Annotated in this window: 49 protein-coding genes (2 of these 49 cut by a window edge); 16 read left to right on the top strand and 33 right to left on the bottom strand. The window is 65.5% G+C overall.

The features are described from left to right. Both BM060_RS11945 and BM060_RS11940 read left to right on the top strand, forming a co-directional pair. Positions 1-635 carry the 3' portion of an SdiA-regulated domain-containing protein gene (locus BM060_RS11945; protein ID WP_074980336.1) on the top strand. Its footprint begins 298 nt before the window's first position, so 635 of the gene's 933 nt are visible here — the last part of the coding sequence; its start codon lies beyond the left edge, outside the window; it ends in the stop codon at positions 633-635. An 82-nt stretch (positions 636-717) separates the two neighbouring features. After that, positions 718-1,092, top strand: a complete 375-nt coding sequence (locus BM060_RS11940) for a NirD/YgiW/YdeI family stress tolerance protein (RefSeq protein WP_074980335.1) — start codon at positions 718-720, stop codon at positions 1,090-1,092. Positions 1,093-1,570: 478 nt separating this feature from the next. Here the strand turns inward: BM060_RS11940 and BM060_RS11935 are convergent, their stop codons facing one another. From BM060_RS11935 to BM060_RS11905, 7 genes are all read right to left on the bottom strand, one after another. After that, entirely contained in the window at positions 1,571-2,602 is a 1,032-nt protein-coding gene (locus BM060_RS11935; protein WP_043268250.1) for a histone deacetylase family protein, read from the bottom strand. 48 nt (positions 2,603-2,650) lie between these two features. Next, positions 2,651-4,015, bottom strand: coding sequence for an APC family permease (locus BM060_RS11930; RefSeq protein ID WP_074980368.1), 1,365 nt, complete (start codon positions 4,013-4,015; stop codon positions 2,651-2,653). A gap of 430 nt (positions 4,016-4,445) precedes the next feature. Continuing rightward, entirely contained in the window at positions 4,446-5,498 is a 1,053-nt protein-coding gene (locus BM060_RS11925; protein WP_074980334.1) for an ABC transporter substrate-binding protein, read from the bottom strand. A 40-nt stretch (positions 5,499-5,538) separates the two neighbouring features. Further along, positions 5,539-6,327, bottom strand: coding sequence for an ABC transporter permease (locus BM060_RS11920; protein WP_009613945.1), 789 nt, complete (start codon positions 6,325-6,327; stop codon positions 5,539-5,541). After that, on the bottom strand, positions 6,324-7,238 hold the full coding sequence (locus BM060_RS11915) for an ABC transporter permease (protein WP_074980333.1): 915 nt from the start codon (positions 7,236-7,238) through the stop codon (positions 6,324-6,326). The genes BM060_RS11920 and BM060_RS11915 overlap by 4 nt, the downstream gene beginning before the upstream one ends. Further along, positions 7,235-8,284 (bottom strand): ABC transporter ATP-binding protein, encoded by a 1,050-nt coding sequence (locus tag BM060_RS11910; RefSeq protein WP_074980332.1) that lies wholly within the window; start codon positions 8,282-8,284, stop codon positions 7,235-7,237. The genes BM060_RS11915 and BM060_RS11910 overlap by 4 nt, the downstream gene beginning before the upstream one ends. A 396-nt stretch (positions 8,285-8,680) precedes the next feature. Beyond that, complete coding sequence (locus BM060_RS11905; RefSeq protein WP_043268257.1) at positions 8,681-9,697, bottom strand: AraC family transcriptional regulator; 1,017 nt, start codon at positions 9,695-9,697, stop codon at positions 8,681-8,683. A gap of 140 nt (positions 9,698-9,837) precedes the next feature. On the opposite strand from BM060_RS11905, the gene BM060_RS11900 reads away from it, so the two are divergent. Both BM060_RS11900 and BM060_RS11895 read left to right on the top strand, forming a co-directional pair. Beyond that, positions 9,838-10,770 carry an SdiA-regulated domain-containing protein gene (locus tag BM060_RS11900; RefSeq protein ID WP_064584824.1) on the top strand — a complete coding sequence of 311 codons (933 nt, stop codon included), beginning with the start codon at positions 9,838-9,840 and terminating at the stop codon, positions 10,768-10,770. A gap of 50 nt (positions 10,771-10,820) precedes the next feature. Then, positions 10,821-11,549 carry a CatB-related O-acetyltransferase gene (locus BM060_RS11895; RefSeq protein WP_061563066.1) on the top strand — a complete coding sequence of 243 codons (729 nt, stop codon included), beginning with the start codon at positions 10,821-10,823 and terminating at the stop codon, positions 11,547-11,549. A gap of 6 nt (positions 11,550-11,555) precedes the next feature. Here BM060_RS11895 and BM060_RS11890 read toward each other — a convergent pair whose 3' ends face one another. Then, the gene (locus BM060_RS11890) at positions 11,556-11,888 is read right to left on the bottom strand and encodes a YegP family protein (protein WP_074980331.1); all 333 of its coding nucleotides are present in this window, start codon (positions 11,886-11,888) and stop codon (positions 11,556-11,558) included. A 74-nt stretch (positions 11,889-11,962) separates the two neighbouring features. Next, entirely contained in the window at positions 11,963-12,634 is a 672-nt protein-coding gene (gene rpiA, locus BM060_RS11885; protein ID WP_061563065.1) for a ribose-5-phosphate isomerase RpiA, read from the bottom strand. A gap of 107 nt (positions 12,635-12,741) precedes the next feature. Here rpiA and ilvA point away from each other — a divergent pair, with 107 nt between their 5' ends. The 3 genes from ilvA (at position 12,742) to BM060_RS11870 (ending at position 15,358) form a co-directional block, all read left to right on the top strand. Further along, the gene (gene ilvA / locus BM060_RS11880) at positions 12,742-14,286 is read left to right on the top strand and encodes a threonine ammonia-lyase, biosynthetic (protein ID WP_255314680.1); all 1,545 of its coding nucleotides are present in this window, start codon (positions 12,742-12,744) and stop codon (positions 14,284-14,286) included. A 114-nt stretch (positions 14,287-14,400) separates the two neighbouring features. Then, positions 14,401-14,868 carry a DUF2269 domain-containing protein gene (locus BM060_RS11875; RefSeq protein WP_074980329.1) on the top strand — a complete coding sequence of 156 codons (468 nt, stop codon included), beginning with the start codon at positions 14,401-14,403 and terminating at the stop codon, positions 14,866-14,868. A gap of 22 nt (positions 14,869-14,890) precedes the next feature. After that, the gene (locus BM060_RS11870) at positions 14,891-15,358 is read left to right on the top strand and encodes a DUF2269 family protein (RefSeq protein WP_074980328.1); all 468 of its coding nucleotides are present in this window, start codon (positions 14,891-14,893) and stop codon (positions 15,356-15,358) included. Positions 15,359-15,364: 6 nt separating this feature from the next. Here BM060_RS11870 and BM060_RS11865 read toward each other — a convergent pair whose 3' ends face one another. After that, positions 15,365-16,024 (bottom strand): histidinol-phosphatase, encoded by a 660-nt coding sequence (locus BM060_RS11865; protein WP_074980327.1) that lies wholly within the window; start codon positions 16,022-16,024, stop codon positions 15,365-15,367. A gap of 145 nt (positions 16,025-16,169) precedes the next feature. On the opposite strand from BM060_RS11865, the gene BM060_RS11860 reads away from it, so the two are divergent. From BM060_RS11860 to BM060_RS11850, 3 genes are all read left to right on the top strand, one after another. Next, entirely contained in the window at positions 16,170-16,649 is a 480-nt protein-coding gene (locus tag BM060_RS11860) for an RNA pyrophosphohydrolase (RefSeq protein WP_009613927.1), read from the top strand. A 21-nt stretch (positions 16,650-16,670) separates the two neighbouring features. Then, on the top strand, positions 16,671-18,950 hold the full coding sequence (ptsP, locus tag BM060_RS11855; protein WP_074980326.1) for a phosphoenolpyruvate--protein phosphotransferase: 2,280 nt from the start codon (positions 16,671-16,673) through the stop codon (positions 18,948-18,950). A gap of 74 nt (positions 18,951-19,024) precedes the next feature. Next, entirely contained in the window at positions 19,025-20,047 is a 1,023-nt protein-coding gene (locus tag BM060_RS11850) for a sensor domain-containing diguanylate cyclase (RefSeq protein ID WP_074980325.1), read from the top strand. A gap of 259 nt (positions 20,048-20,306) precedes the next feature. On the opposite strand, the gene BM060_RS11845 is transcribed toward BM060_RS11850, so the two are convergent. Next, on the bottom strand, positions 20,307-21,059 hold the full coding sequence (locus tag BM060_RS11845; RefSeq protein ID WP_074980324.1) for an NRDE family protein: 753 nt from the start codon (positions 21,057-21,059) through the stop codon (positions 20,307-20,309). A 193-nt stretch (positions 21,060-21,252) separates the two neighbouring features. On the opposite strand from BM060_RS11845, the gene BM060_RS11840 reads away from it, so the two are divergent. Together BM060_RS11840 and lgt are read left to right on the top strand one after the other, a co-directional pair. Next, the gene (locus tag BM060_RS11840) at positions 21,253-22,041 is read left to right on the top strand and encodes a sulfite exporter TauE/SafE family protein (protein ID WP_058488080.1); all 789 of its coding nucleotides are present in this window, start codon (positions 21,253-21,255) and stop codon (positions 22,039-22,041) included. A gap of 9 nt (positions 22,042-22,050) precedes the next feature. Next, complete coding sequence (gene lgt, locus BM060_RS11835; RefSeq protein ID WP_074980323.1) at positions 22,051-22,884, top strand: prolipoprotein diacylglyceryl transferase; 834 nt, start codon at positions 22,051-22,053, stop codon at positions 22,882-22,884. A 188-nt stretch (positions 22,885-23,072) separates the two neighbouring features. Here the strand turns inward: lgt and BM060_RS11830 are convergent, their stop codons facing one another. Genes BM060_RS11830 through BM060_RS11820 form a run of 3 tightly spaced genes read right to left on the bottom strand, consistent with a single transcriptional unit; the run spans position 23,073 to position 25,691 of the window. Beyond that, the gene (locus tag BM060_RS11830; RefSeq protein ID WP_074980322.1) at positions 23,073-23,594 is read right to left on the bottom strand and encodes a dihydrofolate reductase; all 522 of its coding nucleotides are present in this window, start codon (positions 23,592-23,594) and stop codon (positions 23,073-23,075) included. Positions 23,595-23,613: 19 nt separating this feature from the next. Continuing rightward, on the bottom strand, positions 23,614-24,675 hold the full coding sequence (locus tag BM060_RS11825; protein WP_074980321.1) for a hypothetical protein: 1,062 nt from the start codon (positions 24,673-24,675) through the stop codon (positions 23,614-23,616). Further along, positions 24,672-25,691, bottom strand: a complete 1,020-nt coding sequence (locus tag BM060_RS11820; RefSeq protein WP_074980320.1) for a hypothetical protein — start codon at positions 25,689-25,691, stop codon at positions 24,672-24,674. The genes BM060_RS11825 and BM060_RS11820 overlap by 4 nt, the downstream gene beginning before the upstream one ends. 184 nt (positions 25,692-25,875) lie before the next feature. Between BM060_RS11820 and BM060_RS11815 the strand changes: the two genes are divergently transcribed. Both BM060_RS11815 and BM060_RS11810 read left to right on the top strand, forming a co-directional pair. After that, positions 25,876-27,267 carry a DUF2868 domain-containing protein gene (locus BM060_RS11815; RefSeq protein WP_074980319.1) on the top strand — a complete coding sequence of 464 codons (1,392 nt, stop codon included), beginning with the start codon at positions 25,876-25,878 and terminating at the stop codon, positions 27,265-27,267. Next, positions 27,260-28,633 (top strand): GTPase/DUF3482 domain-containing protein, encoded by a 1,374-nt coding sequence (locus BM060_RS11810; protein ID WP_074980318.1) that lies wholly within the window; start codon positions 27,260-27,262, stop codon positions 28,631-28,633. Before BM060_RS11815 ends, BM060_RS11810 begins: the two co-directional genes overlap by 8 nt. Positions 28,634-28,796: 163 nt before the next feature. On the opposite strand, the gene BM060_RS11805 is transcribed toward BM060_RS11810, so the two are convergent. Both BM060_RS11805 and BM060_RS11800 read right to left on the bottom strand, forming a co-directional pair. Continuing rightward, positions 28,797-29,264 carry a metallophosphoesterase family protein gene (locus tag BM060_RS11805; protein WP_135500007.1) on the bottom strand — a complete coding sequence of 156 codons (468 nt, stop codon included), beginning with the start codon at positions 29,262-29,264 and terminating at the stop codon, positions 28,797-28,799. Between the two features lie 49 nt (positions 29,265-29,313). Beyond that, a complete protein-coding gene (locus BM060_RS11800) occupies positions 29,314-30,702 on the bottom strand; it encodes a nucleobase:cation symporter-2 family protein (RefSeq protein WP_074980317.1) in 1,389 nt (462 codons plus the stop codon). Between the two features lie 299 nt (positions 30,703-31,001). On the opposite strand from BM060_RS11800, the gene BM060_RS11795 reads away from it, so the two are divergent. Then, positions 31,002-31,544 (top strand): pilin, encoded by a 543-nt coding sequence (locus BM060_RS11795; protein ID WP_074980366.1) that lies wholly within the window; start codon positions 31,002-31,004, stop codon positions 31,542-31,544. 169 nt (positions 31,545-31,713) lie between these two features. Here BM060_RS11795 and ilvD read toward each other — a convergent pair whose 3' ends face one another. Next, a complete protein-coding gene (gene ilvD / locus BM060_RS11790; protein WP_074980316.1) occupies positions 31,714-33,552 on the bottom strand; it encodes a dihydroxy-acid dehydratase in 1,839 nt (612 codons plus the stop codon). A gap of 334 nt (positions 33,553-33,886) precedes the next feature. Further along, positions 33,887-35,083, bottom strand: coding sequence for a class I SAM-dependent rRNA methyltransferase (locus tag BM060_RS11785; RefSeq protein ID WP_074980315.1), 1,197 nt, complete (start codon positions 35,081-35,083; stop codon positions 33,887-33,889). Between the two features lie 243 nt (positions 35,084-35,326). Between BM060_RS11785 and BM060_RS11780 the strand changes: the two genes are divergently transcribed. Further along, positions 35,327-36,151: an HDOD domain-containing protein gene (locus BM060_RS11780; protein WP_116425215.1), complete on the top strand. Its 825-nt coding sequence runs from the start codon at positions 35,327-35,329 to the stop codon at positions 36,149-36,151. Between the two features lie 409 nt (positions 36,152-36,560). Here BM060_RS11780 and BM060_RS11775 read toward each other — a convergent pair whose 3' ends face one another. The 15 genes from BM060_RS11775 to BM060_RS11705 form a co-directional block, all read right to left on the bottom strand. Beyond that, complete coding sequence (locus BM060_RS11775) at positions 36,561-38,465, bottom strand: beta-ketoacyl synthase (RefSeq protein WP_074980314.1); 1,905 nt, start codon at positions 38,463-38,465, stop codon at positions 36,561-36,563. 284 nt (positions 38,466-38,749) lie between these two features. Continuing rightward, a complete protein-coding gene (gene arcC, locus BM060_RS11770; protein ID WP_074980313.1) occupies positions 38,750-39,682 on the bottom strand; it encodes a carbamate kinase in 933 nt (310 codons plus the stop codon). A gap of 70 nt (positions 39,683-39,752) precedes the next feature. Continuing rightward, positions 39,753-40,763 carry an ornithine carbamoyltransferase gene (locus tag BM060_RS11765; protein ID WP_074980312.1) on the bottom strand — a complete coding sequence of 337 codons (1,011 nt, stop codon included), beginning with the start codon at positions 40,761-40,763 and terminating at the stop codon, positions 39,753-39,755. 108 nt (positions 40,764-40,871) lie between these two features. After that, complete coding sequence (gene arcA / locus BM060_RS11760; protein WP_074980311.1) at positions 40,872-42,128, bottom strand: arginine deiminase; 1,257 nt, start codon at positions 42,126-42,128, stop codon at positions 40,872-40,874. A gap of 17 nt (positions 42,129-42,145) precedes the next feature. Next, entirely contained in the window at positions 42,146-43,594 is a 1,449-nt protein-coding gene (arcD, locus tag BM060_RS11755) for an arginine-ornithine antiporter (protein WP_074980310.1), read from the bottom strand. A gap of 663 nt (positions 43,595-44,257) precedes the next feature. Next, positions 44,258-44,686 carry a GtrA family protein gene (locus BM060_RS11750; RefSeq protein WP_074980309.1) on the bottom strand — a complete coding sequence of 143 codons (429 nt, stop codon included), beginning with the start codon at positions 44,684-44,686 and terminating at the stop codon, positions 44,258-44,260. Further along, a complete protein-coding gene (locus tag BM060_RS11745; RefSeq protein ID WP_074980308.1) occupies positions 44,683-45,978 on the bottom strand; it encodes an NAD(P)/FAD-dependent oxidoreductase in 1,296 nt (431 codons plus the stop codon). Before BM060_RS11745 ends, BM060_RS11750 begins: the two co-directional genes overlap by 4 nt. Beyond that, complete coding sequence (locus BM060_RS11740; RefSeq protein WP_074980307.1) at positions 45,978-46,916, bottom strand: NAD-dependent epimerase/dehydratase family protein; 939 nt, start codon at positions 46,914-46,916, stop codon at positions 45,978-45,980. Before BM060_RS11740 ends, BM060_RS11745 begins: the two co-directional genes overlap by 1 nt. A gap of 5 nt (positions 46,917-46,921) precedes the next feature. Further along, positions 46,922-48,592 carry a hypothetical protein gene (locus tag BM060_RS32335; RefSeq protein WP_135500008.1) on the bottom strand — a complete coding sequence of 557 codons (1,671 nt, stop codon included), beginning with the start codon at positions 48,590-48,592 and terminating at the stop codon, positions 46,922-46,924. Next, positions 48,553-50,865 carry a hypothetical protein gene (locus BM060_RS11730; RefSeq protein WP_135500009.1) on the bottom strand — a complete coding sequence of 771 codons (2,313 nt, stop codon included), beginning with the start codon at positions 50,863-50,865 and terminating at the stop codon, positions 48,553-48,555. The genes BM060_RS32335 and BM060_RS11730 overlap by 40 nt, the downstream gene beginning before the upstream one ends. A gap of 25 nt (positions 50,866-50,890) precedes the next feature. Next, positions 50,891-51,631, bottom strand: coding sequence for an SDR family oxidoreductase (locus BM060_RS11725; protein WP_074980304.1), 741 nt, complete (start codon positions 51,629-51,631; stop codon positions 50,891-50,893). Beyond that, a complete protein-coding gene (locus BM060_RS11720; RefSeq protein WP_074980303.1) occupies positions 51,628-52,944 on the bottom strand; it encodes an FAD-binding oxidoreductase in 1,317 nt (438 codons plus the stop codon). The genes BM060_RS11725 and BM060_RS11720 overlap by 4 nt, the downstream gene beginning before the upstream one ends. Beyond that, positions 52,944-54,365: a UbiA family prenyltransferase gene (locus BM060_RS11715; RefSeq protein ID WP_074980302.1), complete on the bottom strand. Its 1,422-nt coding sequence runs from the start codon at positions 54,363-54,365 to the stop codon at positions 52,944-52,946. Before BM060_RS11715 ends, BM060_RS11720 begins: the two co-directional genes overlap by 1 nt. 131 nt (positions 54,366-54,496) lie before the next feature. Then, entirely contained in the window at positions 54,497-55,879 is a 1,383-nt protein-coding gene (locus BM060_RS11710; RefSeq protein WP_074980301.1) for a sigma-54-dependent transcriptional regulator, read from the bottom strand. Beyond that, on the bottom strand, positions 55,876-56,188 hold the 3' portion of the coding sequence (locus BM060_RS11705) for a sensor histidine kinase (RefSeq protein ID WP_135500014.1). The gene runs 1,454 nt beyond the window's last position; the window shows 313 of its 1,767 coding nt (coding positions 1,455-1,767); its start codon lies off the right edge, out of view; the stop codon is at positions 55,876-55,878. The genes BM060_RS11710 and BM060_RS11705 overlap by 4 nt, the downstream gene beginning before the upstream one ends.

Genomic DNA, 56,188 nt, shown 5'->3' with positions numbered 1-56,188 from the left:
TCGGCGAGCTGTCGCTGAACGGCGAGGTGCTGCGGGTGATCCCGCTGCTCGGTCTGGCGAACCCCGAAGGCGTGGCGGTGCTGCCCAACGGCAACGTCGCGGTGACCGACGAGCGGCAGAACTCCCTGACCATCTTCCACGTCGACCCGCAGACCCACGAGCTGAGCACCGCCAAGCTGGCCAGCTTCGACCTGGGCAACCTCGGCGAAAAGAGCAACAAGGGCTTCGAGGGCATCGCCTGGGACCCGGCGCAGAAACGCCTGCTGCTGGGCCGCGAGCGCGACCCCATGACTCTCTTCAGCTGGGCCAGCGACGGCAGCCCGGGCCTGACCGGCAGCATGCGGCCGCTGCCCAGCGAACAGCTGTACATGCGCAACGTCTCGGCGCTCAGTGTCGACCCGCGCACCGGCCACACCCTGGTGCTGTCGGCGGAGTCGCACCTGCTGCTGGAGCTGGACGAGAAAGGCGAGCCGGTCAGTTTCATCAGCCTGCTCGGCGGACTCAACGGCCTGCATGACAAGATCCCGCGCGCCGAGGGCGTGGCCATCGACGAGCAGGGCACCATCTACATGGTCAGCGAGCCGGAACTGTTCTATGTATTCCGCAAGCTCAAGGACGACGGCAAGGGCGGTTAAGCCTGGATTAAGGGCGGATTCAGGCTGGTTTCAGGCTGTTTGGCTAATCTGATTTCAACGAAAACAGCCAGGAGGCTACTTCATGAAATCCATTCGTCTTCCCCTGATCGCCGCCATCGCCCTGTTCTCCGGCGCCACCTTCGCCGCCGGCTACACCGGCCCGGGCAGCGACGTCGCCAAACCCGCGGCCAGTGGTTCGGTGAACACCGTGAAGGCCGCCCAGGCCGCCGCCGACGACACCCCGGCCGTGCTGGAAGGCGTGATCACCAAGCGCCTGCACGGCGAGCACTACGAGTTCAAGGACGCCACCGGCAGCATGCAGGTGGAGATCGACCACGAGGACTGGCCGCAGGGCGTGGATGTTTCCGACAAGACCAAGGTGCGCCTGACCGGCGAGGTCGACCATGACCGCAAGGGCGTGGAGATCGATGTGGATCGGGTGGACGTCCTGCAGTAACGAGATGCATATGAAAAGGCCGCGCCGGGAGTGATCCTGGCGCGGCTTTTTTGCATTCGGCTTTTCGTAGGAGCGAGCTTGCTCGCGAACGGTGCTTGCTCGGGACTTCGGGTGTTGGGCTGTAGAGCGCCCTCTCCCTAACCCTCTCCCTGAAGGGAGAGGGGACCGTTGGGCAGGGTTGGGTGTTCTGGAGTCAGCCAGCAGCGCCGTTGGTTTCCGACTGGAACCATTCCCTCTCTCGGCACGGACAAGCCCCCTCTCCCTGAAGGGAGAGGGGGCCGTTGGGCAGGGTTGGGTGTTCTGGAGTCAGCCGGCAGCGCCATTGGTTTCCGACTGGAACCATTCCTTCTCTCGGCACGGACAAGCCCCCTCTCCCTTCAGGGAGAGGGCTGGGGAGAGGGAGCGGAGTCAACCCCGCGCGCCAGAGCCACCGGGAGACGCGGTTCGCGAGCAAGCTCGCTCCTACAGGGAATGACCATCAACCAACACTCTCAAACCCCTGCAACACATTCACCGCATTGACCCCGATCTCCTCCACCGCATACCCCCCCTCCATGACGAACAACGTCGGCAGCCCCAGCTTCCCGATGGCCTCCCCCATACGCAGGTAATCCGGACTATCCAGCTTGAACTGCGAAATCGGATCCTCCTTGAAGGTATCCACCCCCAGGGAAACCACCAGCACATCCGGCCCGTACGCCGCGATCTGGCGGATCGCCGCCTGCAGCGCCAGGCTCCACACCGACCAGTCGCTGCCCGAGGCCAGCGGGTAGTTGAAGTTGAAGCCTTCACCCACACCCCGGCCCTTTTCGTCGGCGTAGCCGAGGAAGTAGGGGTACTCGAAGCGCGGGTCGCCGTGGATCGAGGTGAAGAGCACGTCGGCGCGGTCGTAGAAGATGTCCTGGGTGCCGTTGCCGTGGTGGTAGTCCACGTCGAGGATGGCCACCCGCGCCGCGCCCTGGTCGAGGATGGCCTGGGTGGCGATGGCGGCGTTGTTGAAGAAGCAGTAGCCGCCCATGTAGTCGGCCGAGGCGTGGTGGCCCGGCGGGCGGCACAGGCTGAACACCGAGCGGGCGCCCTTGGCCAGTTCGGCCTGGCCGGTCAGGGCCACGTTCGCCGAGCTGGTGATGGCCTGCCAGGTGCCGGCGGTGATCGGCGCGCCGGCGTCGAAGCTGTAGTAGCCCAGGCGCCCGTCGATGCTGTCGGGCTCCTTCTGCAGCAGGCGGCGGGTCGGCCAGGCGATGGGCAGCATGTCGTGGGTTCTGCCGGTGGCCAGCCAGTCGCGCCAGGCGTGCTGGAGGAAGTTGACGAAACCCTCGGTGTGGATGCGCCGGATCGGCTCCAGGCCGAAGTCGCGCGGGGCCTGGATCTCGCCCAGGCCCACCGCCTTGACGCGGTCCAGGACCATGTCGGCGCGGCTGGGCTTCTCGAAGCAGGGGGTGAACTGGCCGCCGATCAGCTCATGCTGGCCGTGGTGCAAGCGATGGTCGTCGGTGTAGATCGTCAACATCATGCACTCCTGGGGGCGCCCGGCGGCGCCCGGTGGGTCCGTGGGGTATCAGGCGTTTTCCTCGAAGCTCACGCTCGGCGCCTTGCGGCGGAAGCCGCCGGTGTGCAGCGCCAGGTAGACGAAGCCGACGGCGAACCAGCTCAGGCCGACGATCAGCGTCAGCTGCGACAGGCTGGTCCACAGCCAGAGGGTCAGGCACAGGCCGATGAAGGGCACCAGGCCGTAGCGCAGCAGGTCGGCCGGCGCGCGGCGTCCTTCGACGCCCAGGTAGGTGCGGATCACCGCCAGGTTGACCACCGAGAAGGCCACCAGGGCGCCGAAGCTGATCATCGAGGCCAGGGTGGTCAGGTCCAGCACCAGGGCCAGCAGGGAGATGGCCGAGACCACCAGGATCGCCACCACCGGCGTCTGGAAGCGCGCGTGCAGGGTGCCGAACAGGCTGCGCGGGAGGATGCCGTCGCGGCCCATGGTGAAGAGGATGCGCGACACCGAGGCCTGGGAGGCCAGCGCCGAGCCGATGCAGCCGGCGATGTAGGCGGCGGTGAAGAAGTTGCCGAGGAACTGGCCGCCGGCCTTGAGCATCACCTCGTTGGCCGCCGAATCGGCGTTCTCGAACACGCTGCCGGGGAACACCAGCTGGCTGATGATCGCCAGCAGGGTGAACATCAGGCCGGCCAGCACCGTGGTGATGATGATCGCCCGCGGGATGTCGCGGCGCGCGTCACGGGTTTCCTCGGCCATGGTGGAGACCGCGTCGAAGCCCAGGAATGACAGGCACAGCACCGCGGCGCCGGCCATCAGCGGGGCGAAGCCGGGCTTGCTGCCGTCGCCGATGAAGGGCGCGGCCAGGTCCAGGGCCGGGGCGCCGGTCAGGCTCTTCAGCGACATGCCGACGAACACCACGATGAACACCAACTGGGCGCCGACGATGGCGTTGCTCATGCCGGCCACCTGGCTGATGCCCACCACGTTGAGCACGGTGACCAGGGCGATGGAGGCGACCACGAAGACCCAGGCGGGAATCTCCGGGAAGGCGATGTTCATGAACAGGCCGATGAGCAGGTAGTTGATCATCGGCAGGAACAGGTAGTCGAGCAGCAGCGACCAGCCGGACAGGAAGCCCACCGCCGGGCCGAAGCTCAGGCTGGTGTAGGAATAGGCGGAGCCGGCGATCGGGTACTTGCGCACCATGAAGCTGTAGGAGGCGGCGGTGAACAGCATCGCCAGCAGGGTGATCAGGTAGGCGCTGGCGGTGCGTCCGCCGGTCATCTCGGTGACCACGCCGTAGGTGGTGAACATGGTCAGCGGGACCATGTAGACCAGGCCGAAGAAGACCAGGGCAGGCAGCCCCAGGATGCGTTTGAGGCGGGCGTCCGCCTGGGCTTGGGGGGCGTTGCCGGTGCTGGCGCTCATGCGGGCGCCTTGTTCGATGGCCATCGATGTTTCCTCGCGAATTCTTGTCGTTGTTGCGCTGGCGCGGGGCGCCGCTGGCGGCCGCGCGGAGGGAGCGGGGCGGTCAGCCGCAGCGCTGCCGGCGGGCGTAACGGGCGAGGAAGGGGTGGGCGCGGTGACGGCCGCGAACCGGGGTGGAGCAAGGGCTGGTCATGAGCGTTCTCGGGGCATTGTTCTTGTGGATGCTCGCTGGCGGCGCTCCCTGGATACCGGCGCGGTGCGTGCTGCGGCGGTGATCGCGGCCCTGGCGGCCATTCCCTGGGCGAGTACCCGGACTTTAGGCCGCCGCGCCGCCCCGCAGAACCCTGTAAAGGGTCAAAAAGGGATCGAAGTGGCCAGATTGACTGTCAGGCCCGGCGGCGGGCGCCCGTCCCGCCGCAGGACCGGCCGGTCATTTCTTCAGCTTGGTCCAGACCTTGGCGCGCAACGACAGGGACTTCGGCGAACACAGCTGGAAGGGCTTCAGGCGGTCGATCTTGTCTTCCGGGGTGTTGATCGCCGGGTCGTCGAACAGCTCCTTGTCCATGAACTTCTCGGAACCGGTGATGGCGTTGTTGTACTTGGCGAAGTTGGAGGCGGCGGCGATGTTCTCCGGCTGCATCATCCAGTTGAGGAAGACGTGGGCTTCCTTGATGTTGGTGGCGTCCTTGGGAATGGCCAGGTTATCGATGAACAGGCGCACGCCTTCCTTCGGATAGACGTAGACCAGGCTGGCGCGCTGGGCGTGGGCGCGGTGGAAGGCGCCGTTCCACTGCTGGTGCATGTACACCTCGCCGGCGGCCATGCGCTCGATGGTGCCGTCGCTGTTGTACATGGCCAGCAGCGGCTTCTGCTTGAGCAGCAGGTCGAGGACCTTCTCGGCCTCCTTCGGGTCCTCGGTGCACTCGTTCACGCCGAGGTAGTAGGTGGCCGGGGCCCACAGCTCCTCGATGGAGTTGAGCGCCACCACCTTGCCCTTGAACGCCTCCGGCGGTTCGAAGAACGGCTTCCAGCTCTCGTCGAACTTGCCGCCCGGGGCCTTGGCGCTGTCGTAGCTGTAGCCGGTGCTGCCCCACAGGTAGGGCACGGTGTAGTCGTGGCCGGGGTCGTAGGAGAGGGTCTTGAACTTGTCCTTGAGGTTGGCCAGGTTCGGCAGCTGCGACTTGTCCAGCTTCTGCAGCAGGCCTTCCTTGACGAAGATTTCGATGAAGCTGTCCGAGGGCACCACCACGTCGTAGGCGCCGCCGCCGGCCTTGAGCTTGGCCAGCAGGGTCTCGTTGCTGTCGTAGGAGTCGAGGGTGGCATGGATGCCGGTGTCCTTCTCGAACTTCTTCAGCAGCTCCGGCGGGAAGTAGTCCGACCAGTTGGCGAAGTGCAGGGTGCCGTCGGCGTGGGCCTGGCTGGCCAGGGTCAGGCCCGCCAGGGCGGCGGCCTTGAGGGCCAGGGGAAGGCGGCGGATGGTCATCGGTGAAGCTCCTGTGCGAATGGTTTTTATCGGGAGGCAGTCAACGCCGGCGCTGGCCGACGTAGTACGACAACGCAACGAACGCGATGGAAATCAGCAGGATGATCGACGAGATCGCGTTGATCTTCGGCGATATCCCCATTCTTATGGAACTGAAGATGTACACCGGCAGGGTGGTGGCGCCGGCGCCGGCGACGAAGTAGGTGATGACGAAGTCGTCCATCGAGATGATGAACGCCAGCATCGCCCCGGAGAGGATGCCGGGCATCAGCAGCGGGCAGGTCACCTTCCAGAAGGCCTTCCACGGCGAGGCGTAGAGGTCCGCCGCGGCTTCGGCCAGGCGCGGGTCCATGCCCTCCAGGCGGGCGCGGATCGGCAGGTAGGCGAAGGGGATGCAGAACACCACGTGGGCGATGAGGATGGTGAACAGCGACAGCTTCAGGCCGATGAAGGCGAAGAACATCAGCGTGGCCACCGCCACCACTATCTCCGGCACCAGCAGCGGCAGGCCGAGCACGCCGTTCATCAGGCTCTGCCCGCGGAAGGCGCGGCCGCGCATGCCCAGCGCCGCCAGGGTGGCGAGCAGGGTGGCGAAGACCGTGGCCAGGCTGGCCACTATCAGCGAGTTCTTCGCCGCGCGGACGATCTCCGGGTCGTTGGCCACCACCGCGTACCACTTGAAGCTGAAGCTCTCCCAGAGCGTTGCCGACTGGCCGCTGTTGAAGCTCAGCACCACCAGCACCAGGATCGGCACGTAGAGGAAGGCGAAGAACAGCCAGGCGGCCGGGCGCACGCCGGCGAAGCGCCACAGCGGGTTCAGCGAATTCATGGGTGACCTCCGGCGGCGCCCTGCCTGAAGCGCATGCTGTAGACCAGCATGGCGGCGAGGACGAAGGCGAGCAGGGCGAAGGACAGCGCCGCGCCGAACGGCCAGTTGTGTGCCGTGCCGAACTGCAGCTGGATCAGGTTGCCGATCATCAGCGACTTACCGCCGCCGAGCAGCTCGGGAATGATGTAGTTGCCCAGCGAGGGGATGAACACCAGGATGCAGCCGGCGACGATGCCGGGCATCGCCAGCGGGATGATGATCCGCTTGAGCGCCTTCCAGCGGTTGGCGCCGAGGTCGAAGGCGGCTTCCACCAGGCGCCAGTCCATCTTCTCCAGGCTGGTGTAGATGGGCAGCACCATGAACGGCAGGTAGGTGTAGAGCAGGCCGATGATCACCGCATTGTCGGTGTACAGCAGGCCGATGGCGGCGTCGCTGAAGCCCAGCTTGTGCAGGCCCTCGTCGATCAGGCCGCCGTTGCGCAGCAGCAGGATCCAGGCGTAAACGCGCACCAGCAGGTTGGTCCAGAACGGCACCGTGACCAGGAACAGCAGCATGTTGCGCCGGCGCTCGTCCTGCAGCGCCAGGTACAGCGCGGTGGGGAAGCCGATCAGCAGGCAGCCGGCGGTGGTCAGGATGGACAGCCAGAAGGAGCGCTGGAAGATGCCCAGGTAGTCGGTGTTGAACACCAGGGCGTCGTCCAGGTCGCGCTCCCAGAGGAAGTTGATGTACGCCTCCAGGGTGTGCTGGCCCCATTTCACGCCGCCGTAGTCGCCGGGCGCCTGGACCGACACGGCGAACATGATGCCCAGCGGCAGCACCAGGAACACCAGCAGCACCAGCATCGCCGGGGTGGTCAGCGCCAGCCGGGCGCGCAGGCTCTTGCGCTCGGCTTGCAGGCGCAGCGTGCTCATTCGGCCAGCACCCGGATGGCGTCGCCGGGCACCCGCACGCGCACCCGCGCGCCGGGCTCGTGGGCGCCCACCGCGCCCTGGCGGTTCTGCTGGCGCACGCGGAAGCCGGGAGTACCGGCGACCTTCAGGTGGTAGACGGTGTCGGTGCCGACGTAGACCACGGTTTCCACCACGCCTTCCAATTCACCGTCCTGGGCCAGCTCGGTGCGTTCCGGGCGGATCGCCAGGGTCACCTTGCCCGGCAGCGTGGTGGCGGCGGCCAGGCGCTGGCCGTCGGCGAGCACCACGCCGTCGCCGTTGGCCTCGGCCTCGAGGAAGTTGGTCTCGCCGATGAAGTCGGCCACCCAGCGGTTGGCCGGGGCGTCGTAGATTTCGGTGGGGGTGCCGATCTGCAGGACCTGGCCCTTGTTCATCACCGCGATGCGGTCGGACATGGTCAGGGCTTCTTCCTGGTCGTGGGTGACGAAGATGAAGGTGATGCCGGTCTCGTGCTGCAGGCGCTTGAGTTCGATCTGCATTTCCTTGCGCAGCTTCAGGTCCAGCGCCGAGAGCGACTCGTCCAGCAGCAGCACCTTGGGCCGGCTGGCCAGCGCGCGGGCCAGGGCGATGCGCTGCTGCTGGCCGCCGGAGAGCTGGTCGGCGCGCCGCGAGCCGACGTCGGGCAGGCGCACCAGTTCGAGCATGGCCTTCACCGTGGCCTCGGTCTCGGCCTTGGGCTTGCCCTGCATCTCCAGGCCGAAGGCGATGTTCTGCGCCACGGTCATGTGCGGGAACAGGGCGTAGCTCTGGAACACGGTGTTGACCGGGCGGCGGAATGGCGGGAGGCCCTGCATGGGCTCGCCGTAGAGGCGGATGCTGCCGGAGGTGGGTTGTTCGAAGCCGGCGATGAGCCGCAGGAGGGTGGTCTTGCCGCAGCCCGAGGGGCCGAGGAGGGTGAAGAATTCGTTGGCGCGGATGTCCAGGGACACGTCGTCCAGGGCCTTGAGGCCTTGGCCGGGGGTACCGAATTCCATGCCGATTCGCTCGATGGCAATCGCGCTGGTCATGCTTCAATACCATGCAGTTAAGCAGTTGTTATTGTTTGCGGTTTTACGGCTCTGGCGGCCGCTTCACCTAGCTGCGGCTTGATAATGGCCCTCCTTTTCGCAGCGGCAGAACGATAGAACAGGCCAATAAGGGATAAATCAGGCCAAGTTGAAGGGCCGTTTTCACCAGCCTGGCCGGCTCTTCGCAGGAGCGGGCTTGCTCGCGATAGCCGGAGGTTCCGACGCGTTTCGCGGATGGGATCCGCTCCTACGATGCGTCCACCGTCGACCCCTCCTGTAGGAGCGGGCCCTGCCCGCGATTTCGCGCGCAGGGCGCGCTCCTACAAGGAGCACGGGTGTTGAGGATGGTGTAGGAGCGGACCTCATCCGCGATCCGGCCGCCAGGCCGGCTCGGGCTCAACCGCGATACAGACTCGGGCTCGCCCCGCTCCAGCGCTGGAAGGCATGGCGGAAGCTGGCCGTCTCGCTGTAGCCGAGCCGTTCGGCGATCAGGTAGATGGGCAGGTCGGTGTCCTTGAGCAGTTGTCGGGCCTTGTCGTAGCGCACTTCGTCCAGCACCTGCTGGTAGCTGGTGTTGTGCTGCTGCAGGTGCCGGCGCAGGGTGCGGCTGGAGCGGTGCAGGTGGCGCGCCACCTCGTCCAGGCCGCGGGCTTCCTGCAGGTGGTTGGCGAGGTGGCGGCGGATCAGTTCGAGGATGTCGTCGCGCCCGCTCATGGCCGCGCTCAGGCGCTGGCATTGCTGCAGGCCGTTGTGGCAGCTGACCGGGTCGGCCAGCGGCAGCGCGCGGTCGAGCAGCGCCGGGCCCAGGCACAGGGCGCTGGTGGCGGCGCCGAACTCCACCGGGCAGCCCAGGCGCTCGGTGTAGGTGCTGGCATGCAGCGGCGGGCGGTAGGCCAGCAGCAGGCGCCGCGGGCGCACCGATTCGCCGAGCAGGTCGCGCACCACGGTGAGCAGCGAGGTCAGGCACAGCTCGGTGTTGAACACCGTCAGTTCCGGCGCGTAGCGGTAGCCCTCGGCGCTCAGCCAGACCTCGTCGCCGTGGTCCTGCAGGGCCAGGCGGAAGTAGGTGCCGAGCAGGTCGGGGTGGGCCAGGGCCAGTTGCAGGGCGTCGCGCAGGGTGCGGCTGGCCAGCATGCTGTAGCCGAGCATGCCGTAGGCCGAAACGTGCATGCGCAGGCCCAGGTAGAGGCCCAGGGCCGGATCCTGGTAGCAGCTCAGTGCATTGGCGAATACCCGCAGTTCCTGGGCATGGCTGACGAATTTCTCCGGCGTCAGCAGGTCCGCCTCGGCGATGCCGCTGCCCTCCAGCAGCCGGCCGCGGGGGATGCCGGCCTGGCTCAGCACCTCGGTGGCCAGCACCACGGTGTGCAGGGTGGTCAGGGTACGCTGCTCGGGAAGCTGGACGGCGCTCATCGGAACTCCTTGCGGGGCGGCGAGGACACGGGATTACGCTAGCCTGACTTTAGCCTCGAGGAATTTTCCTGCACGGGGATTAAGCCTGGCTTCAGCGGCCTTGTGCTATTACGGCGTGCCCCCATCGACATGGACCTGCGATGTTCCGTTTCCTCACCTTGCGCCGCTGCCTGGCGGCGCTGCTGATCCTCCTGCTGCTCGCCCTGGCCTGGCTCGGCCAGCAGTTCCGCGTCTACGAGCGCGCCTGGTTCGCCGTGCGCGAATGGCACCATGCGGAAAACTGGCGTGAGCGCTCGATCTGGCTGCCCGACTACCGCGTCGAGATCGAGGCGCAGCCCATCGAGGGCCTGGACGACGACGTCTCGGCGCTGACCTACGATCCCGAGCGGCGCAGCCTGTTCACTGTCACCAACCAGCCGGCGCAGATCGTCGAGCTGTCCCTGGACGGCAAGGTGCTGCGCAAGATCACCCTGCACGATTTCGGCGACACCGAGGCCATCGAATACATCGGCCCCGGCCTCTACGTGCTCAGCGACGAGCGCCGCCAGCGCCTGTTCAAGGTGCGCCTGGACAACGGCACCCGCGAGCTGGATGCCGAACAGGCGCAACAGTTGTCCCTGGGCCTGGGGCCGATGGGCAACAAGGGCTTCGAGGGGCTGGCCTACGACTCGGTCGGCCAGCGCCTGTTCGTCGCCAAGGAACGCGACCCGGTGCGCATCTACGAGGTCCACGGCTTCCCCCACACGCAGCCCGACAAGCCCTTCGCCGTGCACGTGCTGGACGACCTCAAGCGCGACCGCCGACTGTTCGTCCGCGACCTTTCCAGCCTGCAGTACGACGAGGGCAGCGGCCACCTGCTGGCGCTGTCGGACGAGTCGCGCCTGGTGCTGGAACTGGACGTCGATGGCGAGCCCATCAGCAGCCTGTCGCTGCTGCGCGGCATGCAGGGGCTCAAGCGCAGCGTGCCGCAGGCCGAGGGCCTGGCCATGGACGAGGCGGGCACGCTGTACCTGGTCAGCGAGCCCAACCTGTTCTACGTGTTCCGCAAGGCGCCGGGCGTGGAGTCCGAGTAACAAAAGGCTTACATTGTCGCCCCACCTGTTGTCCCGCCCCTGGAGCGACCTTGAACATCATCCGCGAAGCCCTGATCAACCGCCGCCTGAACAAGGCGCTGAGCGAACACGGCTGCCGCCTGGCCGGCGGGATCAAGTCGCTGCGCGACGGCGCGCGCCTGACCCTGGAGCCGGGGGTGAAGCTGGGTAAGGCGAAGATCTACTCGCGCGAGCTGGAGATAGGCGCGCACACCGATGCCGTCAGCGGCTGCGAGTTCCTCGACGTGGCGCGGATCGGCCGCTACTGCTCGATCGCCACCGGCGTGGTGATCGGCCAGGGGCGCCACTCCCACCCCGTCGACTGGCTGACCACGCACAACTTCCCGGTCAACCCCAAGCTGGTTCGCCGGCCCCTGGTGCGCGAAGCGCCGTGGCGGCCGGCCTCGCTAGGGCATGACGTGTGGATCGGCCGCGACGTGCTGATCCTCGACGGCGTTAACGTGGGCACCGGGGCCGTGATTGGCGCGCAATCCCTGGTGAATGCCGACGTGCCGCCCTACGCGATCGTGGCCGGGACGCCGGCGCGGGTGATCCGCTACCGCTTCCCGCCGGAAGTGATCGAGCGCCTGCTGGCCAGCCGCTGGTGGGAACTGCCGCTGGAAGTGCTGGGGGAGTTGCCGCTGGACGATCCCGAAGCCTGCCTGGCGCAGCTGGAGCGCCAAGCGCCGCCCGCCGCGCCACGGCCGCGGCGCCTGCGGATCGACTCCAAGCCCTGGGGCGTGGCGCTGCTGGCCGACTGAGGCGGCTCAGCTGTCGTCGCTGATCCCGGCGTCCGGCGCGTAGCGCTTCACCGAGGCGACGCCGTTCTCGGCGTTGGCCTGGCTGGCGTACATCTGGCTCTGCCCGACCACCTGGCCATTGCTGGCCTTGAGCACGAAGTAGTGCTTGCCGTTGCTCGCTTCCTTCAGCTCGAAGGCGCCGTCGCGCTGCGAGTTCCTGCGCACCGACTCGATGCCTTCGATGGCCGAGGTCTTGGCCCGGTACAGCTCGCTGCTGAGCACGACCTCGCCGTTGCTGGCGTGCAGGGTGAAATGGAACTGGCCGTCGCTGGCCTTCTTCAGATGGTATTTTGCGGACATGGCGGCCTCCGGCGCGTTGCGCGAACAGCCTAAGCCTAGTCGTTGCCGGGCGCCCGTCCATGGGCGCGAATAGGTCAGGCCTTGAGCGTCTTCACGCCCTCGGCGGTGCCGAGCAGCAGCAGGTCGGCCGGGCGCGCGGCGAACAGGCCCACGGTGACCACGCCGACGATGTTGTTGATCTTCTCTTCCAGGGCCACCGGGCTGTCGATGCGCAGGTTGTGCACGTCGAGGATGATGTTGCCGTTGTCGGTCAGCACGCCGTCGCGGTAGACCGGGTCGCCGCCCAGCTTGACCAACTGGCGGGCCACGTGGCTGCGGGCCATGGGGATGACTTCCACCGGCAGCGGGAAGGCGCCGAGCAGGGGCACCAGCTTGCTCTGGTCGGCGATGCAGATGAACTGCTTGGCCACGGCCGCGACTATCTTCTCGCGGGTCAGCGCGGCGCCGCCGCCCTTGATCAGCTCCAGGCGCTCGTTGCTCTCGTCGGCGCCGTCGACGTAGAACTCCAGCTCGCTGACGCTGTTCAGGTCGTAGACCGGGATGCCGTGGCCCTTCAGGCGCTGCGCGGTGGCCTCGGAGCTGGCCACGGCGCCGTCGAACTCGGCCTTGTGCCTGGCCAGCAGGTCGATGAAGAAGTTGGCGGTGGAGCCGGTGCCGACGCCGACGATGCTCTTGCTGTCGAGGTGCGGGAGGATGTGGTCGACGGCGGCCTGGGCCACGGCCTGCTTGAGCTGGTCCTGGTTCATCTCTGGGTTCCGGCAAAGAGGGCTTGGGGCGCGGATTATAGCGGGGCCGCCGGGCGAATGTGGATTCGCCGCTCCCGGCCGTCGCCGACTGGAGTAGACTGCCGGCTTTGTGCCCCGTCCCTGCGAAGCCCGCCCCGATGCTCGAACAGTACGTCAAGAAGATCCTCACCTCGCGCGTCTACGACGTCGCCGAGGAAACGCCCCTGCAACCGGCCCGTCGCCTCTCCGAGCGCCTGGACAACCAGGTGCTGCTCAAGCGCGAGGACCTGCAGCCGGTGTTCTCCTTCAAGATCCGCGGCGCCTACAACAAGCTGGCGCAGCTGAGCCGCGAGGAACTGGCGCGCGGCGTGGTCACCGCCTCGGCCGGCAACCACGCCCAGGGCGTGGCCCTGGCGGCGAAGGAGCTGGGGGTGAAGGCGACCATCGTCATGCCGCGCACCACGCCCGAGCTGAAGGTCCAGGGCGTGCGCGCCCGCGGCGGCAAGGCGGTGCTGCACGGCGACGCCTTCCCCGAGGCGCTGGCGTATTCGCTGAAGCTGGTGGAAGAGAAGGGCTACGTCTACATCCACCCCTACGACGACCCGGACGTGATCGCAGGGCAAGGCACCGTGGCCATGGAGATCCTCCGCCAGCACCCGGGCCGCCTGGACGCCATCTTCGTGCCGGTGGGCGGCGGCGGGCTGATCGCCGGCATCGCCGCCTACGTGAAGTACCTGCGCCCGGAAGTGAAGGTCATCGGTGTCGAGCCGGACGACTCCAACTGCCTGCAGGCCGCCATGGCCGCCGGCGAGCGCGTGGTGCTGAGCCAGGTCGGGCTGTTCGCCGACGGCGTGGCGGTGGCGCAGATCGGCCAGCACACCTTCGACATCTGCAAGCGGTACGTGGATGAGGTCATCACCGTCAGCACCGATGAAATCTGCGCGGCGATCAAGGACATCTACGACGACACCCGTTCCATCACCGAGCCCGCCGGCGCCCTGGCGGTGGCCGGGATCAAGAAGTACGTCGAGCGCGACAACGCCCGCGAGCAGACCCTGGTGGCCATCGACTCCGGCGCCAACATCAACTTCGACCGCCTGCGCCACGTGGCCGAGCGCGCCGAGCTGGGCGAGAAGCGCGAAGCCATCATCGCCGTGACCATCCCCGAGCGCCCGGGCAGCTTCAAGGCCTTCTGCGAGGCCATCGGCAAGCGCCAGATCACCGAGTTCAACTACCGCTACAACACCGACAGCGAAGCGCACATCTTCGTCGGCGTGCAGACCCACCCGGACAGCGACCCGCGCGCGGTGCTGGTCGAGCAGCTGCGCGAGCGGGGCTTCCCGGTGCTGGACCTGACCGACAACGAACTGGCCAAGCTGCACATCCGCCACATGGTCGGCGGCCATTCGCCGCGGGTCAGCGACGAGCAGGTGTTCCGCTTCGAGTTCCCCGAGCGCCCCGGCGCGCTGTTCAACTTCCTCAACAAGCTCGGCGGGCGCTGGAACATCACCATGTTCCACTACCGCAACCACGGCGCCGCCGACGGCCGCGTGGTCGCCGGCCTGCAGGTGCCGGAGGAGGAGCGCCACCTGGTGGTGCAGGCGCTGGAAGAGATCGGCTACCCGTACTGGGACGAGAGCGACAACCCGGCGTACAGGCTGTTCCTGGGTTGACGCCACGGCCGGCGGGGAACGCCGGGGCAGCGCCCGCTGTCCCAGTTCGACCCGCCGGCCGGCAGCGCTGCTAGGCTGAGGGAACAGCCACGAATCGCGACAGGGACCGCCCGCATGGAAACCTACCAGACCCTCAAGATCCTCCACGGCGTCGCCGTGGCCGTGCCGCTGCTGGCCATCGCCGGCCTCGCCTGGTACGGCTGGCGCAGCTGGCGCGGCGGGGATGCCGGCGCGCTGGCCAAGGCGCTGCTGCGCATCGGCCTGGCGGCCTGGGCGCTGGTGGCCGGCAGCGTCGTCAGCCTGCCGCTGACCGGCTGGCAGATGGTCCACCGCGCCGGCTTCCCGCTGGGCCAGACCTGGCTGCTGGCCAGCGCCTGTCTGCTGATCCTGGTGGCGATCTTCTGGCTGCTGTTCACCAGCCGCCTGTGGCGCATCCGCGCCCTGGCGGTTAGCGCCCGCGACAGCGGCGAGCCGCTGGCCGAGCGCGTGGTGCGCGAGCTGCGCTTCGGCGCGGCGTTCTTCGCCCTGGCCCTGCTCAGCTGGCTGGCGATACTGGCGCTGATGCTGGCCAAGCCGCTGTGAATCCGATGGCGATGGAGCGCCGATGAGTCCCTACCTGCTGCTCAAGACCCTGCACATCCTGACCGCCACCCTGCTGTTCGGCACCGGCCTGGGCTCGGCCTACTACGCCTGGCGGGCCTGGCGCAGTGGGCAACTGCAGGTCATCGCCACGACCTTCCGCCACCTGGTCAGCGCCGACTGGCTGTTCATCGCCACCAGCGCCGTGTTCCAGCCGCTCAGCGGCCTGGGCCTGGCGTATTGGGCCGGCTGGCCGCTGGCGCAGGGCTGGCTGCTGTGGAGCCTGGGGCTGTACGTGTTCGCCGGGCTCTGCTGGTTGCCGGTGGTGTGGCTGCAGATTCGCGTGCGCGACCTGGCCGAGGCGGCGACGGCGGCGGGAACCGCGTTGCCGCCGCAGGCCTTCTTCTATATGCGCTGGTGGTTCGCCTTGGGCTGGCCGGCGTTCCTGGCCTTCCTGGCGATCTTCTGGCTGATGGTCAACAAGCCGCTGTGAGGCGCCTCAGTCGCGCAGGCTGAGCACCGGCCAGCCGCGTTCCTCGGCGGTGGTGCGCAGGACCTCGTCCGGGTCGACCGCCACCGGATGGGCCACCACTTCCAGCAGCGGCAGGTCGTTGCGCGAGTCGCTATAGAAGTAGCTGCCGTCCAGGCTCATGCCGGTTTCCTGCAGCCAGCGCTGCAGGCGGGTCACCTTGCCGCCCTGGAAGCAGGGCACGTCGAAGGTGCGGCCGGTGTAGAGGCCGTCGCGCATCTCGCACTCGGTGGCGATCAGCGTTTCCACGCCCAGGCGCTCGGCGATGGGGCCGGTGACGAAGCGGTTGGTGGCGGTGATGATCACCAGGCGGTCGCCGGCGGCGCGGTGCTCGGCCAGCAGGGCTTCGCCGCGGGGCAGGATGATCGGCTCGATGACCTCCTCCATGAACTGGCGATGCCAGATGGCCAGTTGCTCCAGGCTGTTGCGGCCGAGGATCGCCTGGGTGAAGGCCTGGTAGGCGAACACGTCCAGGGTGCCGGCCTGGTAGTCGGCATAGAAGGCATCGTTGCGCGCCTGGTACTCGCCGGCGTCGACCAGGCCGCGCTGGCACAGCCACTCGCCCCAGCTGTGGTCGCTGTCGCCGGCCAGCAGAGTGTTGTCGAGGTCGAAAAGGGCCAGACGCGCCATGGTTCACCATTAATTGCGAAAGCGGAAAAGTCGCCTAGAGTAACGGCTTTTGCCGGCCCTGCCCATGCGCGCCAAGCCTCGCGTTGCCGCTGTCACAGGCTTTGTGGAACAATGCGGGCACACGCGTTTTCGAGGATGTACCGCCGTGATCGATCCCGATGGTTTTCGCCCCAATGTCGGCATCATCCTCTCCAACGAGGCCGGTCAGGTTCTGTGGGCACGGCGCATCAACCAGGAGGCCTGGCAGTTCCCGCAGGGCGGCATCAACGCCCGGGAAACTCCTGAAGAGGCGCTGTTCCGCGAGTTGAACGAGGAAGTCGGCCTGGAGGAGCAGGATGTGCGCATTCTCGCCTGCACCCGCGGCTGGTTGCGCTATCGTCTGCCGCAGCGGCTGGTGCGTACCAACAGCCAGCCGCTGTGCATCGGCCAGAAACAGAAGTGGTTCCTGCTGCGCCTCACCGGCGACGAGAACCGGGTACGCATGGATGTGACCGGCAAGCCGGAATTCGATGGCTGGCGCTGGGTGAGTTACTGGTATCCCCTGGGGCAGGTGGTGACCTTCAAACGCGAGGTCTACCGGCGCGCCCTGAAGGAACTGGCGCCGCGCCTTCTGGCGCGGGACTGAAGAGGAGATAAGGCCCTGAGCATGCTCAACACGCTGCGCAAGATCGTCCAGGAAGTGAACGCCGCCAAGGACCTGAGGGCGGCGCTGGGCATCATCGTGCAGCGGGTCAAGGAAGCCATGGGCACCCAGGTGTGCTCGGTCTATCTGCTCGACGCCGAGACCAACCGCTTCGTCCTGATGGCCACCGAGGGCCTGAACAAGCGCTCCATCGGCAAGGTCAGCATGGCCCCCAACGAGGGCCTGGTGGGCCTGGTCGGCACCCGCGAGGAGCCGCTGAACCTGGAGAACGCCTCCGAGCACCCGCGCTACCGCTACTTCGCCGAGACCGGCGAGGAACGCTACGCCTCCTTCCTCGGCGCCCCGATCATTCACCACCGCCGGGTGATGGGCGTGCTGGTGGTGCAGCAGAAGGAAAAGCGCCAGTTCGACGAAGGCGAGGAAGCCTTCCTGGTGACCATGAGCGCGCAGCTGGCCGGGGTCATCGCCCACGCCGAGGCCACCGGTTCGATCCGCGGCCTGGGCAAGCTCGGCAAGGGCATCCAGGAAGCCAAGTTCGTCGGCGTGCCCGGCGCCCCCGGCGTGGCCGTGGGTAAGGCCGTGGTGGTGCTGCCGCCGGCCGACCTGGAAGTGGTCCCGGACAAGCCCATCGACGACGTCGAGGCCGAGGTCGAGCTGTTCAAGCAGGCCCTGGAAGCCGTCCGCGAAGACATGCGCAACCTCTCCAGCAAGCTGGCCACCCAGCTGCGCAAGGAAGAGCGCGCGCTGTTCGACGTCTACCTGATGATGCTCGACGACGCCTCCATCGGCCAGGAGGTCAAGCGCATCATCCGCTCCGGCCAGTGGGCCCAGGGCGCCCTGCGCCAGGTGGTGATGGAGCACGTCGCGCGCTTCGAGCTGATGGACGATGCCTACCTGCGCGAGCGCGCCTCCGACGTCAAGGACATCGGCCGGCGCATCCTCGCCTACCTGCAGGAAGAACGTAAGCAGACCCTCACCTACCCGGACCAGACCATCATCGTCAGCGAGGAACTGTCCCCGGCGATGCTCGGCGAGGTGCCCGAGGGCAAGCTGGTGGGGCTGATCTCGGTGCTCGGCTCGGGCAACTCCCACGTGGCCATCCTCGCCCGCGCCATGGGCATCCCCACGGTGATGGGCGCGGTCGACCTGCCGTATTCCAAGGTCGACGGCATTGACCTGATCGTCGACGGCTACCACGGCGAGATCTACACCAACCCGTCGCCGCAGCTGGTCAAGCAGTACGGCGAAGTGGTCGCCGAAGAAAAGGAACTGAGCAAGGGCCTGGCCGCGCTGCGCGAGCTGCCCTGCGAGACCCTCGACGGCCACCGCATGCCGCTGTGGGTCAACACCGGCCTGCTGGCCGACGTGGCCCGCGCCCAGGAGCGCGGCGCCGAGGGCGTTGGCCTGTACCGCACGGAAGTGCCGTTCATGATCAACGACCGCTTTCCCAGCGAAAAGGAGCAGCTGGCGATCTACCGCGAGCAGCTCTCGGCCTTCCACCCGCTGCCGGTGACCATGCGCACCCTGGACATCGGCGGCGACAAGGCGCTGTCCTACTTCCCGATCAAGGAAGACAACCCCTTCCTCGGCTGGCGCGGCATCCGCGTCACCCTCGACCACCCTGAAATCTTCCTGGTGCAGACCCGCGCCATGCTCAAGGCCAGCGAGGGCCTGAACAACCTGCGCATCCTGTTGCCGATGATCTCCGGCACCCACGAGCTGGAAGAGGCGCTGCACCTGATCCACCGCGCCTGGGGCGAGATCCGCGACGAAGGCGTGGACATCCCCATGCCGCCGATCGGCATGATGGTGGAGATCCCCGCGGCGGTGTACCAGACCCGCGAACTGTCGCGCCAGGTGGACTTCCTCTCGGTCGGCTCCAACGACCTGACCCAGTACCTGCTGGCGGTGGACCGCAACAACCCGCGCGTGGCCGACCTCTACGACTACCTGCACCCGGCGGTGCTGCAGGCGCTGAAGAAGGTGGTCGACGACGCCCACGCCGAAGGCAAGCCGGTGAGCATCTGCGGCGAGATGGCCGGCGACCCGGCGGCCGCGGTGCTGCTGATGGCCATGGGCTTCGACTCGCTGTCGATGAACGCCACCAACCTGCCCAAGGTGAAGTGGCTGCTGCGCCAGATCACCCTGGGCAAGGCCCGCGAGCTGCTCGGCCAACTGATGACCTTCGACAACCCGCAGGTGATCCACAGCTCCCTGCACCTGGCATTGCGCAACCTCGGCCTCGGCCGGGTGATCAACCCCGCGGCGACCGTCCAGGGCTGACCTGGAGCGCCGCTCTCCCCGGAGCTGAGTCGTCCCCGGGGCCCTGTACAACCGGCAGCGCCGGGAGAAGGCTTATGGACGAGCAGCAAGCGCTCGCGGGCGACCGCGAAGCCATCGAGAAGACCCTGCGCTATGCCCTGGAGATCGTCAGCGACGGCATCTGGGACTGGGACATCCGCAGCAATGACGTCAAGCGCAGCCCCGGCTGGTACCGCATGCTCGGCTACCCCATCGATGGCCTGCCGGAGAACGTCGCCACCTGGCACTCGGTGATCCACCCGGACGACTTCCCCCGCGTCATGCGCAGCTTCCAGGCCTACCTGGACGGCCGGCAGGCGGCCTACGCCGAGGAGTATCGCTGCCTTTGCGCCAATGGCGAATACCTGTGGATAAGGGATCACGGCCGCTTCGTCGAATTCGACGACCAGGGCCGCGCCACACGGATGATCGGCGCCCACCACAACATCCACGAGCGCAAGCTGATCGAGCTGGAACTCAAGCGGCGCAACGAAGAGCTGCACGAACTCAACCGCAACCTGGAACAACTGGTCGAACAACGCACCGAGGCCCTGCGCCAGGCCAACCTGGCCCTGGCCGAACAGGCCGCGGTGGCGGTGCGCCTGAGCGAGACCGACCCGCTGACGCAGATCTTCAACCGGCGCCGCTTCGAAAGCAGCCTGCAGCAGGAATGGCAGCGCCTGCAGCGCCACGACCAGCCGGTCAGCCTGCTGATGTTCGACCTCGACCACTTCAAGCGCATCAACGACCTCTTCGGCCACCCGGTCGGCGACCGCGTGCTGGTAGCGGTGACCCAGGCGGTGCGCCGGACCCTGCGCGAGGAAGACTGCTTCGCCCGCTGGGGCGGCGAGGAATTCATCGTGCTGCTGCCGAACACCCCGCTGGCCTCCGCCAGCCGCCTAGCCGAGCGCCTGCGCCTGCACATCCGCGAGGCCTGCGCCGAGCTGGAACAACCGCTCACCGCCAGCTTCGCCCTGGCCGGCATGCGCCGCGCCGAACCCCTGGAAAACCTGCTGCGCCGCCTGGACGATGCCCTCTACCGGGCCAAGCGCCTGCGCGACGCCATCGAGGTGTGCTAGGCGTAGGAGCGGGCCCTGCCCGCGATTTCGCGCGTAGGGCGCGCTCCTACATGGGATCGGCGCGGTAGGTTGGCCATCGCGGACGGAGTCCGCTCCTACGTCCGTGCTTCCCTGGAACCGTAGGGCGTATAACCGTTCGCGGTTATACGCCGCCGCCTGGGCGCCGGGATGCTTTTCGTAGGAGCGAGCTTGCTCGCGAACGGACTTCGCAGCGGGGTTCGTTCGCGAGCAAGCTCGCTCCTACAAAATCAACCGGGCTCTAGGCTTCGAGCGACAGACGTACTTCGCCCAGATGGGCCCCCTCCGGCCCGAAACTGCGTTCGATGAACTCCCGGCGCCCATCGGCATGCACGCGCAGCACGCTGCTGGCGCGGGTGCCGTAGTTGGCGCTGGCGATGAACACGCTGGACAGCAGGCGCTCGGTGGCCAGGCCGACGCCGGTTTCCGGCAGCCGTTCGTCGCCGGGGCGCTCGTGGTCGCCAAGCAGCCCCAGCAATGCCCCGGGTTCGGCTTCGTCGAGGTGTTCCTCCAGCGCGGCGCGGGCGCGCAGCAGCTTGGGCCAGGGCGTATCCAGCGAGGCGTTGGACAGCCCGTGCAGCCCGGCCGGCAATTCCCGCGGCTCGCCATCGCGGGGATTGAAGTAGCAGAGCTGACGGGCATCGCCGACCAGCAGGTTGAAGCCGGAATACTCGGCAGCGCGGCGCTGCACCTCGGCCAGGTAATCCAGCGGCGCCTGACGGCCGCGCAGAAAGCCGGCCACCAGCTCGCCGCGCGAGCGCGGCCCCAGCGGCTGGCCGGGATCACGCACGTTGGTCAGGGCGGCGAAGCGCCCATCAGGCCCCAGGCCCATCCAGGTGCCGCCGGCCTCCAGATCGCGCCCGGCATAGACGCCCGGCGCATCCTCCCACGCCGCCAGCGGCAGGGTGGGGCGGGCATAGAACTCGTCGCGGTTGGCCGCGACTATCAGCGGCATGGCGTGTCCGGGGCGCCAGGCAAGGACGATCAGGCACATGGGGCAGGGCCCTGCGGTGGTGGTCCTGGCAGGGTAGGTAACTGGCGTTGGCAACTCAATAGCCGCCGTCGTCCGGGCACGGCGCACGATGAAATTTCTTTCATATTGGTACCGAAAGGCCTGTTGCACCGCGGGCGGCTGCCGTCGCCGGCGCATTTTCGGTACCATGCCGCTTTTGCCACCCGAGGTCTCCATGGAGTTCCTTCTCTACCTGGTGCTGGGTGCCTGCGCGGGCGTGCTGGCCGGGTTGTTCGGCGTCGGCGGTGGCCTGATCATCGTCCCGGTGCTGGTGTTCAGCTTCACCGCCCATGGCTTTCCCGTCGAGGTGCTGACGCAGATGGCGGTGGGCACCTCGCTGGCGACCATCGTCTTCACCTCGGTCAATTCCATCCTCGAACACCATCGCCGTGGCGCGGTGCTCTGGCCGGTGTTCCTGTGGATGACCGTGGGCATCGTCGTCGGCAGCGCCCTGGGCGCGCTGACCGCATCGGCCATTAAGGGAGCAGTGCTGCAGAAGATCATCGGCGTCTTCGCCGTGCTCATCTCCATCCAGATGACCCTGGGCCTGCAACCCAAGGCCGGCGGCAGCCTGCCGGGCAAGGGCGGGTTGGGCGCGGCCGGCGGCTTCATCGGCTGGGCCTCGGCGATCTTCGGCATCGGTGGCGGCTCGCTGACCGTGCCTTTCCTGTCCTGGCGCGGCGTCTCCATGCAGCAGGCGGTGGCTACGTCCTCGGCCTGCGGTCTGCCCATCGCCATCGCCGGGGCGATTTCTTTCATCATGGTCGGCTGGCACCGGCCCGAGCTGCCGCAGTGGAGCCTCGGCTTCGTCTACCTGCCGGCGCTGGTGGGCATTGCCGTCACCAGCATGTTCTTCGCCCGCATCGGCGCGCGCCTGGCGCACCGCCTGCCGGCCAAGGTGCTCAAGCGCCTGTTCGCTCTGCTGATGTTCTGCATCGGCATGAGTTTCCTGATCAAACCCTAGGAGTAAGCGATGCTGCCCTATCCACAGATCGACCCCGTCGCGGTGTCGCTCGGCCCCCTGAAGATCCACTGGTACGGGCTGATGTACCTGATCGGCATCGGCGGCGCCTGGCTGCTGGCCTCGCGCCGACTGAACCGCTTCGACCCGACCTGGAGCAAGGAAAAGCTCTCCGACCTGGTGTTCTGGGTCGCCTGCGGCGTGGTGCTCGGCGGGCGCCTGGGTTACGTGCTGTTCTACAAGCTGGACTTCTACCTGGCCAACCCGCTGAACCTGTTCAAGGTCTGGGAAGGCGGCATGTCGTTCCACGGCGGGCTGATCGGAGTGATGCTGGCCACCTGGTGGTTCGGCAAGCGCAACGGCAAGAGCTTCTTCCAGCTGATGGACTTCATCGCCCCGCTGGTACCGATCGGCCTGGGCGCCGGGCGCATCGGCAACTTCATCAACGCCGAGCTGTGGGGCAAGCCCACCGACGTGCCCTGGGCGATGATCTTCCCGCCCTACAGCGACCCGGCGCAGCTGCCGCGCCACCCGTCGCAGCTGTACGAGTTCGCCCTGGAAGGCATAGTGCTGTTCGCCATCCTCTGGATGTTCTCGCGCAAGCCGCGGCCGACCGCCTCGGTATCGGGCCTGTTCATCCTCTGCTACGGCTGCTTCCGCTTCTTCGTCGAGTTCTTCCGCCTGCCCGACGCCGACCAGGGCGCCGGCGGCAACGGCGGCCCGGGCTATCTGGCCTGGGACTGGCTGACCATGGGCCAGCTGCTGTGCGTGCCGATGATCCTCGGCGGCATCGCCCTGATGGTCTGGGCCTACCGCCGCGCGGCGGCGAAGCCGGCGACCAACTGACGGGACGGCGGTTTTTCGTAGAAGCGGGCAAGCCCGCCTACGTCCTCCGGCAAACGCGACACCCGTAGGATGGGTTGAGCGAAGCGATACCCATCACCGAGACCGCATGGGTTTCGCAAGCTCAACCCATCCTACGAAAAGCACCTCGGTGCAGTGGGCAAGCTCGCTTCTGCCAAGCCAAGAGCCGCTCAAGCGCGGTCCCAGACCTCGAAGGCATAGGCCGGCGTTTCCGCCGTCGCTTCATGCTCGATGCTCGACGCCAGGTGCCAGCGGCTTTCGTCCACCTCGGGGAAGCGCGCGTCGCCCACCGGGCTCAGGGCCACGCGGGTCAGGTACAGGCGCTCGGCCACGGGCAGGGCCTCGGCGTAGAGCTGGGCGCCGCCGATCAGCATCAGCTCCTCGGCTTCCTCCTCCCGCGCCCAGACGTCGGCGCGCTGCAGCGCAGCGTCCAGCGAAGTGAACACCTCGGCGCCTTCCAACTGCAGGCTGGCCTGGCGGCTGACCACCAGGTTGAGCCGGCCGGGTAGCGGGCGGCCTAAGGAGTCCCAGGTCTTGCGGCCCATGATGATCGGCTTGCCCAGGGTCAGCGCCTTGAAGTGCTTGAGGTCGGCCGGCAGGTGCCAGGGCAGGCGGTTGTCGATGCCAATCACGCGGTTCTCGGCGAGGGCGGCGATCATCGCCAGCGGCAGGCGGGAAGGGGCTTGGGACATCGTGGCTCCGGTCATGTGCTCAGGGTGATCCATCGGTGGCAGAGGATACCAGCCGCTGGGCCGGCGCGTCGTTCGCGTAGGGCGGCACGCGCATGAAGAAGGTGCCGTCCTCGTTGACCTGGGTGATGCCGGTGGCCAGCACCTTGCGGTAGTCCTTGAGGCTGAACACCAGCGTCTGGCCGGGCTGCTCGGCCTTGAGCAGCACCTGCGCGTAGGTGATGAGAATCTCGAAGATCTTCAGGTCGCCCGATTGCAGCCAGATGTACGAAGGGCCGGCCAGGGTGGGCGGCTCGAAGCGCGGCGGCGGGCTGCCGGCCGGACGGGCGAAGCGCAGGTGCAGGCCCTGCGCATCGAGCCAGGCGGCGTCGACCTTGCCGTCGATGCCCACCAGCGGGAACACCTGGTGGTAGTCCAGGCGCATGGCGTTGTCGCACAGCAGGGCGCCGGGGCGCTCCAGGCTGACCAGCGAGTCCAGGTGCAGGCCGACCAGGCTCATGGCGCCGTAGGCCGGCACGCCGAGGACCTTGACCTGGTCCGGCTGGTAGAGGATCTCGTCGCCCTCCAGGCGCACGCTGCCAGCCAGGCGCAGCGGCAGCCAGGGGCCGATGCCCAGGGGCTGCACCTCGCCGCTGACGCGTAGGCGCTCGCCGTCGATGCTCATGCTGAAGTTGCGCAGCATGCTCTGTGGATAAGCCAGGATGCGCTCGTTGAACAGGCTGGCCAGTTGCTGCGGGTCGAGAATCACCTCGCCCTCGGTGACCTGGATGCGCATGTCCTGCGGGCGGTCGAAATCCACCGGCGCGCCGGCCTTCAGCGGCACCAGCCAGCCCTTGAGCTGCGGGCTGTGGAAGCCGATGCCACCCTCGAAGTACATGTCCACGTTGTGCAGCAGCAGGCCGACGCCGTCCTGGCCGGAATCGCGCACGCCGCCCGGGCGGCTGGCGGCGTGCCCGGCGTCCGGCGGCGTCTGCTGGAACCAGCCCTGGCGCAGCAGTTGCAGTTCCTGCTGCTGGCGGTCGATGGCGCTTTGCGCCTGCGCGAACAGGGGCAGGGCGAGGAGCAGGGGCAGCAGGCGCTTCATAGGGCTTTCTCCTGCGGTGCCGGCGCCTTCACCGGCGACACCGCGATGTGCACCATGCCGTCCTGGCGCAGGCGGATCTCGCCGTATTGCAACTGGCGGCGGTAGTCGTAGAGGTTGAACAGCAGCGGCTGGCCGGGGCTGAGGCTGGTGAACAGGGCGTAGGCCTTGACCAGGATGGTGCGGGCCATCTTGATGTCGCCGCCCTGGATGAACATGTAGCTCTCTGGCGCCTGCAACTGCGGCCATTGCAGGCTGGCCAGGTCGTCGCCCAGCAGCAGGTCCATGCCGCCGTCGGCCAGCTTCAGGCTGCGCACGGCGAACTCCAGGCGCGGCGGCGGGAACAGGCCGTCGAGGTCGACCAGGATGCGGTTGCCGAGCAGCTGCATGTGCGCGGTGTGCAGTTGCAGCACCTCGGACATCTCGATGGAGGCGGCGCTCAGCGAAGGGGTGACGTCCACGCCGTCGACGAAGATGCGTTGCGGCACCAGCGCCACCTTCAGCGGGCCGGCCTGCTCGATGCCGGTGAGCATCCGCAGCGGCCGCCAGCGGCCCTTGCGCAGCAGCTCGCCGCGCACTTCCTGGCCGCCCTTGCGGGTGGCCAGGACCAGGTTGCGCACCGGCGCGTCGGCGCTGCGCAGTTCGGCGTTGAGCAGGGTGGCGAGGGTGGCGTCGGCGACGAAGATGTCGCCGGCCTGGATGCGCGCGACCATGGCCCTGGGGTCGTCGAGCATCAGCGGCGTGCCCTTGGGGCCGTTGGAGCTCATGCGGATCAGCATGCGGCGGATGAAGAAGCCGATGTCGTCGTGCAGGCGGAAGTCGGTGTGGCTTATCCACAGCTTCGACTCGTCGCTGTCGGAGGCGCGCTGGCCGACCTTGTCGTCCAGCTGGCGCGGCGGCACCGCCTGCATCAGCGGGGTGTCCGGGCCCCACTCGGAGGGGCGCACCGGGGGCGTTTCCACGGCCGCCGCGTGGGCGGCGGCCAGCAGGAGCAGGGCGCAGGGCAGGACGCGCGGCATGGCGGGCCTCGTTGTTGTTGTTCTGGTTGGCTTTCGCACCCTATACCCGTGGGCGCGCCGGGTAAGCCCTTCCTTGGTTCGGTCGGCGGGCTCCGGTGTTACCGTTACCCCGGAGAGCTGGCGGGCGGACGCGGCGCGGCGCAGCGGTTATGCTTGCGCCCCAGGAACCCGTGCCGGAGACACTGTGAGCGATAGCGCCCCACCTTCCGCCTTCGACCGACTGTGGCTGTGCGAAGCCGTGCGCCTGCGCGAGGAGCAGGCCGGCCCGCTGGAGGACGCCGAGGCCAACCGCCGCGCCATCGCCGCCGGCGGCGAACTGCCCCGGCGCATCGAGAACCGCGCCCTGTGGCTGGCCGGCCGCGACGGGCTGGACAGCGCCCTGCGCCTGTGGAAACAGGGCGCGCAACTGGCCTTCTACCTGTTGATCTTCCTCGCCCTGCTCAGCGGCGCCGGCCTGGCGCTGGCCGCACTCGGCGATGGCCAGCGCCCGGTCAACGTGTTCTGGGCCCTGGCCAGCCTGCTCGGCCTGGACCTGCTGATGCTGCTCGGCTGGGCCGCGGGCTTCGCCCTCGGCGGCGGCGAGGCGGCCGGGGCCTTGGGCCGCCTGTGGTTGTGGCTGAGCGGCAAGCTGGCGCGCGATGCCCGCGCCGCGCAACTGGCGCCGGCGCTGCTGGTGCTGCTCGGCCGCCAGCGCCTGACGCGCTGGGCGCTGGGCATGCTGGTCCACGGCCTGTGGCTGCTGGCCCTGGGTTCGGCCATGGTGGTGCTGCTGGCGTTGCTCTCGACGCGGCGCTACGGCTTCGTCTGGGAAACCACCATCCTCGGCGGCGACACCTTCGTCTTCCTCACCCAGGGCCTCGGCGCGCTGCCTTCGTTGCTGGGCTTCCCGCTGCCGGACAGCGACCTGGTGCGCGCCAGCGGCGATGCCCTGGTGGCCAGCGAGGCGGCGCGCCATGCCTGGGCCGGCTGGCTGGTGGGCATCCTGGCGGTCTACGGCCTGCTGCCGCGCCTGCTGCTCTGGGCCTTCTGCCTGTGGCGCTGGCGCCGCGGCCGCGCGGCGTTGCGCCTGGACCTCTCGCTGCCCGGCTACAGCCTGCTGCGCGAACGCCTGCTGCCCAGCAGCGAGCGCCTGGGCGTCAACGATGCCGCGCCGGCCAGCCTGGTCGAGCCCCAGGCGCAGAACCCCGCCGCCAGCGCGGACGGCGCCCTGCTGGTGGCCATCGAACTGGACGACAGCCAGCCCTGGCCGCCGAAGCTGCCGGCCGGCGTGGCCGATGCCGGCGTGCTGGACGATGGCGCGCAGCGCCGCCGCCTGCTGGAACAATTGACCCGCTATCCGCCGGCGCGCCTGGCCATCGCCTGCGACCCGCGGCGCTCGCCGGACCGCGGCACCCTGGCGCTGATCGCCGAGCTGTCGCGCTGCGCCGGCGCCACCCGCGTCTGGCTGCTGCAGCCGCCGGCGGGCAGCGGCCTGGACAGCGACCGCCTGGCCGACTGGCATGCCGCCATCGACAAGCTGAACCTGGCGCACAGCGGCGCATCGCCCCTGGCATGGCTGGAGAGCGGACATGACTGATCCCCTCAGGCTGGCCGTGGTCGGCCACACCAACGTCGGCAAGACCTCGCTGCTGCGCACCCTGACCCGCGACGTCGGCTTCGGCGAGGTCTCGCACCGTCCCAGCACCACCCGCCACGTCGAGGGTGCGCGCCTGTCGGTGGACGGCGAGTCGTTGCTGGAGCTGTACGACACGCCGGGCCTGGAGGATGCCATCGCCCTGCGCGACTTTCTCGACGCCCTGGAACGCCCCGGCGAGCGCCTCGACGGCCCGGAGAAGCTGCGTCGCTTCCTCGATGGCAGCGAGGCGCGCGGCCGCTTCGAACAGGAAGCCAAGGTGCTGCGCCAGTTGCAGGCGTCCGATGCCGGGCTCTATGTGATCGACGCCCGCGAACCGGTGCTGGCCAAGTACCGCGACGAGCTGGCGGTGCTCGCCGGCTGCGCGCGGCCGCTGCTGCCGGTGCTGAACTTCGTCGCCAGCGCCAACCACCGTGAGGAGCAGTGGCGCGAGGCCCTGTCGCGCCTGGGCCTGCACGCGCTGGTGCGCTTCGACAGCGTGGCGCCGCCGCTGGACGGCGAACGCCGGCTCTACGAAAGCCTGGCGCTGCTGCTGGAGAAGTCGCGCCCGCAGCTGGAACGGCTGATCCGGGACCACGAGGCCCAGGCCGTGGCACGCCGCGAAGCCGGCGCCAAGCTGATCGCCGAACTGCTGGTGGACGTTGCCGCCTGCCGCGACCTGGTGCCGGGCGATGCCGAGGCCATCCGCCAGGCCACCGAAGTGTTGCGCGACCGCGTGCGCAAGCGCGAGGAAGCCTGCGTGCAGGCCCTGCTGCGCCTCTATGCCTTCCGCAAGGACGACGCCCGCGCTGCCGACCTGCCGCTGCTGGATGGACGCTGGGGCGATGATCTGTTCAACCCCGAAACCCTGCGCCAACTCGGCGTGCGCCTGGGCGGCGGGGTAGCTGCCGGCGCCGCGGCTGGCGCGGGGATAGACCTGCTGGTGGGCGGCCTGACCCTGGGCGCCGCCACCGCCCTCGGCGCCCTGGCCGGCGGCGCCTGGCAGACTGTCGGCCATTACGGCCAGCGCCTGCTCGGCAAGCTCAAGGGCCAGCGCGAACTTTCGGTGGACGACAGCGTGCTGCGCCTGCTCGCCCTGCGCCAGCGCCAGTTGCTGGCGGCATTGCAGGCGCGGGGCCATGCGGCCATGGAGGCGATCCGCGTTGCTTCGCCGGAAGACAAGCAATGGCGCGAGGGCAAGCTGCCCGAGGCGCTGCGCAAGGCGCGGGCGCACCCGGAATGGTCGACCTTGAATGGCCGCAAGCGGGTGGACAAGAGCGAACGCCAGGAGCAGGTCGACGCCCTGGCTCAACAGCTATTGGAACGGTAGGGCGTATAACCGTTCGCGGTTATACGCCGTTTGGCCTTGGCCGAAGGGTGTTGCGGCTTTGAACACGAAGCGCCTGTCTCAGGGCGCTGCGGGCTCAGCGACGGAGTTGACTGGTGGGCAAGGTGTAGCGGCGTATAACCGCGAACGGTTATACGCCCTACGTTCAGTCGAGCGTGATCATTTCCACCGAAGCCTGTCCGCCCGCGATGCTCAGGATCGCCAGCGAGATCGGCAGCTTGAAGCGCCGCGGCCCGGCGCTGCCGGGGTTGAGATAGAGCACCCCGTCGCGCACTTCCTGCTGCGGCTTGTGTGAATGCCCGGCCAGCACCACGTCGAAGCCTTCGGCCCGTGGATCGATGGCCAGTTGCTTGAGGTCGTGGATCAGGTACAGGCGCAGCCCGCCCAGTTCCAGGCTCAGGGTTTCGGGAATGGCCTCGGCCCAGGCTTCGGTGTCGTTGTTGCCGCGCACCACGTCCAGCGGCGCCAGTTGGCGCAGCGCATCGAGGATCGCCGGCTTGCCGATGTCGCCCAGGTGCAGCAGGCGCTGGCAGCCGCGCAGGGCTTCCAGGGCTTCGGAGCGCAGCAGGTTGTGGGTGTCGGCGATCACGCCGACGCGCAGGGAAATGCTCATGCATCCAGCATAAACGACGACGCCACCCGAGGGTGGCGTCGTGGCTGGCTCAGTGCTGGGCCCTGGCCGCCGGTGCTTCCGGCAGGAACCAGTTCAGCAGCAGGGCGCAGATGCCGCCGGTGGCGACGCCGGACTCCAGCACGTTGCGCAGCGCCGCCGGCATGTGCGCGAGGAACTCCGGTACCTGCGACACGCCCAGGCCGAGGGCCAGGCTGACCGCGATGATCAGCAGGGCACGGCGGTCGAGGTGGGTGCCGGCGAGGATGTTGATGCCCGAGGCGGCCACCGCGCCGAACATCACCATGGCCGCGCCGCCGAGCACCGGCTCGGGCACCGCCTGGATCACCCCGGCGACGCTGGGGAACAGGCCGAGCACCACCAGCATCGCGGCGATCCACAGGCCGATATGGCGGCTGGCCACGCCGGTCAGCTGGATCACCCCGTTGTTCTGCGCGAAGACCGAGCTGGGGAAGGTGTTGAAGATGCCCGCCAGCAGCGAGTTGGCGCCATTCACCAGCACTCCGCCCTTGATCCGTTGCATCCACAGCGGGCCTTCCACCGGCTGCTTCGACACCTGGCTGGTGGCGGTGACGTCGCCGATGGCCTCCAGCGAGGTGACCAGGTAGATCACCAGCATGGGGATGAACAGCGCCCAGGAGAAGCTCAGGCCGAAGTGCAGCGGCGTCGGCACCTGGAACAGCGCGGCCTGGTGCATGCCGCTGAAGTCCAGGCGGCCCAGGTAGCCGGCCAGCACGTAGCCCACGGCCAGGGCGATGACGATGGCGCCGCTGCGCATCCACACCACCGGGATGCGGTTGAGCACCACGATGATCGCCAGCACGGTGCCGGACAGCAGCAGGTTCTCGCCATTGGCGAAGGTGCCGTTGCCCATGGCGCTGAAGCCACCGCCCATGCTGATCAGGCCGACCTTGATCAGGGTGAGGCCGATCATCAGCACCACGATGCCGGTCACCAGCGGGGTGATCAGTCGCTTCACGAACGGCAGGATGCGCGACACGCCCATCTCCACGAAGGAGCCGGCCATGACCACGCCGAAGATGGCCGCCATCACCTGCTCCACCGGCGTGCCCTGCTTGACCATCAGCGCCCCGCCGGCGATCAGCGGGCCGACGAAGTTGAAGCTGGTGCCCTGGACGATCAGCAGCCCGGCGCCGAACGGCCCGAAGCGCTTGCACTGGACGAAGGTGGCGATGCCGGAGATGACCAGCGACATAGACACGATCAGGTTGGTGTCGCGGGCGGAAACGCCCAGCGCCTGGCAGATCAGCAGACCGGGGGTGACGATCGGCACGATGATCGCCAGCAGGTGCTGCAGCGCTGCGAGCAGCGCGACGGGCAGGGCGGGACGGTCTTCCAGGCCGTAGACCAGGTCGCGCTGGGCCTTGTCGGCGGTGACGGGGTTCTCGAGGGAGCTCATGGCGGCAGTCCGGGAAAAAGAGCGGGATTTTACGGGGTGGAGGCAGGATCGGACAGTGCCATAGGGCAGGGATTTTTCTTTGGGAGGTGACACTAACTGTCAGTAAATGTCGGTTTTAAGGGCATTATCTGCCGTTATTGGTCACTTGTTTTGGGTGTTGTCCAGATATATCGAAGTCAGCAGAAATTTCAGCTTTGCCTTGAAGAAGTGGACTACATATCGGTCCCATTCATGAGTCATTTAATTAACTTCGCCCATGGTTCTTTGGGCGGACTAAATTCATGATCATGGAGACTGAAATGAAAAGGCGACATACTACACAGAAAGGTTTCACCCTTATTGAGCTAATGATCGTTGTGGCTATCATCGGTATCTTGGCCGCCATTGCGATTCCGCAGTACCAGAACTACACCATACGAGCACGTGTTACCGAGGGGTTGAATTTGGCCACGGCAGCGAAAGTTGCTCTGAGCGAAACATATGCAGCCAATGCCGGTTTGGCGGTCAATGCGTATGCTGGCACCGGTGCACCAACTGCCGCCGCAGCTAACACTGTGAATACTGGGTTTCAGTTCGCCGCTACGCGTGATGTTGCAAGCATAGCGATTGCGGCTGTAAGCGCTGGCGCCGCGACTGCTGGAGATGGTGCCATAACCATTACCTATACTGGGGTTGTCCCTGTCCCGCAAAGCCCCTTGACCTTGACACTTACGCCTGGAACGGGTGCCATTACTGCAGGTGTTCCGGCTGGCACTTTGAATCCAAATTTACCCATAGTTTGGGGCTGTGCTGTAAATGACGTTGCCAATAATAGTTTTGCTCCTGCTAATTGCAGGCTTTAAGTTGGCTTGAGCTATTGGCTGGCGAGGATTTATATGTGCTAGGTTTCTGAGAGTTGTTGCTGTTTGGATGCGGTGTGAGCATTCACGTGGTTTTACTCCTAATAAAACAAAGCCCGGTAATCATGCCGGGCTTTGTTGACGTCGGGAGTTTTTCTCTACAGCTAACTGCTTACCCCTCCAGTAGAGCTTTATTTCGGACAGCCCCTTTGTCAGCACTGGTAGCCAGCAACGCATAAGCCTTCAGCGCAGTACTGACCTTGCGGGCGCGCGGCTGCGCCGGCTTCCAGCCCTTCTTGTCCTGCTCGATGCGGCGGGCGGCCAGTTCTTCATCGCTGACCAGCAGGTTGATGCTGCGGTTGGGGATGTCGATCAGTACCTTGTCGCCGTCCTGCACCAGGCCGATGGCGCCGCCCGCGGCGGCTTCCGGCGAGGCGTGGCCGATGGACAGGCCCGAGGTGCCGCCGGAGAAGCGGCCGTCGGTGAGCAGGGCGCATTGTTTGCCCAGGCCCTTGGACTTCAGGTAGCTGGTGGGGTAGAGCATTTCCTGCATGCCCGGGCCGCCTTTCGGGCCTTCGTAGCGGATGATCACGATGTCGCCCGGCTTCACCTCGTCGGCGAGAATGCCCTTCACTGCGGCGTCCTGGCTTTCGAAGATCTTCGCGCTGCCTTCGAACACGTGGATCGACTCGTCCACACCGGCGGTCTTCACCACGCAGCCGTCGAGGGCGATGTTGCCGTACAGCACGGCCAGGCCGCCTTCGGCGGAGTAGGCGTGCTCGACGCTGCGGATGCAGCCTTCGGCGCGGTCGTCGTCCAGGCTCGGCCAGCGGGTGTTCTGGCTGAACGCGGTCTGGGTGGGGATGCCGGCGGGGCCTGCCTTGAAGAAGGTATGGACGGCTTCGTCACGGGTCTGGGTGATGTCCCACTGGGCGATGGCGTCGGCCATGCTCGGGCTGTGCACGGTCGGTACGTCGGTGTGCAGCAGGCCGCCACGGGCCAGCTCGCCGAGGATGGAGAAGATGCCGCCGGCGCGGTGCACGTCTTCCATGTGGTACTTCTGGATGTTCGGCGCCACCTTGCACAGCTGCGGCACCTTGCGCGACAGGCGATCGATGTCGCGCAGGTCGAAGGCGATCTCCGCCTCCTGCGCTGCGGCCAGCAGGTGCAGGATGGTGTTGGTCGAGCCGCCCATGGCGATGTCCAGGGTCATGGCGTTCTCGAAGGCCTTGAAGCTGGCGACGTTGCGCGGCAGTACGCTGTCGTCGCCTTCGCCGTAGTAGCGCTGGCACAGTTCCACGGCCAGGCGTCCGGCACGCAGGAACAGCTGCTCGCGGTCGGCGTGGGTGGCCAGGGTCGAGCCGTTGCCCGGCAGCGACAGGCCCAGGGCCTCGGTCAGGCAGTTCATCGAGTTGGCGGTGAACATGCCGGAGCAGGAGCCGCAGGTGGGGCAGGCGCTGCGCTCGTATTCGGCGACCTTCTCGTCGGAGCAGGAATCGTCCGCCGCGACCACCATGGCGTCGACCAGGTCCAGGCCGTGGCTGGCCAGCTTGGTCTTGCCGGCTTCCATCGGGCCGCCGGAGACGAACACCACCGGGATGTTCAGGCGCAGGGCGGCCATCAGCATGCCGGGGGTGATCTTGTCGCAGTTGGAGATGCAGACGATGGCGTCGGCGCAGTGGGCGTTGACCATGTATTCCACGGAGTCGGCGATGATCTCGCGCGACGGCAGGGAATAGAGCATGCCGTCGTGGCCCATGGCGATGCCGTCGTCCACGGCGATGGTGTTGAACTCCTTGGCCACGCCGCCGGCCTTCTCGATCTCGCGGGCGACCAGCTGGCCGAGGTCCTTCAGGTGCACGTGGCCGGGCACGAACTGGGTGAAGGAGTTGGCGATGGCGATGATCGGCTTCTTGAAGTCTTCGTCCTTCATCCCGGTGGCGCGCCAGAGGGCGCGGGCGCCGGCCATGTTGCGGCCGTGGGTGGAGGTTTTCGAGCGGTAATCGGGCATGACGAGTTCCTGCGGCTAATCAGGCTTCGGTAAGAGTCTTATCGTGAGCGTCGTACGAGGCACATGCAAACGGCAGATGGAGCTGCATGCTCGGAGGGGGCTGCAAGACGGGGCGGGGTCACCGCCCGCGCGGCCGGGGCTCACGGGCCCGCCGGGGGATGTTGGCGAGGGATGTGCAGGATTCTACGCCGGCCGCCGCCGCCAGGGAAAGGCTGGTGGTCGGCAGCTGGAAGCCTGAAGCTGGAAGCAAGGGCAGAGCCCAGAATCCCTTCCAGCTTCCAGCTTCCAGCTTCCAGCTTCCAGCTTCCAGCTTCCAGCTTCCAGCTATCAGCTATCAGCTATTCGGCAGCAGCCGCACAGTCAGACTCTTGATATAGCGGGTCTCGGCGATGGCCGGGTGCACCGGGTGGTCCGGGCCCTGGCCGCCGCGTTCCAGCAGCTGGAGGTTGCGGTCCAGGTGGCGGGCGCTGCCGAGCAGGATGTTCTGCAGGTCGTCCTCGGGCAGGTGCATGGAGCAGGAGGCGCTGACCAGGATGCCGTCCTTGGAGAGCAGGCGCATGGCCTGTTCGTTGAGGCGGCGGTAGGCGGCCTCGCCGTTCTTCAGGTCCTTCTTGCGCTTGATGAAGGCCGGCGGGTCGGCGATGACCACGTCGAAGCGCTCGTCGGCGGCCTTCAGCTCGCGCAGAGCGTCGAACACGTCGCCTTCCACGCAGGCGACCTTGTCGGACAAGCCGTTGAGGGTGGCATTGCGCTCCACGCCGTCGAGGGCGAAGCCGGAGGCGTCCACGCACATCACGTCGCTGGCGCCGAAGGCCGCGGCCTGGATGCCCCAGCCGCCGATGTAGCTGAACAGGTCGAGCACGCGCTTGCCTTTCACGTAGGGCGCCAGGCGCGCGCGGTTCATGCGGTGGTCGTAGAACCAGCCGGTCTTCTGCCCGGCCAGCACCGGGGCCTCGAAGCGCACGCCGTTCTCTTCCAGGGCGACCCACTCGGGCACTTCGCCGTAGGCATTCTCCACGTAGCGCTCCAGGCCTTCGGCATCGCGCGCGCTGGCGTCGTTCTTCCACAGCACGGCGCTAGGCTTGATCACCTGCAGCAGGGCGGCGAGCACGTCGTCGCGGTGCTTCTCCATGGTTGCCGAGGCGAGCTGCACCACCAGTACGTCGCCGAAACGGTCCACCACCAGGCCGGGGAGCAGGTCGGCGTCACCGTAGACCAGGCGGTAGAAGGGCTTGTCGAAGAGGCGCTCGCGCAGGCTCAGGGCGACGTTGAGGCGGTGAACCAGCAGCGACTTGTCGAGAACGTGCTTGGTATCGCGGGAAACCAGGCGTGCGCAGATCAGGTTGTTGGGGCTCAGCGCCACCACGCCCAGCGGCTTGCCGTTGGCCATCTCGAGGATCGCCTGGTCGCCGGCGGCGAAGGCGTTCAGCGGCGTGGCCTGGACATCCACCTCGTTGCTGTAGACCCACAGGTGGCCGGCGCGCAGGCGGCGCTCGGCGTTGGCTTTCAGACGCAAGCTGGGCAGGGTCATGGCGGTGCTCCGGGAAAAAGAGCGAGATTATAACCGCTGGCCGCCGGGGTTGCCGATGCCGCGCGGGCGTGACGAGCAGGCATAAAGTTCGCGCCGCGACTGCCGATACGGTTCTGTCTAAATCGGCAGTTCCAGAAGTCGTCCGTCTGGGTAAACTGTGCGCCCCGTCAACTTTCCCAGACCGTCCCCATGGTCCAAGAACTCTCCGCCGAACAGATCCGCCAGACCCTGCAGGGCATCAGCGTGCCGCCGCAACCGCAGATCATGGTCGACCTGCAGATGGAACAGGTCATGCCCAACCCTGACCTGAAGGCCATCGCCAAGCTCATCAGCCAGGACCCCGGGTTGTCCGGCGCGTTGCTCAAGCTGGTCAACTCGCCGTTCTTCGGCCTGGCCAACCGCATCACCTCGATCCAGCGCGCGGTCAACCTGCTGGGCAGCCGCTCGGTGATCAACCTGATCAACGCCCAGTCGATCAAGGGCGAGATGAGCGACGACACCATCGTCACCCTCAACCGCTTCTGGGACACCGCCCAGGACGTGGCCATGAGCTGCCTGACCCTGGCCAAGCGCATCGGCTACGAGTCGGTGGACGAGGCCTACGCCCTGGGGCTGTTCCACAATTGCGGCATCCCGCTGATGCTCAAGCGCTTCCCGCACTACATGGCGGTGCTGGAGGAGGCCTATGCCAGCGCCAGCGACGAGCGCCGCGTGGTGGACACCGAGAACCGCGTGCTGAACACCAACCACGCCGTGGTCGGCTACTTCACCGCGCGCTCCTGGCGCCTGCCGGAGCACGTCTGCGAGGCCATCGCCAACCACCACAACGCACTCACGGTGTTTAGCGAGGAAAGTAGCCGCAACACCCAGCTGAAGAACCTCCTGGCGATCCTCAAGATGGCCGAGCACATCTGCGGCTCGCACCGCATCCTCGGCAACCAGCCGGAGGACCACGAGTGGGAAAGCATCCGCGCCCTGGTGCTGGATTACGTGGGGCTGACCGAATACGACTTCGAGAACCTGAAGTCGAGCATCCTCGAGCTGGGTGTGGGGCAGGGGAGCTATTAGGGATCGCGGATGGGTCCGCTCCTGCGATCGTGCTTCCCCGCAACCGTAGGGCGTATAACCGTTCGCGGTTATACGCCGTTGGCGGGAATACCGAGGCCCTTTAAGAGCGCCCTCTCCCCAACCCTCTCCCGCAAGCGGGAGAGGGGGCTGTCCTGAGCGGCGTGGAGGTCAGGCACCGTCCTCATACCCCCGGGAACCCAGAAAGCAACGTAGGAGCAACTGTCTTGCCGGCTGCGCCGAGGTGCTCGCTCCTACGAAAAGCAGTGTTTCCTGGAAACGTAGGAGCGGGCCCTGCCCGCGATTCGCGCGCAGGGCGCGCAAGAGAGAACCGACCGAAGTGCGCCAAGGCGCGGGACAGCACAATGAAAAAAGCCGGGCATCTGCCCGGCTTTTTCATGACCGCGGCGCCTTAGTCGAGCATGTCGCTGAAGCGCTCGTCTTTCTTGTACACCAGCGGCTGGGCGAAGCCCGGCACGCTCATTTCCTCGGCGCTGATGCGGATGTCGCGGTCGTCGATCATGTCGTTGCCGAAGTTGTAGATGATGTCGAACTGGCCCTTGAGCGCCTGCTCCTCGTAGCGCTGGGCGGCGGCGCGGGTTTGCTCGCGGCGCGCCTGGTAGGCGTCGAAGACGGCGGCGCCGTGGCGCTTGCGCAGCATCTTCTCGGCCAGGCGCGGGGAGAGCAGCACGCCGGTGGCGTTGTTGCCGCCGAAGCCCTTGGAGTTGATGAAGCAAACGTCCAGGTCGTCGCGGCGGCGGTCCTTGTTGGACAGCGCGATGCGGTCCTTGTGCACGTCGTCGGCGAAGGTCTCGACGGTCTTGATGCCCGGCAGCAGGCCGTACTTGAAGGTGCCCAGGGCGGAGACCAACTGGTCGGCGCTGGCGGTGGCCAGGGAGTGGCCGACGAAGGCCTTGACCGCGGCCACCGGCCAGTCGGCGATGCCGAAGGCCTTGGCCACGCGGTCGAGGATTTCCGACTCGGTGACGCGGTTGGCCGGGGTGCTGGAGCCGTGGGCGTGGACGAAGCTGTGGCGGCGCACGCCTTCCTCGCCGACGATCTGCATGGCGGCGGCCACGGCCTTGGCCATGGTCAGGTAGTTGCCCGGGCCGGGGGCGGAGATGGATTTCTTGAAGCCGTCGGCGTTGATGAAGACGTCGGTCACCGCGCCGTGGATGTCGGCGCCCAGCTCCAGGGCCAGGGCGTCGTCCATCAGCACCACGTACTGGCTGGATTCGGCCAGGGTGAAGCCGCAGTTCTCGCCGAACGGGCGGCTGGCGCGGCGGAAGTCCACGTCCGGACGGCCCTCGATGTTGCGCAGGCCTTCCTCGGTGGCCAGGGCGCTCATGGCCGCGTAGCCCTCGACGATTTCCGAGGTGATCGGCGCTTCGCTGTTGCCCACCACCACGACCCGCGCCTGGCCGGAGGTGATGGCCTCGATGCCTTTCTGCAGGTTGTAGAGGAAGGTGGCGCAGGCGCCGGTGACGCTGCCGGTGAGGCCGACGCTGCCCAGCACGTAGGCGTTGATGAAGTCGGTGGGCATGCTGTTGAAGCCCAGCGGCAGCTGCTTGGCGCTGACGCGGTGGCCTTTCAGGCGCGACTGCAGCAGGCCGCCGAAGCCGTTGTCGTCGAGCTGGCTCATGATGCTGCTGGAGAACACGGCGATTTCGTCGGGCTGCACGCGGTCGACGATGCGCTGCCAGTCGATGCCCACCGAGCGGATCGCATCGGTGGCGCCCACCACGGCCATCTGCAGGCCGCGCGGGTGGAAGCGCGAGGCGTACAGCTCGCCCGGCTCGAAGCCGGTGGGCAGCTGGCCGGCGGACTTCACCGGCATCTCGCGGTAGCTGTCGACCTTGACCTCGACGCTGTCGTGCAGGGTCACGCGCACCTGGTTGTCGGCCAGTTCTTCCACCGACCAGTTGGCCGGCAGCGGCTCGGGCAGTTGCTTGCGCGCGGTGGTGAAGCTCAGCGGCTGGGCGCCGTCGGCTTCCAGGGTGAGGTTCTTGTGCCAGTGCGCGGCATCGACGTCGAAGTACTGCTTCTCGATGCGGCGGATCAGGGTGGAGCCGAGGATCTGCGCGGCATGCCGCCGCTCGATGGCGGCCAGGTCCAGGCGCGCGCCGTCGGCGGCGTCCAGGTAGTGGCCGTCCTCGAACTTCACCAGCTTCATCATCACGGCCAGGCCGGCGAGGGTCTGCTGGCGGGCCTGCTCGTCCAGGGACTCCAGGACGGTACGGCGGAACGCGTGGTGGAAGGAACTGCGACCCGCGGCGTTATACCCACCAAAACCAACGATGACCGGTAGTCGAGACATCTCTCGCAAACTCCTTCATATAGGCCCGTCCTGTGCAGGACCGGATGGCGCGACCAGGGTGCACGCGAGGCGCAGAGAGGCGACATCACGGATCGGGGGCACAAGCCCGGCGGCAGCTCTGTGATTGGAATGCTTATGCTGACGAGGATGATGACTGCCGAGTCACGCTTTTGGCCAGGGATTGACGGCGAAAGGCGACGAACTTGCCAGGAAGGAGGGGGTGGAGCGGATGCGCGAAGGCGCCGGGAGCCAGCGTGGCTCCCGGGCGGGGTTGCAGAACGGACTCAGCGGTACTCGATGCCGGGTTTTTTGGTACTGACGCGGGTGCCGGACTTGCCCTGGGTGATGGCCACGATGTTTTCCAGCGAGCCGATCACCGCGTCCTTGCCGGTGGCGCGGGCGAATTCGGCGGCGGCCTGGACTTTCGGGCCCATGGAGCCGGCGGCGAAGCCGAGGCGTTCCAGTTCGTCCGGGTGGGCCTGGGCGATGGCCTTCTGCGTCGGCTTGCCCCAGTCGATGTAGGCCGCGTCCACGTCGGTGGCGATGATCAGGATGTCGGCGTTCAGCTCCTGGGCCAGCAGCGAGGAGCACAGGTCCTTGTCGATCACCGCTTCGACGCCGGAGAGTTTCTTGCCGGATTCGTCGTACATGGTCGGGATGCCGCCGCCGCCGGCGCAGATGACGATGGTGCCTTTCTCCAGCAGCCATTTCACCGGGCGGATCTCGAAGATGCGCTTGGGCCGCGGGCTGGCCACCACGCGGCGGAACTTGTCGCCGTCCGGGGCGATGCTCCAGCCTTTTTCCTTGGCCAGGGCTTCGGCTTCTTCCTTGGCGTAGACCGGGCCGATCGGCTTGGTCGGATGCTGGAAGGCCGGATCCTTGGCGTCCACCTCGACCTGGGTGAGGATGGTGGCGAAGGGTACTTCGAAGGGCAGCAGGTTGCCCATTTCCTGTTCGATCATGTAGCCGATCATGCCTTCGGTCTCGGCGCCGAGGACGTCCAGCGGGTACGGCGTGACCTTGTCGTAGGCGGCGCCCTGCAGGGCCAGCAGGCCCACTTGCGGGCCGTTGCCGTGGGCGATCACCAGTTCGTTGCCAGGCGCCACTTTGGCGATCTGTTCGGCGGCGATCCTTACGTTTTCACGCTGGTTGGCCGCAGTCATGGGTTCGCCACGACGCAGCAGGGCGTTGCCGCCCAATGCGACGACGATACGCATAGTCATTTCCTCCTGAAGCTGAAGACGCCCCCGGGCCGGCCAGGCCGGGCCCGGGATGCGCATCCGTCGATCACATGTCGGCGAGGGTCGAAACGAGGATCGCCTTGATGGTGTGCATGCGGTTCTCCGCTTGCTCGAAGGCGATGTTGTACGGGGATTCGAAGACGTCTTCGGTGACTTCGATGCCGTTCTTCAGGTTCGGGTACTGGGCGGCGATCTGCTGGCCGACCTTGGTCTCGCTGTTGTGGAAGGCCGGCAGGCAGTGCATGAATTTCACTCGCGGGTTGCCGGCGGCTTTCATGATGTCCATGTTGACCTGGTAGGGCAGCAGTTCCTTGATGCGCTCGCCCCAGGCTTCCACCGGCTCGCCCATGGAGACCCAGACGTCGGTGTGGATGAAGTCCACGCCCTTGACCGCTTCCTTCGGGTCCTCGGTGAGGGTGATGCGGGCGCCGCTTTCCTCGGCGAATTTCTTGCAGGCGGCGACGTGTTCGTCGCTCGGCCACAGCGCTTTCGGCGCGGCGATGCGCACGTCCATGCCGAGCTTGGCGCCGATCAGCAGCAGGGAGTTGCCCATGTTGTTACGGGCGTCGCCCAGGTAGGCGTAGGCGATGTCGTGCAGCGGCTTGTCGCTGTGCTCGCGCATGGTCAGCACGTCGGCCAGCATCTGCGTCGGGTGGTATTCGTCGGTCAGGCCGTTGAACACCGGAACGCCGGCGTACGTCGCCAGTTCCTCGACGATCTCCTGCTTGAAGCCACGGTACTCGATGGCGTCGTACATGCGGCCGAGCACGCGGGCGGTGTCCTTCATGCTCTCCTTGTGGCCGATCTGCGAGGAGTTGGGGTCGATGTAGGTGACGTTGGCGCCCTGGTCATAGGCGGCAACCTCGAAGGCGCAGCGGGTGCGGGTGGAGGTCTTCTCGAAGATCAGGGCGATGTTGTTGCCCTTGAGGTGTTGCTGCTCGGTGCCGGTGTACTTGGCGCGCTTGAGGTCGCGGGACAGGTCGAGCAGGTAGCGCAACTCGCGGGTGCTGTGGTGCATCAGGCTGAGCAGGTTGCGGTTGTGCATGTTGAAAGCCATGTTCTTTCTCCTTGTGGGATGGGATCGGCCTCGTCAGTACAGCTTGTGGCTGGCGGGGCGGGCGGCCCTGGCTGGGGCCGCCGCGTTGAGTAGGGTGGATTCGGGCGATCAGTAGTCGACCGGGTCGCGGATGATCGGGCAGGTCATGCAGTGGCCACCGCCACGGCCGCGGCCGAGCTCGCCGGCGCTGATGGTGATGACTTCCACGCCGGCCTTGCGCAGCAGCGTGTTGGTGTAGGTGTTGCGGTCGTAGCCGATGACCACGCCGGGCTCGACGCAGACCACGTTGTTACCGTCGTCCCACTGCTCGCGCTCGGCGGCGAAGCTGTTGCCGCCGGTCTCGACGATGCGCAGTTTCTTCAGGCCCAGGGCCTCGGCGACCACGCTGATGAAGTCCTTCTCCTCGCGCTGCACGTTGATGCCGTAGGGGCTCTTCTCGTCCGGGCGCAGGGTGAAGGCGACGATTTCCTTGACCACTTCCGGGAAGACGGTGACCAGGTCGCGGTCGCAGAAGCTGAACACGGTGTCCAGGTGCATGGCCGCGCGGGATTTCGGCAGGCCGGCGACTATGACTTTCTCGACCGCGCCCTTGGCGAACAGCGACTGGGCGACCTGGCCGATGGCCTGGCGGGAAGTCCGCTCGCCCATGCCGATCAGCACCACGCCATTGCCGATGGGCATGACGTCGCCGCCTTCGAGGGTGGAGGAGCCGTGGTCCTTGTCCGGGTCGCCGTACCAGACCTCGAATTCGGCGTTGGTGAATTCCGGGTGGAACTTGTAGATGGCGGTGGTCAGCAGGGTTTCCTGGCGACGCGCCGGCCAGTACATCGGGTTCAGCGTCACGCCGCCGTAGATCCAGCAGGTGGTGTCGCGGGTGAACTGGGTGTTGGGCAGCGGCGGCAGCAGGAAGCTGGAGTGGCCCAGGTAGTCGCGGAACATCTTCAGCGGCTTGGAGCCTTCGGTTTCCGGGATGTCGTCGGCGGTCACGCCACCGATGAGGAATTCGGCCAGTCGTCGCGGCTCGAGGCCTTCCAGCCAGGCGCGCAGTTCGTGGGTCAGGCCCAGGCCGACGCTGTCGGCGGTGATCTTGCGATCGAGGATCCATTTCAGCGCTTCGGGGTTCTGGACGGTCTCAGTCAGCAGGTTGTGCATTTCCAGGACGTCGACGCCGCGCTCGCGCATCTTGGTGACGAAATCGAAGTGGTCGCGCTTGGCCTGGTTTACCCAGATTACGTCGTCGAACAGCAACTCGTCGCAGTTGCTAGGGGTCAGGCGTTGGTGGGCAAGACCGGGCGAGCAGACCATCACTTTGCGCAATTTGCCAGCTTCGGAGTGGACGCCAAGTTTGGTTTTTTCCGTGCTCATGAGTGTCTCCAGTGATGTCACAGAGTAAGGAAGCCGTCGTAGAGGCCGTATGCCGCGATCAGTGCACCGATCACGACACCTGCGAAGATGAGCTTCTCGACGTTGGTGAAGATCGGTTGGCCGACTTCACGTTTCGCTTTCGCGAAGAGGATGACGCCTGGTGCGTACAGCAGCGCCGACAGCAGCAGGTATTTCAGGCCGCCGGCATAGATCAGCCAGACGGCGTAGATCACCGAGATGCCCGCGATGATCAGGTCCTTGTTGCGCTCGCTCGCATCCTGCTCGTAGGTCTCGCCGCGCACTGTCAGCAGCAGCGCATAGGCCGCCGACCAGAAGTACGGGATGAGGATCATCGAGGTGGAGAGCAGCAGCATCTTGGTGTACGGGTCCATGCCGCTGGAGTCGCCCGAGGTGAAGAAGACGATGACCAGGAAGACCTGCACGCAGATGTTGGTCAGCCACAGGGCGTTGGCCGGCACCTGGTTGGCGTTCTCCTTGCGCAGGAACTCCGGCATGGTGTGGTCCTTGGCCGCGGCGAACATGATCTCGGCGCACAGCAGCACCCAGGACAGCAGGGCTCCGAGCAGGGAGATCAACAGACCGACGCTGATCAGCACCGCGCCCCAGTGGCCGACCACGTGCTCCAGCACCAGCGCCATCGACGGGTTCTGCAGCTTGGCCAGTTCCGGCTGGGTCATCACGCCCATGGACAGCACGTTCACCAGCACCAGCAGCAGCAGCACGGTGATGAAGCCGATGACCGTGGCCTTGCCGACGTCGCTACGTTTTTCCGCGCGGGAGGAGAAGATGCTCGCGCCCTCGATGCCGATGAACACCCACACGGTGACCAGCATCATGTTGCGCACCTGGTTCATCACGCTGCCCAGGTCGGGATTGCCCAGGCCCCAGATGTCGGTGGTGAAGATGTCCAGCTTGAAGGCGAACAGGCAGATCAGGATGAACAGGAACAGCGGCACTATCTTGGCGATGGTGGTGATGGTGTTGATGAACGCCGCTTCCTTGATCCCGCGCAGCACCAGGAAATGCAGGGCCCACAGCAGCACCGACGCGGCGATGATCGCCGGGATGGTGTCGCCCTTGCCGAAGACCGGGAAGAAGTAGCCCAGGGTGCTGAACAGCAGCATGAAGTAGCCGACGTTGCCCAGCCAGGCGCTGATCCAGTAGCCCCAGGCCGAGGAGAAGCCCATGTAGTCACCGAAACCGGCCTTGGCGTAGGCATACACACCGCCGTCGAGGTTGGGCTTGCGGTTGGCGAGGGTCTGGAAGACGAAGGCCAGGGTCAGCATGCCGACCGCGGTGATGGCCCAACCGATGAGAATGGCGCCGACGTCTGCACTGGCGGCCATGTTTTGCGGGAGAGAGAAGATACCCCCGCCGACCATGGATCCGACGACGAGAGCGGTAAGTGCCCCAAGTCGTAGTTTTTGGCTGCTTTCTTGCGACATTTTCGGAATCTCCCTATAGGAGTTGGAGAGTGTAGTCATTAGGCGCCGACTGTCAGGGAACCCCCCTGACCTATATCAATAGCCTGCTAACAAATGTTTCCAACTGCGCAGCGGTGCCGGTCCGCTTGAATAGGAACGATAGGAGAGGTTTGTCGTTGTCGCCTGATTTAGAGGGGATCCATGTGAAATCTGGATGGCTTTCCGGTGACTTTCGGATTGCCATTGACGGCGTGAATGGATCAGGCCGTTCCGGGGCGTTTCGGAAAAATCTGTCAGAAGTTATTTCGCGACCTGGATGACAGGCAGAAAAAAGCCCGACAGGGTGGTCGGGCTTGCTTCTATATAGGGAGGGTTGCCCGTCCAGGGTCGCTGCACGGGCGGCGCCATCCATGCGGATGTACGCCATGGCCGTTCGGCCGGAGAGACACCGCCGGGCTTGTGGCCCAGTGGGCGCCGTGATCGAACATCACGGCGAGGGAGGTACGCGAGGCACCTGGGCGCTGTACCGCAAGCTCCGTGCCAGGCAAGGGGTGCGACGCAATGCCCCATACCCTCTGGCTTTCAGTCACGCAGGCGCCGCCGGAATCGGCAAGAATCCGCTTATACGTCGGCTTCTTCGGCGGGATTTCCGCCAGGCGCTTCCGGGATCGCTCTTCCCCGTTACTACTTGCTGATGTCGCCTTCCTGCTTTGCCCCGCCGAAAGTGAAGAACTTGTAGATCAGGAAAGTGGCGAAGGCCGGAACGGCCAGGGAGATGGCATGGGCCAGGCCGTCGGCGATGTTCTCCAGGCCCGCCTGGCGGAACAGGTAGCGAAAGCCCAGGGCTGCCACCCAGACCACCGGCATGAAGGCGATGTTGACCAGCAGGAACTCCCTGGCCTGGGCTGCTATGGGACGTGGCGAACCGGGAAAGACGAAGCGTCGGTTGAGCAGGAAGGCAACGCTGATCCCGACCAGGTAGGCCAGGAGCACCGCCAGCGAGTAGTTCAGCTCCTTGCTCAGGGCATAGCGGCTGCACCAGTTTGCCAGCGCCGCGGTGACCCCTACGCCAATGAACGTGAGGAACTGTATGGAGAAGAAGTGCCTGATCATTTCTCCGCCGCCTGCCTGGCCATCTTGCGGCCGAAGTCGATGCTCTCCGAGATGCCGCGATCTTCCGGGTAGTAGTAGGAGGTATCCGCCGCCCACAAACCGCGTACCGGCAACTCCACCGGCGGCAGGTGCTCCAGGTAGCCCGGGTCGCAGATCGGCTGGGCATAGCGGTAGCGGCTGGCGCGCATCTCCAGGAAGTCGGCGTCGGTGAGCTGCGGGTTGATCTTCTGCAGGTAGCGTTTCACCTTGTCGAGGAAAGCCTGGTCCGGCTCCTGGAACTTGGGATGTTCGCCGGGCATGTAGAAGGGGACGTAGACGATATGCTCGTCCAGCGGCCGCAGGTTGCTGTATTCCACCAGGCCGGGGATGTCCATTTCCGGGTCGTTGGTGTTGAGCCAGAAGTTCTCGGTTACCGCCTTGCGCAGCTTGGCGATCACGCAGACCACGGCGATGTTTTTCACCGAGCGGAAGGCGTCGAGTGTCGCTGCCGGCAGATCCGGCATCAGTCGTGGCACATAAGGCAGCGGGATGGTACTGACGACCTTGTCGAAGGTATGCAGCTCGCCACCGGCCTCTACTCCGTTGACCTTGCCGTTCTCGATCACGACCTTGCTTGCCGGCGTGCCCAGGCGGAACTCGCCGCCATGCCGCTGGATGTAGTCGCGCAGGCCATGCAGCAAGGTTTCCGAGCCGCCTTCGAGATAACCCAGCTTCTCCTTGAACAAGTTGTAGCGGGAGCGGCCGATACGGCGGATGCGGCTCCAGATCCAGGCCGCCGAAAGGTTGTCCGAATAGTCGTAGAATTTGTAGTCGAACAGCCGGCGCCAGAGTACCTCATAGGCTTCGGCACCCACCCAGCGCTTGATCCAGCCGGTCGCCTCGACATGATCCAGCGGACGCCAGTCGTTGCGTTTGGTCGACAGGAAGGCATGCAGGCCATAGCGGAACTTGGCGATGAAGCTCAGGCCCGAGAATTTCAGCAGGGCGAACGGGTTGCCCCAGGGCTGCACCTTGCCTCGATACCAATAGCCCATCCTGGTTTCCACCCAGCGCATCCTGTCGGCCAGGCCGAGCTCGTCCAGCACCTTGAGGAAGGCGTGGTCGGAGATGCAATGGAAATGGTAGTAGCGCTCGATCGACAGGCCGCCGAAGTCGAAGTGGGCGGTCATGCCGCCGACCCGATCGTCGGCCTCGAAGATCACCGGGCGGTGGCCATCCCTGACCAGTTGGTAGGCGACGGCCAGGCCCATTGGACCTGCGCCGAGCACGGCGATGCGTTGATTGTCCTTCATCAGAATTCCAGTACGACCTTGCTGTAGGTGGGGTGCTTGAAGGTTTCCTCCACGGCCTTGGCGAAAGGCGTGGGGCGGACCTGGAAGATACCCGGCCAATCGATGACTTCAAACTCGTCGCGGGCCACCAGGGCCTTGAGCTGATCGGCGGTGAAGGGCGGGTTCTTGTCGAACAGGGCCCAGATCTTCAGCAGCACGTAGAACAGCCCGTAGGGAATCTTCAGCAGCAGGCACTTGGCGCCGGTGGTGTTGCGAATGGTACGGATGATGTCGATGTAGTCGATCTCTTCCAGACCGGTGATGTTGTACACCTGGCCGGCGATGCGCGACTCGATGCAACTGACGATGATGCTGCTGAAGTCGCCGGCGTAAAGCGGCTGGCGCATGTAGCGGCCGTCGCCGGGGATCGGGAACACCGGCACCTTCTGCATGAAGCGCGACAGCCAGCCCAGGTGCTTGCGGTCGAACCAGCCGAACATCAGGGTCGGGCGTAGTACTACGCAGTTGATCCCGCTCTCGAGAACGATGCGCTCCTGTTCCTTCTTGGTGTTGGTGTAGTGGTCGTCGGCGACCGACTCCACCACGGAGGAGCTGATGTGCACCGTGTAGGGAATTTCGTAGCGCTTGATCAGCCCGAGGATGCGTTCGGTCGAGGTGATGTTGTTGCGCACGAAGGGCTCGGGGTTCGGGTCGCCGATCTGGGCCTGCAGCATGACCACGGTATCCGCCCCCTCGAAGTGTTTTTCCCAGTCGCCGCTCTCGGCGAGGTCGGCGTACTCGATGGTCAGTTCGGGGTGCAGGCTACGCAGGATGTCCAGGTTGGCCCGGTGCTTGTCGAGAATCACCAGGTTGGTGTAGCCGCGCTCCTTGAGCTGGGCGACCAGGTTCTGGCCGACCAGGCCGGCTCCGCCGGGGAGGAGGATCTTTGGGGTAGTCATGCAGGTTAGTCTCCCAGGCAACTGAGTTGGATATCTCGGATCACGATTTTTCCCTGGTTCTCCGATGGGTCCAAGCGGACGGTATTGTCAGTTTCTCTTCGTTCATAGGCAAACTGGATGGTGGTATCGCCGGCCGGATAGTAACGGCGTAGGGAGTGCTGCTCATCGAAGGCGAAGTCTTTTCCCCAGAACATTTGGACGAAACCATCCTGTTCTCTCCAGGCATTGATGATGACACCGATGTATCTGCTGTCAGTACACGCTGGAATAACGAATCGTATGAGCGGGTCCGAAGAGGTGGGCTGGATGCCAAGGCCCTCTGGCTGGATCGATGCCTGGGCGTTATAGGTATAAGTATTTTCCAGAGGAAGACCGATAGTGCGGCCGGGGTGCGTAGGCGCCTCCGTATATACCGACCAACCTGGGAACGCTCCGGTATTGGGTGCGATGGGTATGTAAAGGGGGGCAGCTATCTTGGCAAGGCGGGTATAGGCAGGCCATTGCAGTTCGCCGCGATCGAGCTTCATGAAGCCCTTCGTACAGATAATCGAGAAGAGCAATAGTGCCAGTAGTCCGAGGACTGGATAGCGGCGCAAGGACAGGAATGCCGAAACTATAAGCAGCGTATAGGGTATGAGGTAGTAACGCGAACCCGCGCCCAAGGGGCTTAGAGTATGGGGTGCCTGCTTCTCCGTCATTATGCCCGCTGCCAGCAGTAGACCGGCGAGGAAAAGGAGTGAGATTTGCAGGGTGATTGCCTGGCGATTTCCTGAGCGCAATTGCTTTGCCGTTGCGGTCAGGAATATAACCCAGATTGCTAGGGCGCAAATACTGCCGGCTCTTGAACTCAAGCCGAAGCTCAGCGATGTCCAGAGTGCTTTCAGCCAGTGTTGATAGTTGGTGTCCAGTACTCTGCCTCCCCCCATCCGGTCACTGTTGATGAGGAAATAAAGTTGGATGCCAGAACAAATCAATAATATCAGGCAGCTACCCAGAGAGGGCATTGCTTTTCGAGCATAGAGGCTTTGGACAAGAAGAACAGGAAGGGCGATAAGGGCGAACGGACCGGTCAGGGCGGCGAGAGCCAATGCCAGGTAAGTCGCAGGACTGGGTTTCGGATTGTTGGGGCCGCAGATATATAAAATGAGTGCTATGCCGATGAACCACTGGGCATTGGTCAAGGTGAAGAGTGTTTCACCACCGCTGGGCTGGAGTAGTACGCAGGCTATCAATAGCAAGCAGGCCATAGGGCCGAATGCCTGCTTTCTGGCGAAGTAGTACAAGGAGAAAGCCGCTGCGGCAACGGCAAGGAACCAGCTAACATTGAAGAACAAGGGGACTGCCGACAGCGGCAGCCAAGTTGCCAGCAGCGCCGTTATCCTGGGATAGAGGTGAAGGTAGCCATTGTAGGGCAGCCATAGGGAGTGGAAGCCAATTGCATTGGCCTGGTTGAGAAACACTGTTCCGTCTTCTGCCCAGAGGCTGGCCAGGATCAGGTTGTGATTACCCACTCGTAGAGCCAGTAGCGCGACCACAAGTGCCCACAGGAACACTTTGATTCCAGAGGTCGTCGCGGGAGAGAGTCTGTTTTCAAAACTCATCCGCTCGCCATTCTGGTTTTCTGTACTTGTCGACATCAATTCTTGATTTCCAGGGGGAAGGCGACCTGCTGGCATTTCTCAATTCCGCTGTTGGTTCGCCGGGCGATACCCAGTACGTAGTCTCCCTGCAGTCCGGAAATGTCGATGTTTGCCTGAAAGCCGACGTCATCCATCTCTGGATGTCCGAAGAAACTCTTAACATCGGTACGAGCCACCTTCTTGTTGAGGAAGAAGAGGGTATTGCCGTGCTTGTCTTCCAGCGTGGTGAAGATCTGTTGCGGAGCCAATCCTTGTTGGCTCGATACGATATTCCAGCCAGCAATCGTCAGTGTCTTGCTTATGGACATTCTTACCTGTGAGGGAGCCTTACCCGCTATCAGGTCCACCGAGGTCTCGCAGGGAGCGAGCCGTACCTCGGACGGTGCGATGGCTAGCGTTTCACTGAAGAAGCTGGCTTTGGGCACCGTAGGGGGCGGCAGTTCCAGTGCATAGAACTGGAGGTCGTATGCGTCTTGCCAGAGGAAGCCTTGCGACACCGGACTGATTGAGAGGCCGGTAACCTGCTTGTGGTCCAGATAGGAGCCTTCCTGGGTACTGAGTGTGAGGAAGTCGAAGGTGTCTTCGACAAGGGGCGACAGTATGAAGCCCGTCTCCCCCATACCAGCAATGAACCTGAAGTCTCGCGTTTCACCATTGTGCAGAGAGACGGTTATTTTCAGCTCGCTGCTTTTCAGCAAAAGAGCCGCCACCTTCCCTGCAAGTGAAGGTTTGAGGATGATTTTTGCGAATACGATCTTTTCCCGAGGAACAGAGGCCCAGGATGCTAACCTGACACGCTGCTCTCCAAGCAGTCGGAGCACCGGTGCTTCATCGGGCCGTTGCTTGTTGCGGACCAACGTCAGCATGTCGCCCTGGAAAGCACTTGGCGAATAAAGTTGCAGCAAGGTCGGCCAGCTGAGGCCGTCTTCGAGGCTAGGGTAGTGCCGGTCTATTGGCTGAACTTTGAAGAAGATGTTATCCGGCGCGTTTTTCCCGCGTAGATGGCGCTCGTTTATTCTCACCAGTTCGGGGGTGTAGACACTGTAACTCTGAAATATAGGACGTGGTGACCACCGATTCCCGGAGGCGAGCAGTTGGCTCTGATCAAACGAGTAGATGTCGGACGTGCCAGGTTTGACCTCGAGAGGAGAGAGGGCGCTGAGCTCCAGCATTCTTGCCTTGTAACCTTCATAGAGTTCGTCAGGCTGGCGCACACGTTCTATGGCGCCTTGAAGGGCTGATAGGTAGGGCATGAGCGTAAAGCTGCGCGCACCCCAAGTGCCAAAGTTGTAGGTCAGGATGGCTGTTACCCCGGCAGTTATGTACCAGAGTTTTTTGTTGGCTACATCGAAGGTGAGGACTAGCGCAATGAGCAAGGCGTCGAATGCTATATGCGCGTGGTCGTACCTGACGAAACCAGCTTTGAAGGAAATGAATAGATAGAGAGCGACAGAGAGGAATGGGAGTGTCTTGTGGGATTGGTTTTTTTTCTCGACAGTAGCTATTGCGATCAATAGGGCTGAGCTACAGGCCAGGTAATAGATTATCTGCGCTTCGGCACCATAACTGGCCATTGAGTTGCTGTAGCCTGAAATAATCGGCATTAAGTTTAGTGTATATTCAATTAGTCCTAACGGCGACTGGCCGGCAGCACTCCAGAAAGCCAAAGCTGCTAACAAGGGCGTCGTGAATATGCCCAGCGCCATTGCATGGTTTCTTTTCAGGATGCTGTAGCCGAGGCAGAGCAAGGTGCTGGCCACACAAAGTGGTAGCAGTGAGCCTTTTATCAAGGGAAGCAAGCCGAGCGTCAGGCAGCAAAAGACGAAAGCAAGACGTTTTCCAGTGCTGTTGGCTTGTGTCACTGAAAGGCACAACAACAGTGGAATGGAGAAAAGCAGGGAGTCTGGGCTGCCACGTAATAAAATCAGCAGCAAAAGTATATGGAGCGTGCGCGCCAAGGGCGCATAGTTGGAAAAGCGCAGAATGATCAGCAGTGACAGCGATACTGCCAGGGCTGCACCGGCTAACAATGTCTGGGTATCGGTCTGTGGGTGATAGACCTTCGTATACAGACTTGAATAAGGGCCGAAGGTAAAGATCAGCTCCTGGCCAAGACTCAGTCGTTCAGCCGTAGCGGCAAGCATGCCGAAGTGCCAGCTTGGATCCTGGCCAAGTACCGGAAAGCTGGGGGTGAAGGGAATGATTGTAAAGGCGACCAATACCAAGGTGAGACAGTAGAATGCTACTTGCAGGGTTCTATTGAGTGAAAAGCTAAGGGGCTTTTCAATTTCGGTATTCCGGCTGATCATGGATATCCCTGTTTCTATTCGTATATTATAAATTGATACGATTGAAAATCGGACGAGGAATACTTTTGATGATCAGCATGATCCCCGCCCAGAACGCCGGGGTATAGATACTGTCCTTCTTCTTCTCCACCGCACGGACGATATCGCCAGCCACCCGCTCCGGAGCCGCCACCAGTGCCTTGGGCAGCGGTAGCCCCTGGGTCATCGGGGTATCGACGAAGCCGGGCTTGATGGTCAGTACGTGTACGCCGACCTTGAACAGGCGCGCGCGCAGCCCTTCGCAGAAGGTGGTGACGGCGGCCTTGGCGGTGCCGTAGAGATAGTTCGAGGGCCGGCCACGGTCGCCGGCGACCGAGGAGATCACCGCAATGCTGCCGCTGCGTTGCTGTTCCAGTCGGTTGGCCAGGCGCGTCAGCAGGGCGATCACGCTCAGCCCGTTGCTGGAGAATTCGCGCAGGGCCAGTTCGACATCCTGCTGGCAGGCCGCCTGGTCGGGCAGGGTGCCGTGGGCGATCAGGCTGATGTCGAGGCTGCCCAGGCTGGCTACGGCGCTGGCCAGCATGGCTTCGTGGGCCTGCAGGTCGTTCATGTCCAGGGCGTAGGTCTGCACCTCGCTGGCGCCACGGGCGCGCAGGTCGTCGGCTACCTGGCCGAGTTTCTCTTCGTTGCGCGCCACCAGGAAGAAACGGGCACGCTCGGAGGCCCATTGGCGAGCGCAGGCTGTGGCGATGGCGGAACTGGCGCCGACGATCAGGATATTCTTCATGCTTGGGTCACGCGTTTCCAGAAGAGGGAGAGAAGGGCCGGGTCGCGCAGTGCTTCGACTTGCTGCCAGGCGGGATAGAAGGCGCGGAAATCGTCACCGGACATGTGCGCATCCTTCGCGGGGTAGAGGCGACCGCCCGCTGCCCTGACGATCTGGTCGAGGCGACCGAACAACCCCGATTCCAGGCGCTGGTGCTGGGGAAAGTCCAGGGCCAGGGACACCCCCGGCATCGGGAAGGACATCAGGCCCGGGGAGGGCACGTCGCCGCAGCGCTTCATCACCGCCAGGAAGGAGCCGCTGCCGCTGGCCGCGATGCTGGCCAGTATGTCCGCCATGGCGGATTCGGCGGCAGCCTCCGGAATGACGCACTGGTACTGCTGGAAACCCTTGCGTCCGTAGATGCGATTCCAGTGCAGGATACTGTCCAGCGGGTAGAAGAACGGGTCATAGCTGCCCTGCGCTGCGTGTCGCCCAGGCTTGTGCAGATGGAAATAGGCGTTGTTGAACAGGTTCAGGCTGAGCTTGTTCATCAGGGTGACCGGCGGCGTCAAGGGCACGCTCAGGCGGGGTCGTCCATCGACTTCCCGGGCGCCTTCCCGGGCGTGGTTACCCACCGAAAACACGCCGCGCCCGGCGGAGTGGCCCCTGGCCAGGCAATCTATCCAGGCCACGGTGTACTCGTGGGTCTTGTCGAACTCTTCGGACAGGCTGAAGAACTCGCCCAGGGAGTCGAAGCGCACGGTGACGCTGTCGATGCGGCTGGAGGCGATCGGCATCAGCTGCAACTCGACCCAGGCGATGACGCCGGTCAGGCCGAGGCCGCCGATGCTGGCGCGGAACAGCTCGGGGTTTTCCGTGGTGCTGCATTCCAGCGGGGCGGCCTGGTCCGAGCGGAGCAAGGCGAAGCGGCGCACGTGGCGGCCAAAGGTCCCGCGGACGTGGTGGTTCTTGCCGTGCACGTCGTTGGCTAGCGCGCCACCGAGGGTCACGAACTTGGTGCCGGGGGTGACCGGCAGGAACCAGCCGCGGGGGATGGCGACCGCCAGCAGCTCGGCCAGGGTCACCCCTGCCTCCGCCCGCACCAGGCCCTGCTCCCAGTCGGCTGCCAGCAACCGGTCCAGTTGGCGTGTCTGCAGCAGTTCGCCACTGGCTGCCAGGCAACTGTCGCCGTAGCTGCGGCCATTGCCATAGGGCAATGTTCCTTTGGCTGCCAGACGCTGGAATAGCGGCGGCAGTTCATCACGCCAGGCGCAGGGGTGCAGTTCCTGGGGGGCGTAAGGGTAGCGTCCCCAGGACGCCAGGTGGCGGGCCATCAGGCGGCCACCCAGAAGATCACTGCGAAGCACGCGCCGATGAGTAGACTGGTGCGATCCTTGATGGCGAAGACCACAGGGTCGTCGTGCATCAGCCCACGGTGGGTCAGCATCCAGATCCGGGTGATCCAGTAGAGCAGCAGCGGGCAGGCCAGCCAGATCAGCTGTGGATAGTGGTACATCGCCGCCGTGCTGCCATCCTGGATGTAGAGCGCCAGCACCATCACCGACAGGTAGCCCGACGAGGCTCCCAGCGAGGAAACCATCTCCAGGTCATCGGGGTAATAGCCGCGCCCGCGGGTCTTCTGGTTCTTGCCCTTCATCCGGGCATCGCGCAACTCGGCGTAGCGCTTGACCAGCGCCAGGCTGAGGAAGATGAACATCGAGAATGCCAGCATCCAGAAGGTCAGCTTCACCTCGAAAGCAAAGGTGCCGGCAATGATGCGCGAGGTATAGAGCATCGCCAGGACCAGCACATCCACCGCCATTCGGCGTTTCAGCCAGAAGGAGTAGGCCAGTGTCAGCAGGTAGTAGGCCAGAAGCGCGAGGCTGAATTTCCACGGCAACAGCAGCAGGGCGCCGCTGAATCCGGCCAGCAATAGTAGCGGGAACGCGAGCAGGCCGCTCTTGATCGACAACGCGCCACTGGCGAACGGCCGGCGGAATTTGCTCGCGTGGTGACGGTCGTCCTCCAGGTCCAGCAGGTCGTTCAGCACGTAGACGCTCGATGCGCACAGACCGAAGAACAGGAATGCCAGCAACCCATTGAGCAGCAAGTGGGTTTCCAGCAGGCGATGGCTGGCCAGCAAGGGCACGAAAATCAGGGCGTTCTTCGCCCATTGGTGCATGCGCAAGGCTTTGATCCAGGTGCGGGCGACCTGCACCTCATGCTTGAGCTCTTCCTCGACGTTGCCATGGCTGTGAGCGCGCTGGCTGATCTTGCCGCTGGAGTTCACCACATAGGCGCGTCGGGCAGCCTGCCAGACGGGCAGGTCATCACTGGAGTTGCCGGCGTAATCAAAGCCCTGCATGCCGAATTCGGCGACCAAAGCGTCACGTTTGCGGTGGGCCGAGAGGTTGATGTGCTCGTCGGTCGCCAGGACCTGGTCGAACAGGCCGAGGTGTTCGGCGATCTGCTCGGCATAGCTACGATGGCTGGCCGTTGCCAGGACGATGCGATGGCCTTCTTCCTTCTTGCGTTGGATCAGTTCGATGACCGCCTTGTTGTAAGGCAGTACCGAGACGTCCACTGGCGCTACGCCGGCCAGGCGGCTTTTCAGGTTCGCCTTGCCACCGGCCAGCCAGCGTAGAGGCGACAACGCCTTCAGAGGATGGCGCTTGAGAAAGCTCAGGCCGGATTCGAGCAGTAGGTCGCTGTGGATAAGAGTGCCATCAAGATCGACGACCAAGGGGGCTGACACGTACTACTACCTCGATAAGTCCATGAGAAGAGTCCATTGAGCAAAAATGCTTTTACGTTCTTGTAAATCTGCAAGCGCGGATACTAGCTGCTGAGCTGGCGTAGAAAAAGCCGATAACTGACAGAGGGCTCTCAATCGTCTCCTGACGTACCCTCAGGCTGGTTGAACAGCAGCCCATGCTTGCGCAACTTGTCGTGCAGGGTCTTGCGCGGCACACCCAGCGTCTCGGCCAGGCTGCGTAGCGAGCTGTGCTGGTTGGCCATCTCGGCGGCGATCAGCGCGCGTTCGAAGGCCTCTACCTGTTCGTTCAGCGAGCCACCGACCGCCTGGGCGGGGGCGTTGGCCTGGTATTCGTCCAGGCCAAGGTCCAGGCCCAGGGCGAAGCGTTCGGCGACGTTCTGCAGCTCGCGCACATTGCCCGGCCAGCTGTGCCCCAGCAGTTGCGCGCGTTGCGCGGGGGAAAGGGTGCGGGCCGCAATGCCGTGGCGTTGCGCGGCGCGCTCGGCGAAGTGCTGGAACAGCAGCAGGATGTCTTCACCACGCTCGCGCAGCGGCGGAATGCGCAGGCTGGCGACGTTCAGGCGGTAATAGAGGTCGGCGCGGAAACGTCCGTCGTCGGCGGCCAGGCGCAGGTCTTCCTTGGTCGCGGCGATGATGCGGATGTCCAGCGGGATCAACTGGTTCGAGCCCAGGCGCTCGACCACCCGTTCCTGCAGCAGGCGCAGCAGCTTGACCTGGACGTCCAGGCTCATGCTCTCGATCTCGTCGAGGAACAGGGTGCCGCCGTTGGCGAACTCGAATTTGCCGATGCGGCGCTTCTGCGCACCGGTGAACGCACCCTGCTCGTGGCCGAACAGCTCGCTTTCCACCACCGACTCGGCCAGGGCGCCGGCGTTGATGGCGACGAAGGGGCCGTTGCGTCGGTTGGACAGGTCGTGCAGCGCACGGGCCACCACTTCCTTGCCGGAGCCGGTCTCGCCGAGGATCAGCACGTCGGCCTGCAGCCCGGCCAGAGCCGCCACCTGCTCCTGCAGGCGCTGCATGCCGGCCGACTGGCCGACCAGGCGCCCTTTCACTTCCTTGCGCTCGGCCAGGGCCATGCGCAGGCTGCGGTTCTCCAGCACCAGGCGACGCACCTCCAGGGCACGGCGCACGCTGTCGAGCAGGGCGTCGCTGGGGAAGGGCTTCTCGAGGAAGTCATAGGCGCCGGCGCGCATGGCCTTGACCGCCAGGGGCACGTCACCATGCCCGGTGATCAGGATCACCGGCAACTCCGGGTCCTGGGCATGCAACTGTTCCAGCAACTGCAGGCCGTCGACGCCAGGCATGCGGATATCGCTCACCACCACGCCTGGCCAGTCGCGCGCGAGGCTGGCGTCCAGTTCCCGGGCATCGCCCAGGCTGGTGGCGCGGAAGCCGGCGAGGTCGAGGGTCTGGCCCAGTGCCTGGCGCAGGTGGGGGTCATCGTCGATCAGCAGGACCTGGGTATCGGCGGCGAATGCGGCACTGCTCATGCGCGGGTTTCCTCCTGGGGCGTCGGCATCACGCCGGGGACTCCCGGCAACAGGTGCAATTGTACGAGAGCGCCGCCCTCGGGGTGATTGCCCAGTTCCAGGCGGCCGCCGAGGGCGCGTAGCAGGGTGTCGCAGATGGCCAGGCCAAGGCCCAGGCCCTTGGCGCTGGTCTTGGTGGTGAAGAAGGGTTCGCGGGCGTGGGCCAGGGCTTGTTCCGAGAAGCCCGGGCCGTTGTCGCGCAGGTACAGGACGATGCCGTCCGGCTTCTGCTCGGCCGTGAGCCAGAGGCGCCGCGGCGGGGCTTTCTCG

The sequence above is a fragment of the Pseudomonas citronellolis genome (genome assembly GCF_900112375.1).
GTDB classification, from domain to species: Bacteria; Pseudomonadota; Gammaproteobacteria; order Pseudomonadales; family Pseudomonadaceae; genus Pseudomonas; species Pseudomonas citronellolis.
The sequence above is the reverse complement of the archived record's forward strand: the minus strand, read 5'-3'. Positions and strand labels throughout refer to the sequence as shown.

What these genes read in the sequence shown, in the direction of transcription:
- BM060_RS11940 (WP_074980335.1), top strand. Translation starts at nt 718, where the DNA reads ATGAAATCCATTCGTCTTCCCCTGATCGCCGCCATCGCCCTGTTCTCC.
- BM060_RS11935 (WP_043268250.1), bottom strand. Translation starts at nt 2,602, where the DNA reads ATGTTGACGATCTACACCGACGACCATCGCTTGCACCACGGCCAGCAT.
- BM060_RS11930 (WP_074980368.1), bottom strand. Translation starts at nt 4,015, where the DNA reads ATGAGCGCCAGCACCGGCAACGCCCCCCAAGCCCAGGCGGACGCCCGC.
- BM060_RS11925 (WP_074980334.1), bottom strand. Translation starts at nt 5,498, where the DNA reads ATGACCATCCGCCGCCTTCCCCTGGCCCTCAAGGCCGCCGCCCTGGCG.
- BM060_RS11920 (WP_009613945.1), bottom strand. Translation starts at nt 6,327, where the DNA reads ATGAATTCGCTGAACCCGCTGTGGCGCTTCGCCGGCGTGCGCCCGGCC.
- BM060_RS11915 (WP_074980333.1), bottom strand. Translation starts at nt 7,238, where the DNA reads ATGAGCACGCTGCGCCTGCAAGCCGAGCGCAAGAGCCTGCGCGCCCGG.
- BM060_RS11910 (WP_074980332.1), bottom strand. Translation starts at nt 8,284, where the DNA reads ATGACCAGCGCGATTGCCATCGAGCGAATCGGCATGGAATTCGGTACC.
- BM060_RS11905 (WP_043268257.1), bottom strand. Translation starts at nt 9,697, where the DNA reads ATGAGCGCCGTCCAGCTTCCCGAGCAGCGTACCCTGACCACCCTGCAC.
- BM060_RS11900 (WP_064584824.1), top strand. Translation starts at nt 9,838, where the DNA reads ATGTTCCGTTTCCTCACCTTGCGCCGCTGCCTGGCGGCGCTGCTGATC.
- BM060_RS11890 (WP_074980331.1), bottom strand. Translation starts at nt 11,888, where the DNA reads ATGTCCGCAAAATACCATCTGAAGAAGGCCAGCGACGGCCAGTTCCAT.
- rpiA (WP_061563065.1), bottom strand. Translation starts at nt 12,634, where the DNA reads ATGAACCAGGACCAGCTCAAGCAGGCCGTGGCCCAGGCCGCCGTCGAC.
- BM060_RS11875 (WP_074980329.1), top strand. Translation starts at nt 14,401, where the DNA reads ATGGAAACCTACCAGACCCTCAAGATCCTCCACGGCGTCGCCGTGGCC.
- BM060_RS11870 (WP_074980328.1), top strand. Translation starts at nt 14,891, where the DNA reads ATGAGTCCCTACCTGCTGCTCAAGACCCTGCACATCCTGACCGCCACC.
- BM060_RS11865 (WP_074980327.1), bottom strand. Translation starts at nt 16,024, where the DNA reads ATGGCGCGTCTGGCCCTTTTCGACCTCGACAACACTCTGCTGGCCGGC.
- ptsP (WP_074980326.1), top strand. Translation starts at nt 16,671, where the DNA reads ATGCTCAACACGCTGCGCAAGATCGTCCAGGAAGTGAACGCCGCCAAG.
- BM060_RS11850 (WP_074980325.1), top strand. Translation starts at nt 19,025, where the DNA reads ATGGACGAGCAGCAAGCGCTCGCGGGCGACCGCGAAGCCATCGAGAAG.
- BM060_RS11845 (WP_074980324.1), bottom strand. Translation starts at nt 21,059, where the DNA reads ATGTGCCTGATCGTCCTTGCCTGGCGCCCCGGACACGCCATGCCGCTG.
- BM060_RS11840 (WP_058488080.1), top strand. Translation starts at nt 21,253, where the DNA reads ATGGAGTTCCTTCTCTACCTGGTGCTGGGTGCCTGCGCGGGCGTGCTG.
- lgt (WP_074980323.1), top strand. Translation starts at nt 22,051, where the DNA reads ATGCTGCCCTATCCACAGATCGACCCCGTCGCGGTGTCGCTCGGCCCC.
- BM060_RS11830 (WP_074980322.1), bottom strand. Translation starts at nt 23,594, where the DNA reads ATGTCCCAAGCCCCTTCCCGCCTGCCGCTGGCGATGATCGCCGCCCTC.
- BM060_RS11825 (WP_074980321.1), bottom strand. Translation starts at nt 24,675, where the DNA reads ATGAAGCGCCTGCTGCCCCTGCTCCTCGCCCTGCCCCTGTTCGCGCAG.
- BM060_RS11820 (WP_074980320.1), bottom strand. Translation starts at nt 25,691, where the DNA reads ATGCCGCGCGTCCTGCCCTGCGCCCTGCTCCTGCTGGCCGCCGCCCAC.
- BM060_RS11810 (WP_074980318.1), top strand. Translation starts at nt 27,260, where the DNA reads ATGACTGATCCCCTCAGGCTGGCCGTGGTCGGCCACACCAACGTCGGC.
- BM060_RS11805 (WP_135500007.1), bottom strand. Translation starts at nt 29,264, where the DNA reads ATGAGCATTTCCCTGCGCGTCGGCGTGATCGCCGACACCCACAACCTG.
- BM060_RS11800 (WP_074980317.1), bottom strand. Translation starts at nt 30,702, where the DNA reads ATGAGCTCCCTCGAGAACCCCGTCACCGCCGACAAGGCCCAGCGCGAC.
- BM060_RS11795 (WP_074980366.1), top strand. Translation starts at nt 31,002, where the DNA reads ATGAAAAGGCGACATACTACACAGAAAGGTTTCACCCTTATTGAGCTA.
- ilvD (WP_074980316.1), bottom strand. Translation starts at nt 33,552, where the DNA reads ATGCCCGATTACCGCTCGAAAACCTCCACCCACGGCCGCAACATGGCC.
- BM060_RS11785 (WP_074980315.1), bottom strand. Translation starts at nt 35,083, where the DNA reads ATGACCCTGCCCAGCTTGCGTCTGAAAGCCAACGCCGAGCGCCGCCTG.
- BM060_RS11775 (WP_074980314.1), bottom strand. Translation starts at nt 38,465, where the DNA reads ATGTCTCGACTACCGGTCATCGTTGGTTTTGGTGGGTATAACGCCGCG.
- arcC (WP_074980313.1), bottom strand. Translation starts at nt 39,682, where the DNA reads ATGCGTATCGTCGTCGCATTGGGCGGCAACGCCCTGCTGCGTCGTGGC.
- BM060_RS11765 (WP_074980312.1), bottom strand. Translation starts at nt 40,763, where the DNA reads ATGGCTTTCAACATGCACAACCGCAACCTGCTCAGCCTGATGCACCAC.
- arcA (WP_074980311.1), bottom strand. Translation starts at nt 42,128, where the DNA reads ATGAGCACGGAAAAAACCAAACTTGGCGTCCACTCCGAAGCTGGCAAA.
- arcD (WP_074980310.1), bottom strand. Translation starts at nt 43,594, where the DNA reads ATGTCGCAAGAAAGCAGCCAAAAACTACGACTTGGGGCACTTACCGCT.
- BM060_RS11750 (WP_074980309.1), bottom strand. Translation starts at nt 44,686, where the DNA reads ATGATCAGGCACTTCTTCTCCATACAGTTCCTCACGTTCATTGGCGTA.
- BM060_RS11745 (WP_074980308.1), bottom strand. Translation starts at nt 45,978, where the DNA reads ATGAAGGACAATCAACGCATCGCCGTGCTCGGCGCAGGTCCAATGGGC.
- BM060_RS11740 (WP_074980307.1), bottom strand. Translation starts at nt 46,916, where the DNA reads ATGACTACCCCAAAGATCCTCCTCCCCGGCGGAGCCGGCCTGGTCGGC.
- BM060_RS32335 (WP_135500008.1), bottom strand. Translation starts at nt 48,592, where the DNA reads ATGCCAGCAGGTCGCCTTCCCCCTGGAAATCAAGAATTGATGTCGACA.
- BM060_RS11730 (WP_135500009.1), bottom strand. Translation starts at nt 50,865, where the DNA reads ATGATCAGCCGGAATACCGAAATTGAAAAGCCCCTTAGCTTTTCACTC.
- BM060_RS11725 (WP_074980304.1), bottom strand. Translation starts at nt 51,631, where the DNA reads ATGAAGAATATCCTGATCGTCGGCGCCAGTTCCGCCATCGCCACAGCC.
- BM060_RS11720 (WP_074980303.1), bottom strand. Translation starts at nt 52,944, where the DNA reads ATGGCCCGCCACCTGGCGTCCTGGGGACGCTACCCTTACGCCCCCCAG.
- BM060_RS11710 (WP_074980301.1), bottom strand. Translation starts at nt 55,879, where the DNA reads ATGAGCAGTGCCGCATTCGCCGCCGATACCCAGGTCCTGCTGATCGAC.